Source organism: Shinella daejeonensis (genome assembly GCF_024281235.1).
Taxonomy (GTDB): Bacteria; Pseudomonadota; Alphaproteobacteria; order Rhizobiales; family Rhizobiaceae; genus Shinella; species Shinella daejeonensis.
Window position 1 is genome coordinate 450,314 of sequence record NZ_JAHWXY010000001.1, and the last position, 57,297, is coordinate 507,610.

The window sequence follows — 57,297 nt, forward strand, 5'->3', positions numbered from 1 at the left end:
CGCTGTCGTCCTTGTTGACGACCGTCGCGGCCCAGGCGCTCGCGCTTGTCGCGGTCAACGCCAGCAGCATCGTGATCATTCGCATCCTCGTCATCCCGGCGTCATAGCGCCGCCCTCTTGTCCATCCGCAGGCGAAACCGGCGTTTCCTCGGCGGACCTGCATGTTTTATACGACCGGCCTGAACCGGGCGTGAATACGTACTGGCGGCGTCTCAGGGGTTATCCTCGCCGGAGGACGCCCTGCCCCGCCGCCTTGCGGGCCTGCTCCGGATGGCCTCTGCCGCCTGGCCGACGATTTCTCCGAGCAGTTCGGCGCCTTCCGGCGAAATCTTGACCGGCACTTCCGGCGCTGCCGGCGCGCCGATGGCGATATCATCCTCGCGAAGCCGCAGCAGGATCGCCGCCCGCAGATCCGACTTGACCGCACCCGCCGTCAGGATATCGGCGACGAAGGCGCGGATCTCGAAATCCAGCGTCGCCGCCGAAAAGGCCATGAAGACGACGGAGGGCTCGGGATTGCGCAGCAGGCCCGGCTGCGCGCGCACCACCTCGAAGAGGATATCGCGCACGCGGAGGGGATCGTTTCCGGCATGGACGCTGAGCGCAAGCTCGAGCCGGCCGAGCTTGTTGCGGTGGGTCCAGTTTCCGACCTGGCCATTGATCAGCACCGAATTAGGAACGATCACGGTCTGGCGCTGGAACGTCTCGATCTCCGTCGCCCGCACGGAGATCCGACGCACGAAGCCTTCGGTCGTTCCGGCCACCACCCAGTCCCCGACCTTGAACGGCCTTTCGGCAAGCAGGATAAGCCCCGAGACGAAGTTCGAGAAGATATTCTGCAAGCCGAAACCGATACCGAGCGACAAGGCGCCGGCGACAAGCGCCAGGCTCGAAAGATTGATGCCGGCCGCCGAAATGCCGATCAATCCCGCCAGCGCCACGCCCGCATAGCCGATCGCGGTGCGAACGGAATTGCGGACACCGGCATCGACCTGGCTTCGCGCCAGGACATGGCCGTCGAGCCAGCGCTGCAACCAGCGCGTAAGGAGGAAGCCGATCGTGAAGAGCATCAGGCCGGCGAAGATGCCGACCAGCGATATGGTGATCGAGCCGATATGGATTTCCGTGAAAAGCCGATAGGCTCCCGCCTCGATATCCGCGATCTGGAAGCCCCATTGCAGCAGGATCAACGGTATGAAGCAGGCGAAGACAAGGATATGGATGCCGAAACCGGCCGCCAGCCCCATCTGGTCGAGCCCCAGCTGGCTGAGCCCGAAGCGCGCCTCCAGGCGCTTGCCCATCGCCGTCTCCGCAAAGGCGTTGGGAGCCGACACGGCGCGGCCGGAAAGCACGCCGATATACATCGTGACGAGAAGCGCGCCCGTGACCACGATCTGCGTGGCGACGAAGCGGGAAAGTCCGACATAGCCGAGCAAAGCCGAAACGACGAGACCCGCGCCGATGAACACCAGGGCGAGGAAGATCGGCCGCGGCCAGGGACGGCCGGGCGCGTCGGGCGGCTCGCCCTTTTTCAGGATCGGCCGGACAAAGGCGGTCACGATAAGCAGCACGCCGATCACGATCGATGCGAGGAAGCTCTTCGCCACCGTCAGGACCACCGGGGAACCGAGCGCTTCGCTGATCGCGGCCAGAACATAGTCCGCGCCGTTGACGACCGCCATCACGGCAATCAGCAGCCAGAGCCGGAAGGCTCCGCGATCCGACAGCCGCACAAGCCGCCAGTTTCCGTCGCCCGGGCACAGGACGGCATTCATCAGCTTCAGCACGAAGAAGACCACCACGCCGATAGCGAGCGCGATGGCCACCAGCGGCGCAATATCCGGCCGCAGGACGTTGAAGACGTCGAGAAGGAAATAACTCGTCACGGCGAAGACCGTCGCCGCCATGCTGGGCAGGATCGTCGACCAGAAGGCGACGGAAAGCCGCGTCATATAGGTCGGCCGCTCGGTGACACTTGCCCGGTTGAAATACGGAGAAAACATCCGCAAACTGCCGACAAGCAGCACCAAGGCGACGAGCAGCGACAATCCGATTGCCGAAAGCAGGGCCAGCCGCTTGAACTTCCAGACGAATTTCCCCCACGCCGCAACGGTCCGGCCAAGCGTGCGGACTTCTGTCACCAGCGCGTCGCCGGCCCGCGTGAAGATATCGCCGGAAATCTCCGTGCGTTTCAGGATCGCATCCGTGAACAGCGAACGGCGGATTTCCGTGATGCTGTTGGCAAGCTTCGTCGCCTCGATCGACAGGTTCTCCGCCTCGCCCGTCAGCGCGTTGATCGCATTGCGGTCGGCCGCAAGCTTCTTGCGCTCCTCCACGACGATGGCCGCTTCCGGCGCCGAATCCTCACCCGGCGGATCGCCAAGTTCGGCCTGACGCGCCTTGATCGCTTCCAGTCGCGGCCGCGTGGCGACGGAAATGGCGAGAAGCGAACGGTTCAGCGCCTCCGCCTCGTTCTTCAGTTCCACAAGCCGGGCGTCGTCCTCCCGATGCTGATCCACCTTGTCGGCGATGACGGCAAGCTGCGCGCCCGCCTTCTGCAAGCCGGCCTCGGCCTCCTCGACGGACGGCGTCCTGGCCGGAGCCATCTCGGCGCGCACGGGCGCAAGCAGCAGCAGGGACGCCGCAAGGAACAGAAGGACGGAACGGACGATGACGGACAAGCCTGCCTCGCTGCAAGGAACCATGGACGAAGCCGGAACGACGCATGCACACCGGTTCGTCCCGTTTTAACCGGGATTACAGCGAAACGAAATGCGCTTGTCCCATTCAGAAGCCGGCGCCGGGCGTCGCGAGATAGGCTTCCTCCTCCGGCGTGGAGTCCCGTCCCACGATCGCATTGCGGTGCGGAAAGCGACCGTATTTCGCAATGACGTCGCGGTGGCGCACCGCATAGTCGAGATATCCCTCGTCTCCGAGTGCCTCGAAAAGCCGGACGGACAAATCCTGATCCGCGATATCTTCCGAATGCTCGAAGGGGAGATAAAAGAAATGCCGCCGCCCGGCATCGACCTCCCGGTCCGCGCCGGCGTCCAGCGCAAGCCGCGCTTCGCGAAGCGCGATCCAGTCGGAGGAAAAGGCGAGCGGCGAGGCGCGGTACATATTGCGCGGAAACTGGTCGAGAACGATGAGCGCGGCAAGGCGCGCCTCCGGGTTCGCCCGCCATTGCGGCGCGATCTCGCGCGAAAGCGCAAGATGGGTGGCGGCGAAACGCATGCGGATCTGCGTGTCGAGGTCCGGCGTCGAATTGAACCAGTCAGCAGGCGTCAGCGTCTTGCACCAATAGGCCACCACCGCCTCGGGGGTGCTGATCAGATCTTCGCTCATGGACTGTCTCCCGTTTTTTTTCCGACCCGCACTATGGCGAGAAGAAGCCGGGTTGCAAAGGGCCGTTCCGACGCTGACGCCAGGCCGGAGAACAGCGCGGGAAGCGAAAGGAATCGACAACCGGCGCGAAAGCCTCCGTCCGGTCGATGCGGTTGGGGGCGGATCGAGGCCCGGGAACGCCTCGTTCGCTCACCGGACCTCTCTCACAACCGGCTGCTGCCAGTCACGCCCCGGTAATGCCCCTCCGGCCGGTTTGTTCCCGACCGGGAGGAAGGATCGCATAACGGCCATGGGCCGCTGTGTCAGGATCGGAATTGCTCGCCCCTCTCTCCAAGACGGAGGTTGGCGAATCCCTTCTCGGCCAGCGCTATCGGGCGGGACAAGAAGCCATTGCGGCCATCAGGCGCGAATAGGAAATGAAACCGTAAAAGTCTGCTTCACTGGAAAACGCGGGTTGGTAGAAAACCGCTAAGAAGTTGAATTTGGTGGGTGATCACGGGCTCGAACCGTGGACCCGCTGATTAAGAGTCAGCTGCTCTACCAACTGAGCTAATCACCCACACGACCGCTCCAGCGGTCTGGTGGGGCGTATAACGGTGTTCACGAAGCTTGTCCATACGCCTGCCGGAAAATTCTGCACGCGATCGATTTTTTCCCGTGGCACGACGGGCGTTACAAATAAAGCTGGCCCGCAGCGATGCGCACGGCCTGCCCGCCGATCCGCGCCGCGGCGATCGCCCCGCCGGCCACATCGAGATGCAGATGAATGAAGGAGGGGCGCTCCATCTCCACGCCCTGCTCGACCAGGAAGGCGTGATGACCGTCGATGAGGCGGTCGAAATGATGAATGGCCCCGGAAAGGGCGGCGACGGCCGACCCCGTGGCGGGATCCTCCCCAAGCCCCATGTCCGGCGCGAACATCCGCGCATGAAAGCGCGCCTTGTGATGGACCCCGCCCCGGCAATAGACATAGGCCGACGCCAGCCGCCCTTCCGCGAAAGGGGCGCAACGCTCCCAGAACGCCGGATCGAACTCGATGGATTGCGCCGCCGCCAGATCGTGCACGGGGATCGTCACGAAAGCGACGCCGGCGCTCCACAGCGACGGCGCATGGTTCTCGAAGCCGATCTGCGCAGGCTTCAGACTGAGCGCATCGGCGATGGCCTGGCGGTTGAACTGCGCAGCGATACGCGCCGACAGGCGCGGCACGTCGAATTCCGCGAAAGCCGCGTCCGGCCGGTCGAGCTTCACCGCGCAACGCACGGGGCCGACGTTTTCTTCCAGAACGCAGACGAGGTCGAGCGGCCGGGCGGCGCTTTCGTTTGCGGCCTCCGCCAGCGCCACCGCCGCGCCCACCGTCGGATGGCCGGCAAACGGCAGTTCCAGACCGGGCGTGAAGATCCGCAGCCGCACCGTATGCGCCGGATTTTCCGGCGGCAGCACGAACACCGTCTCCGACAGGTTGAACTCGCGTGCGATCCGCTGCATCGTCCGCTCGTCCAGCCCCTGCGCATCGAAGACCACCGCAAGCGGGTTGCCGGCGAGGCGCACGTCGGTGAAGACATCATAGATGGCGTAGCTGCGGGCCAAGAGGTTTCCCCGATTTTCGACAGACGGCGTCAAACTGCCCGAGCCTGTTCGAAGCGGCAAGAAAAATTCGCGCAAGCGGCGCGCATCATTCAGACATCGAGCGTCATCACCACCGGGCAATGGTCGGAGGCCTTCGGGCGATCCCAGCCGATCCGCGGATAGCGCTCGACCTCCTGCCCCGGCGGGAAGAGCGTGCGATACGGCTGGCCCGCCCGGATGATCTCCGGCACATGCCGGGCATTCCGCTCGGCAAGGGCGGGCGACAGCCAGATATAGTCGAGCTGGCAGAGATGCCGTTCCTGCGGGCCGCGGCTGTGATAGAGGGTCCAGCGGTCATCCGCGGGCCGGCGCAGCATCGGGTTGACCGCAAAACCATTGGCGCTGAAGACATCGAGCGCGCTTTCCGGCTCCGGCGTCGGGATGAAACGGTAGCCGTTGCGTCGGTCGCCCTCGATCACCAGCCGCTCCTGATAATCGTTCATGTCACCGCAGATGGCGAAGGATTTTCCCGCCGTATGCCCCGGCCCGAAGCGGTCCTCGATGATCCGCCGCACGGCGCGCGCTTCCGCGGCCCGCACGGGCATGGTGGAGGTGCGCCCGTCCAACCCCTCGCGTCCCGGCCCCATCGACTTGAAATGCACCACATAGAGGGTGAACGGCCGGCCACCGATGCGAAAATCGAGCTCCAGGCAATCGCGTTTGAACACCTTGTCGTCGGGACGCAGCCCCGGCCCGAGTTCCGGGACATAAAGGTCGAAGTCGCGATAGGTGATCGTCGCATGGCTGCGCACGTCGACGCATTCGATCGGCTGCCCGTCCCGCGTCTCCTCGCGCACCAGGACGCAGACGTCGATGCCGCGCGAATCGTTGCCTTCGATCAGGTAGCGCTGCCGGTAGCCGTTGCCGACCATGCGGAAGAGATAGCCGTATTCGAACGCCTGCAACGCCGCCATGTTGTCGACCTCCTGCAAGCAGAGAATATCGGCATCCGCATCGGCGATGGCGAGCGCCGACTGCTGGCGCGTGTCGTCCGTGTGGGCGACGGTGCGCGCTTCCTCCAGTCGCTGATATTCCGCCTCGTTGCGGATATCGAACAGCCGCAGCACGCGATCCTGGCGAAGCTGGTTGCGGAAACCGGAGAAATCAAAGCGGGTGATCAGGTTCTCGATATTGAACGTGGCGAGGCGTAGCGACATGTTTTCCTTCCGATATTGCGCGACAGTGTAGCCGCGCCGACGGGAATGGAAAACGCCCTTTCGAAGGGAAAGCCGTTTCTCATCGAAAGGCCGCGCGCCGGTTCCGGAAACCGGTGCTCAGCCCGCCGGACGCTCGGCCTGCCCGGCGCTCCGGGCGATCGCCCGGCCAAGGCGGGAAATCCCCTCCTCGATGGTTTGCGCATCCGCGCAGGAGAAGCTGAGGCGAAGCGTGTTCGCACCGCTGCCGTCGGCATGAAACGCCTTCCCCGGCACGAAGGCCACCTTCTCCGTCTCGATGGCGCGGGCGAGCAGCGCCGCGCCGTCCATACCGGCCGGCAGGGTCACCCAGATGAACATGCCGCCTTCCGGCCGCGTCCATTCCACGCCCTCCGGCATATGGCGGGCGAGCGCGGCGAGCATGGCGTCGCGGCGGGCGCTGTAGACGGCGCGGATCTTTTCGACCTGCGCATCGAAGCCCCGCGCGGCGACATCGGCGATGGCGATCTGGTTGAGAGTGGAGGAGTGCAGGTCCGCGGCCTGTTTCATCAGAACCAGCTTGCGGATGAGCGGCGCGGCGGCGCAGACGAAACCGACCCGCAGGCCCGGCGCCAGAGTCTTGGAAAAACTGCCGCAATAGATGGTGCGCGCCGCGTCGATCCCACCCGTCCGGGCGATTTCCAGCGCGAGGATCGGCGGGATCGCCTCGCCATCGTAGCGCAGCGACTGATAGGCGGCGTCCTCGATGATCGGAATATCCAGTTCGCCGGCCAGATCCAGTAGCCTTTCGCGGCCCTCTAAATCGAGGGTCTCGCCGGTCGGATTGGCGAAATCCGCGGAGAGATAGGCGAATTTCACCCGGCCGCCGGCCGCCGCCGCCGTCTGGCGATAGGCGTCGGGCGTCCGGTTGCCGGCAAGGTTCAGCCGGTCGTAGGACGGCTCATAGGCGTTGAAGGCCTGAAGCGCGCCGAGATAGGTCGGCCAGGTGACCAGCGCCGTATCGCCGGGCGAAAGAAAGAGCCGGCCCAGGTAATCGAGGCCCTGCTGGGAACCGGAAACAATGAAGATATTGTCAGCCGTGCAGGCGACACCGAGCGTCGCCATCCGTTCGGCCAGCCATTCGCGCAGCGGCTTGTAGCCTTCGCTGACGGAATATTGCAGCCCCGCGGCCGCCCCCTCTCCCGACAGGGCATCCGCATAGGCGGCGCTGAAAGCCTCTTTCGGAAACAGCGCGGGATCCGGAATGCCGCCGGCGAAGGAAATGATATCGGGCCGTTCCAGCAGTTTCAGCAGCTCACGGATTTCGGACGCCTTCATGCGCGACGCGCGCGTGGCGAAGGCCTGATTCCAGTCGAACATCGGGGATTTCCTTGCGGATGATTGATCGCGCGAGGAAACCACGCGGCACGTATTATGTCAACAATGCTGACCTATATAACCAGCCGCCACGCCGCTGTTTTGCCTCGGAAAAATATCGGGAAGGTACACCGAAAGCAGGTCCGGAAAAAATCGGACGCCGCACGCCTTCGGGACAGGCCGCACCCCGCATGCGCCTCGAAAGGACCACGTGAAGATTCTGCGTTCCGCAACCGCGTCCAGCCTTCGTGGCGTCGCCTCATTCACCGCTTCCGCCGGACGCCCATGCCTGCCTTTACCTATGTGGCGCAAACCTGTCAGCGGGACGCCATCTGATCGTAAAGGCTACACAGAACCAACACAGCGATGGCAGTCAGAATAATAAGATCCATCACCGCGAAATATTCGAAGACAGTGCTCATTGCGCTACCCTCCATATTTGGACCAGGACGAACTATAGTTTGCACCCTGTCACCGGTTTCGGCAAGACTATTTCATGATGCACCGCAATATCGCTATGCTGAAATACAAAAAGGCCGGGCGATTTTCGCCCGGCCTCGACTTTTTGAAAACTGTTTCCAGATCAGTTTACCGACTTGTCGACCAGCTTGTTCTTGCCGATCCAGGGCATCATGCCGCGCAGCTTCGCGCCGACTTCCTCGATCTGGTGCGAGTCGTTGTTGCGGCGGATACCCTTGAAGCGGGCGCCGCCGGCCTTCCATTCCTGCATCCACTCGGAGGTGAACTTGCCGGTCTGGATGTCCTTCAGGACGCGCTTCATCTCGGCCTTGGTCTCCTCCGTGATGATGCGCGGGCCGGAAACATACTCGCCCCACTCGGCCGTGTTGGAGATCGAGTAGTTCATGTTGGCGATACCGCCCTCATAGATGAGATCGACGATCAGCTTCACTTCGTGCAGGCATTCGAAATAGGCCATTTCCGGCGCATAACCGGCTTCGACCAGGGTCTCGAAGCCGGCACGGATGAGTTCCACCAGACCGCCGCACAGGACGACCTGCTCGCCGAAGAGGTCGGTTTCGCACTCTTCCTTGAAGTTGGTCTCGATGATGCCCGAACGGCCGCCACCGACGCCGCAGGCATAGGAAAGCGCAAGATCAAGGGCGTTGCCGGACGCGTTCTGATGAACCGCGACGAGGCAGGGAACCCCGCCGCCCTTCTGGTATTCGCCGCGAACCGTATGACCGGGGCCCTTCGGCGCGATCATGACGACGTCGACCGAAGACTTCGGCTCGATCAGGCCGAAGTGGACGTTGAGGCCGTGCGCAAAGGCGATGGCCGCGCCGTCGCGGATATTCCCGGCGATCTCGTCCTTGTAGATATCGGCCTGCAATTCATCCGGCGTCGCCATCATCAGGAGATCCGCCCACTTGGCGGCCTCGGCCACCGTCATGACCTTGAAGCCGTCGGCTTCGGCCTTCTTGACGGTCGGCGAACCGGCCTTCAGCGCGATGACGACGTTCTTCGCGCCGGAATCCTTGAGGTTGAGGGCGTGGGCGCGGCCCTGGGAGCCGTAACCGACGACGACGACGTTCTTCGCCTTGATGAGGTTGAGATCGGCATCACGATCATAATAGACGCGCATGGATGGTTCCTTCCCTTAGCTGGTCTGTTTGCATATCCGGGTCGGCGGGAATCCGCCGGCCTTATCCTTTCACGCCGTAAAGCCGGAGGAAGGCGTCCACCGCCTTCTCCGCCCGCGGCGTGAATTCCTGTCGGAGCGCCCCGGTGTCCTCGCCGAGCAGCATGCGCAGATGCATGTCCGACACGATGAGGCCGTAAAGCGTCCCGTAAGTCTCTTCGGCGCTGTCGAAGGCGATGAGGCCGGCCTTCCGGCCCGCCTCCAGCAGCGCTGCGGCCCGCCGGCCGATCTGCCGGCGCCCGCGCTCCTGCAACAAGCGCCCGAGTTTCGCGCCCTCGCGGCTTGCCTGGCCGATCGCCAGCCGGTTCAGCGCCAGCGATACGTCTCCCGACAGCACGTCGATCAGATCGCGCGCGAAGGCGACAAGATGCAGGCGCAGGCGCTCCGCCGTCAGCGTTTCCGCCTCGACCTCGACCGTGCGGACCTTGCCGGCCTGATAGGCGATCATCGCCGACAGCAGCCCGTCGCGGTCTCCGAACCACTTGTAGAGGCTTTCCTTCGAGCAATTGGCCGCGCGCGCCACCCCGGCGGTGGTCAGCGCCCGCTCGCCGCCTTCCACGAGAAGGCCGAGCGCGCGCTCCAGCACCGTGCCCTGACGCTTCGTCAGTCCACCGCCGCCTTCGCTCGCCCCGCCTTGCGCCGCGACCTGCAAGATACCAGTCCTCTCGCCTTATGCGTACCGTACGGTACGGTTCGGATTTCTTGTAACCGCAAGCCGCAGACGCGTCAACAGCCATGGGAATCGGTTTGCAAAACGCTCTCCATCCTCGCCCGCGGCAAGCGCGATTCCTCCGGAATGCGGCAAAATTTCGCTGCGGCGCACAAAAGAGAAAAAAATTTCCTTCCTGCTATTCCTATGATTTGAAAAAGATTTCCGGAATAATCCCTTCTTCCCTCCCCGGCGAACAATATTTTTCGCTTCCCAAGTCATGTCCGCTCGTAAACAATCGTGAGGCGTGATTGGCTTTCCTGCCGCCTCCCAAGCGGCCGCAGCCGTCATGCCACACCCGCAGTCACTGAAGACCCTTACGCACAAGGAGACAGAAAATGTCGAATTTCCTGCCCCCTCTTCACGAGGGCCATGCTCCCATCACGCTTCAGCAACTGTTCGGCGAAGCCCTTCACGCGCTGGACGCATGGGAGGGGGAGCGCGCGGAACCGGCGGTGATCTATGAGGACCGCCTGGTCCCGATCAGCGCCGTCTTTGAAAACATGCGCGCCTGCACGGATATCCTGCCCCGCACGATGGCGGAAATCATCGCCGACAAGGTTGTCGGCTCCCCGCCGGCGGCATCCTCCCCGGATGCCCTGACCTTTGCCGATGCAGCGCAGACGGCGATCACGATCATCGAGCAGCACCGTCTCTATGGCGAATCGGCCATCGCGAGCTTTCTCGATCATCACCGGGTGGACAAGCGCCGCCCGGCCTGACGCGCACCGCCTCGCGGCCCTGTCCCGGCAGGGCCGCGAACAGCGGATAAAGCCCTGCCCGCCGCCGGACTGTCTTGACCGCCCCCGACGAAGCACCTATCTGCTGCGCATCGAGATTTGAACGTTGACTTATGTATTTGTGCGCCCTGCGTACAGTTCCACGAGCTTTCCCTTCAAATTCGACCGCCCGCGATCGCGGCGCCTGCCGTGATCAAAGATTGATTTGACGGATAGAAAGGTTTCGTCATGGCGACTGGTACAGTCAAGTGGTTCAACGCCACCAAGGGTTACGGTTTCATTCAGCAGGATAGCGGTGAGCCGGACGTTTTCGTTCACATTTCCGCCGTTCAGCGCGCGGGCCTCGCCGGTCTCGATGAAGGCCAGAAGGTCAGCTTCGAACTGGTGCGCGACCGCAAGTCCGGCAAGATGTCGGCCGATCAGCTCGTCGCCGCCTGAAGCGTCTCCGTCCCAAGCGGGACGAACCTGTCGATGAACGAAAAAGGCCGGCATTCCCGGCCTTTTTCATGGCCGCATCTCACTCCGCATAGTCCACCGGCAGCTTGGTGCCGCTCTTCAGGACCTCCATCGAAATGGAGGCGGAAACATCGAAAAGCTCCACCCGCCGCACGATCCGCTTATAGACCACGTCGTAATGCTCCACCCTCGGCAGGACGATCTTGAGAATATAATCATGGTTTCCCGTCAGCCGGTGCGCTTCCACCACCTCCGGAATATCGGCGATGGCGCGGGAAAACAGCTCGATCCACTCATCGCTGTGATGCGCGGTCTTGATCAGCGCGAAAACCGTGGTCGGCACGCCGATCCGGTCGCGGTCGAGCAGCGCCACACGCCCGAGGATGTGGCCGCTCTCCTCCAGCCGCTGGATACGCCGCGCGCAGGCGGAAAGCGAAAGGCTGACCTTTTCCGCAAGCATGCTGACCGGCGTGCCCGCATCCTCCTGCAAGAGCGCCAGCAAGCGCCGATCCCGATCGTCCAGCATACCGAATGAATCTCCACGTTCTCGCTCACAGGCGCGAACTTATCGCGAATTCCCATCCATATACAGGAATATTTCCGGAAAACACGCCACCCTTCCGGAACAATCGCGAACAATCGCCTCCCGCCCCGGCGCATTCTCTCCTCACGACAATCCATTCCGAGGAAGAAACCATGAAAACCATCGGCCTGATCGGCGGCATGAGCTTCGAAAGCACCACCATCTACTACCAGATGATCAACGAGGCGGTCCGCGAACGGCTCGGCGGCCTGCATTCGGCCGAGATCCTGATCCACTCCGTCAATTTCGAGTCGATCGTCGCGCTTCAGAAGGCCGGTCGCTGGGATGCCGCCGGCGCGCGGCTCGCAGGCGTTGCGGCCGGACTGGAGACGGCCGGTGCCGATTGCATCCTCATCTGCACCAACACGATGCATCTGGTCTCCGAGGCGGTGCAGGCCGCCGTCAAGGGTCCGGTGATCCACATCGTCGACGAGACCGCCCGCGCCCTCAAGGCCGCCGGCCGCCAGCGGCCGTTGCTGCTCGCCACGCGCTATACGATGGAGCACGGCTTCTATACGGAGCGGATGAAGGCGCACGGCCTCGACGTCATGGTGCCGGACGCCGACGGTCGCACACTGATGCACGACGTCATCTTCGGAGAACTTTGCCAGGGCAAGGTACACGACCTGTCGCGTGACCGCGTCATGAAGGTTATCGAGACTGCCCGCGCGCAGGGCGCCGACAGCGTCATCCTCGGCTGCACGGAAATCTGCCTGCTGCTCGATCCGGACGCGCTGCCGCTGCCGGGATTCGATTCGACCGCCATCCATGCCGCCGCCGCCGTCGACTTCGCTCTGGCCGACATCGCGCAACACCGCGCCGCCTGAGCCTTCCGGTTCCTGCGGCGCGTCAGGCCGGACGTGCCGCAAAATCCTCCGGCCAGCGGCATTCCGCAAGGCCGGCTTTCGCGAACGGATCGATGAGCGTGCCTGAAACGATGGCCGCAAGCATCCGCGGTGCGGGCGGCACGCGCGCCATCGTCGCGACAAGCCTGTCGCGCACCCAGGCGATGCTCCGCGAATCCGATTGATAGAACGGCGTGAACGCATAGGAGAGAAGCTGGAAAAGCCGCACATGGTTTCGCCGTGCGGCGGCATAGGCTTCGAGCGCCCGTTCGACCGTTTCCGCCTGCCCGATCGCATGCGCCAGCGCCGCCGCATCCAGCAGCGCCATATTCGCCCCCTGCCCGAGTTGCGGGCTGGTGGAATGCGCGCTGTCGCCGATGAAGGCGATGCCGTCGGCATAGGGCCGCGCCATCGTACGATGGGCGTAGCGCGCCAGCGTCATCTGATCCCAGTCCCGGATCTGATCGAGAAACGGTGCAGTCGCGGGCCAATAGGCACGGATGGCGGCCTTCCAGCGGTCGAGGTCCCCCTGCCGCACGAGATCGGCTTCTGCCGTCTTCAGGCTCCAGAAGAAAGCCGCCTTTCGCGTTTCCCCCGGACTGGCGCGGCCGGCCGGCAGTACGCCGATCATGATCCGCGCCGCATCATAGCGTTGCGTCAGGGCGTGCGGCTCATGCGGGACGTCCTCGCAATCGAGCGTCGCCCAAAGTGCGCCCCAGGGCAACGCACGCATACGCGGCGCGGCGACGGAAGCCGCCGCCAGCCGGGACCGCGCGCCCGATGCATCGATGACCAGATCGTAATCGCCGACGATCTCGCCGTCCGGATCGTGCAGCGCGGTACGCGCGCGCCGGGTCTCCGCCTTGTCGAGCGTTATGCCCGTACGCAGGGGAACGCCCTCGGCCAGCACCGCCTCGTGCAACGTTCCGAACAGAGCGTCCCGCTGCACGGCAAGGCCGTAGCGGCCGCCGGCCAGCGCATCGTAACGAACATCGAGAACCGTCCGCCCACTCAAGGCGTCCGCACCGTGCAGCCGGTCGATCCGATTGCCGAGCGCATGAATGGCGGGCGACAGGCCGAGCGCGTCGAGCACCGTCAGTCCGGTCGGTTGCAGCAACAGGCCGGAGCCGACGGGCGCGGCCACGTCGAACCGCTCGATCAGTTCCACCCGATGGCCGGCGCGCGACAGGAACAGCGCCGCCGCAAGACCTGCCGGCCCCGCGCCCGCAATACCGATCTCCAATCCCTTCATTCCGCGATCCCGCCCCCGCCTCACACCCCGTTTTCGTCGAAGATCCGCCGCGCCGCGCGGATTTCGGCATGATGTTCGCCCGACCAGCGCACCAGGGAACGCAACAGTTCGAGAAACGAACGGCCGAGTGGCGTCAAGGCATATTCGACGCTGGGCGGCTTGGTCGGGAAAACCGTTCGCGCCAGATAGCCGTCACGCTGGAGATCGCGCAACGTCTGGGTCAGCATGCGCTGGGAAATATCGGGGATGAGACGGCGCAACTGCGAGAACCGGCGAGGTCCCTCGGCAAGGCTGAGGATCATCAGCGAATTCCACTTGCCGCCGACACTGCCCAGGACGTCACGCACGGGACAATCGTCCACCGATATCGCCAGTCCGTCGATCATGATCACCCGCGATCCTTCCGGTTTTCCGGCGGTCGTGTTCATAGCCGGTATCCTCCGTGTAACCATGACAGCAAAAGCTGCCTTCTTTACAGCAGCTATCAAGTTACCAGATAAGATCAAGTCTCAATAAGAGATCATATGAACCGGCGGCATCCAACCCGCCCATCGCTCCCGAAAGGCAATCCCATGTCCGACACGCTTCTCGTCACCGGCGCTTCCGGCCATCTCGGCCGTCTCGTGCTCGACGCCCTTCTTGCCTCCGGCAAGGTGGCGCCGCAAAACATCATCGCCACGTCGCGCGACACCGCGAAGCTGGACGCCTACGCGGCCCGGGGGATCACCGTCCGCGCCGCCGACTTCGACGATCCGTCCTCGCTCGACGAGGCTTTCGCCGGCGCCTCGCGCATCCTCCTCGTTTCCACCGATGCGCTCGACCGTCCCGGCCGGCGGCTTGCCCAGCACAAGGCCGCCGTGGCCGCCGCGCAGCGTGCGGGCGCAAGGCACATCCTCTACACGTCGATGCCGCAGCCGGACGATTCCCGCGTCACTTTCGCGCCCGATCACCTCGGCACCGAGGACGCGATCAAGGCGACCGGCATCGCTTACACGATCCTGCGCAACGGCTGGTATGCGGAAAACCTCTTCATGGCGCTGCCGCAGGCGTTGCGGACGGGCGTCTGGCACAGCGCGACGGGCGACGGCCGTATCGCCCATGTCACCCGCGCCGACATCGCCGACGCCCTTGCCGGCGCATTGCTGAACGCGGGAAGCGACAGCCGCACCTATACGCTGACGGGGCCGAAAGCCTACACCGCTGACGAGATCGCCGCCGTGGTGTCGGAGACGACCGGAAAGCCGCTGAAGGTGATGCATGTTTCCGATGCCGAACTCGCAGCCGGCCTGAAGCAGGCAGGCTTGCCCGAAGCCGTCATTCCGACCGTGGTTTCCTTCGATACCAATACGCGCGACGGCAAGATCGCCATGGTCACCAACGACATCGAGCGGCTGTCCGGCCATGCGCCGATGGCCTTCGAAGAATTCGTGAAGGCAAACAGGGCGGCCTTCATCGGCTGAGGTCCGCAAGGCAAACGAGGATCGGGCAGCCGCAAAGCCGCCCGCCCCTCACACCGTCTGGCCGCAGGCGCGGCGGAAGCGACGCACCGTTTCCGCCATGCCGTATTCGAGCGCATCCGCTGTCAGGCCATGGCCGATGGAGACTTCCGCCAGATGCGGAATGCGGGCGGCAAGCATCGGCAGGTTGGCGACCGTCAGGTCATGTCCGGCGTTGACGCCGAGCCCGACATCGAGCGCGACGGCCGCCGTTTCCCCGAGGCGATCCGCCAGCCGCACGGCTTCGGCAGGATCGGCATGGCAGCCGCCATAGGGGCCGGTATAAAGCTCGATGCGATCCGCCCCGACCTCACGCGCGATCGACAGCGCCTCGCGATCCGGCTCTCCATCGGCGAAAAGCGACACCCGGAGCCCCAGCGCCTTGATCCGGCCGACGACGCGGAGGAGCAATTCCCGGTCCTTGCGGAAGTCCCAGCCGTGGTCGGAGGTCGCCTGCGCGGGATCGTCGGGCACGAGCGTCACCTGATCGGGCCGGTGCTCCTCGACGAGACGCAGGAAGTCCTCCTGCGGAAACCCTTCGATATTGAATTCGGCCTGCGGAAACTCGCCATCGATCAGCGCGCGGATCGGCTGCAAATCCGAAAAGCGGATATGCCGCTGGTCGGGGCGCGGATGGACCGTTAGGCCGCTCGCGCCGGCCGCAAGCGCGATACGGCCAAGGTTCGTCACGCTCGGCCAGGGCAGGTCCCGCCGATTGCGCAGCATGGCGATGGCGTTGAGATTGACCGACAACTTGGCAGGCATGCGAAGGAGACTCCCGTTGGCGCTCCACCTCTAGCCGGTTGTTTCCACAAGCGCAATCGGCTCCGTTCCGGCGTCCTGCGGCGGCAGCGACACTTTGTCGGCACGCCTCTTGCCGATCGTCCGGAATCACCGATAATCTCCCCGTGCCGGAGCGCGCCCATGCGCGGCCGTCCTTCCCGAGGATTTCAAGGAAACAAGCGAAGACGATGGTTTTCCGCCCGATGACCCGATGAACCTGACCGACCGACCGGCTAACGACACCGTTCGCAACGCGCTTCGGGCCGTGCTGTCGAGCGAGGCTTTCGCGCGATCGGAACGGCTGCGTTCCTTTCTCGCCTATGTCGTGGAGAACGAACTGGCCGGCAAGGCGGCGCAATTGAAAGGCTACAGCATCGGCATCGACGTTTTCGGCCGCTCCACCGGCTTCGATGCGGGCAACGATCCGCTCGTACGCGTGCAGGCGGGCAAGCTGCGCAAACTCCTCGATCTCTATTATGCCACCGAAGGCGCAACGGACGATCTGCGCATCCGCATACCGATCGGAAGCTATGTTCCCGAGTACCGGCTTCCGAAGCCGCCGGCGGCCGTCGCGCCGCAGCCAGCGCAACCATCGGCGGCCAGAAAGCCACACCAGCCGGGATCGAGGCGCTGTAACTGGCTGCCGGCGCCCGTTTCCTCGCCGCTCGCCATGCTGTCGCTGCTGCCTCTGCTTGTCCTCGCACCGGCCGCCCATCCCGATTCCATTTCAACCGGGATTGCCAACAGCGAACTGATTCTTGCCGTACAGCATAAGCTCGCCGGACCGGATTCGACGCTGCCCCAGGTGCAGATCCTCCGTTGCTGGCCGGCCGGCGCGCAATGCAGCGCCATCGCCGAGGCCGTCGCCGGCGCCGCCCGCTACTATCCGACGATCCGGCTCTTGCGCGAAGACGACACGCCTTCGGCACACGATCTTTCCTATTCCGTGCGGATCGACCGTCAGCCCGGCGACGACGCGCTGTTCCTGCGTCTCGTGCACGATCGGGGCGGCGAGACCGTCTATGCCCGCAGGATCGGGCAAAGCCAGATGCAGATGGACAGCAGCCTCACCTATGAGGCGGTTTCCTTCGGCATACGGGCTTTTTCACCGAACGGTCTTCTCTACCGCCACGCTGCGCGCAACGGCGCAGCCACTCCTGTGATGGAATGCCTCGCTCGCGCGCATCATTCATCGCAGGAAGCGGCTTCCGCCCGATGCAGCGGCCCGGTTGGCGTCACGCTGGCGGAAGAGCAAAACGGCGGCCCCGCACCAGCCTTCATCCGTTAATCGCACCGCCGGCGATCAACGCACGACGGTCAGCGTCTCGGCCGCGCGGGTAATCGCCGTATAGAGCCAGCGCTCGCGGGTATCGCGGAAAGCCCAGCTTTCGTCGAACAGAACGACATCGTTCCATTGCGAACCCTGAGCCTTGTGGACCGTCAGCGCATAGCCGAAATCGAATTCGTCATAGCGCCGCCGAGTCGACCAGGGAATCTCGCCGTCCCCGTTTTCGAAGGCCGCCTTGAGCAGCTTGATCTTCGCCGCCCCGCGATCCATGTCGTCATCCTCCGGACGGATCATCAGGTTGATGCCGGGCTTTACCGTCTCCTTGGAGGAACTCATCACCTGCCAGAGCGAGCCGTTGAGCAGGCCCTTGGCCGGATCGTTGCGCAGGCAGACCAGCTTGTCGCCGGACTGCGGATATTCGGTGGAAAATCCCTTTAGCTCGCGCAGGCGCTGATTGTATCGCCGGCGCGTGCGATTGGTGCCGACGAGCACCTGGTCGGCATCGAGGACGAGCGACTGGCTGACGTCGCCGCGACCGATCACCCGCGCCGCGCCATAGTCGCCATAATCGATGGTCCCGCCCTCGCGCACCTGCATGGCCAGCCGGATGATCGGATTGTCGCGCGCCTGCCGGTGGATCTCCGTCAAAAGATAGTCCGGCTCCTCGTCGGTGAAGAAGCCGCCGCCGGAAACCGGCGGAAGCTGGCCGGGATCGCCGAGCACGAGGATCGGCGTACCGAAGGTCATGAGATCGCGGCCCAGCGCCTCGTCCACCATCGAGCACTCGTCGACGACGACCAGCGCCGCCTTGGCGACCGGGCTCTGGCGGTTGATGGAGAACATCGGCGAAACCGAAGTCTTTCCGGTTTCCTCGTCCGCGACCTCCTCCTCGCCGCGCGGGCGGTAGATCAGCGAATGGATGGTCCTGGCATTGCTCGCGCCCCTCGAACGCAGCACCTGCGCCGCCTTGCCGGTGAAGGCCGCAAACAGGACGTCCCCGTCCACATGCTCGGCGAAATGGCGGGCAAGCGTCGTCTTGCCGGTGCCGGCATAGCCGAACAGCCGGAAGAGCGGCTTGCGCCCCTCCTTCAGCCATGTCGCGACGGCCTTGAGCGCTTCATCCTGTTGCGGTGCGAATTCCATGGCCGGACTTGGCAGGATTCGCCCGGTGGACGCAAGAGCCCCGCCGCCCGCGAGCCTCTCCATCCCGGGATTTGGCCCTGTTCCCGACGCCGGCCATCCTGTATTGGAAGCGGACAACTCCCGCCCGGAACCGTTTCTTGCCCTCCTCCGACCGCTCCATCGCCGAAAGACAGCTGCCGCCGGCCGGTTTCGGCCGGATGCCGCCCTTGCTCCAGTGGTTGTGCCTGGCGGCGCTGTCGATCGTCACGACCCTTCCGCTCGAACTGGCCGGTTTTCCCGCCGCCCTGCTGATGGGGCCGATGGCCGCAGGTATCGTCGCCGCACTCTCCGGCAGCACGATCCGCCTGCCGCCGGCCTTCTTCTTCCTCGTGCAGGTGGTGCTCGCCCTGATGATCGCCGCCACGGTCTCGCGGGATTTCATCGGCACCTTCGTCGACAACTGGCCGGTCATGCTCTTCGTCGTCCTGTCGGTCATCGCCGTCAGCACGGTGAGCGGCTGGTCCATCGCCCGCACCGGCATCCTCCCCGGCACGACCGCCATATGGGGATCTTCGGCCGGCGCCGCCGCGACAATGATGATCATGGCCGAGGCCTATGGCGCAGACGCCCGTCTCGTCGCCTTCATGCAGTATCTCCGCGTCATCTTCGTCGCGAGCCTCGCAACGCTCGTCGCGCATTTCGGCGGCCACGCCGCCGGCATCGCCGCGCCGCAGGACTGGTTCGCACCCGCCCCTGTGCTGCCGCTCGTCGCCATGCTCGCCGGCGGGATCGCCGTCGCGCTGATCGCCCGGCGGCTGCGCCTTCCGGCCAGCGCCTTCCTCGCCCCCTTCGCCGTCGCCTCGGCATTGAACCTTTCCGGCGCGATCACGATCGAGCTGCCGCCGTGGCTGCTTGCGGCCGCCTTCACCCTGCTCGGCTGGAACATCGGCCTCGGCTTCACCCGCGCCATCCTCGCACACGCGCGCCGGGCGCTCTTTCCCACCGTCCTTTCCATCGTCGTGCTGATTTCCTGTTCGGGCCTGCTCGCCGGCCTGCTCATCTGGCTGCTCGACGTCGATCCGCTGACGGCCTATCTCGCCACCAGCCCGGGCGGACTGGATTCCATCGCCATCATCGCCGCCAGCAGCACCGTCGACGTGGCCTTCGTCATGGCGCTGCAAACGGCGCGGCTGATCCTGGTCACGCTGTTCGGCCCGGCGCTGGCCCGCTTCGTCGCCGACCGGGCATGATGAACGCGGCCTGCCGTCCTTGCCGGAACTACGCCTAGCGCAGCATAGGCCAGAGGCTGGCGACCAGCAGCAGCGCCATCGAGATATTGAACCATTTCAGCCGCACCGGATGCGACAGCCACTGGCGAAGAGCCGATCCGAAACCGGCCCAGGTGGAGACGCTCGGAAAGTTGACGATGGCGAAGGCCAATCCGACGATCATCACGCTCGCCGCATAATTCTGCGCGTTCGTATAGGTCGCCATGGCCGTGACCGCCATGATCCAGGCCTTGGGATTGACCCACTGAAAGGCGGCCGCCTCGAGAAAGCGCATCGGCCGCGCCCCGGCCTTGCCCTCGTCGAGGCTGCGCGACGTACCGATCTTCCAGGCGATCCACAGGAGATAGCCGCCACCGGCGAATTTCAGCGCGGTATAGAAAAGCGGCACCGTCTCCAGCAGCGCGCCGAGCCCGAAGCCGACGGCGAGCAAAAGAACGAGAAAGCCGACGCCGATGCCGCACATATGCGGGATCGTCCGGAGGAAGCCGAAATTCACGCCCGAGGCGAACAGCATCATGTTGTTCGGGCCGGGCGTAACGGAGGTCGTGAAGGCGAAAACGAGAAGCGCCAGGAAGATTTCGGTCTGCATACGATCACTGCATTTCTGTTAATCTTGCGCATTGATAGTCGACCCTCTTGGAACGACCAGCGAATTCTTGTCATAAGTACCATTCGATACCGTGATGCGTATCGTCAGGATATGGAGTGCGACATGAAGGCTGAACTTCCGGCTGTCACCCTGCCCGGCGGGCGGCAGGTCCCCGCCCTGGGCCTCGGCACCTGGCACATGGGCGAACGCCGCGCCTCGGCCGCCGACGAGGTAGCCAGCCTGCGGACGGGTCTCGACCTCGGCATGACGGTGATCGACACGGCGGAAATGTATGCCGATGGCGGCGCGGAGATCGTCACCGGCGAGGCCATCGACGGCCGCCGCGACGAGGTCTTCGTCGTCAGCAAGGTCCTTCCCTCCAACGCCAGCCGCCGGGGGACGATCGCCGCCTGCGAGGCGAGCCTGCAACGCCTTCGCACCGACCGGATCGACCTTTACCTTCTGCACTGGCGCGGACATCATCCGCTCGCCGAAACCGTCGCGGCCTTCGAAACGCTGAAGCAACAGGGAAAGATCCGGGGCTGGGGCGTCTCGAATTTCGATCAGGACGACATGGAGGAACTGCTCGAGGTAGCCGAGCCGGCGCGGCCCGCCGCCAATCAGGTGCTCTACAACCTCGCACGGCGCGGGATCGAATTCGATCTTCTGCGCTGGAGCCAGGTGCAGGGCATTCCGCTGATGGCCTATTCGCCGCTTGATGAGGGCCGCCTCGTCGGCCACCCGGTTCTGGCGAAGATCGGCCGCCTCCACGATGCCAGCGCCGCGCAGGTGGCGCTGGCCTTCCTGTTGACGAGACAGGGAACCATCGCCATCCCGAAATCCGGCTCGCCGGAGCGCGTTCGCGAGAATTTCCGCGCGGCGGAAATACGCCTGACCGCCGAGGATCTGCAACTGCTCGACGAAACCTTTCCCCCGCCGACCCGAAAGCGGCCGCTGGAAATGATCTAGAGCATTTCCAGCCGAAGCGAGATCGCTTCGGCGTCGGATAATGCGGTAAGAACACAATAGTGGAGCAATCCCGGTGAGCCGGTTTTCAGCGGAATTGCTCCAGTTCCGAAAGGAAGGGCCTTTCGAGCCAGCGTTCGCTTCAGGAAAGGCCTGGGGACGGACGAGGACTACATGCCCTGCGGACCCCGATTCATAGCCGCGATACCGGTCCGGCAGACCTCGGAGAGACCGAGCGGCTTCATGACGGCCACGAACTGGTCGACCTTCGAGGACTTCCCGGTCATTTCGAAGATGAAGTGATCGACGGTGGCGTCCACCACCTTGGCGTTGAAGGCGTCGGCAAGCCGCAGCGTTTCCGCCCGCATCTCGCCGGAGCCAGACACTTTCACCAGCGCCACCTCGCGCTCGATCGGCCGTTCCTGTCCCAGCATGCGGGCGCGAACGGTGAGATCGACGACCCGGTGCACCGGCACGATCCGCTCCAGTTGCGACTTGATCTGCTCCAGCACGCCCGGCGTGCCGCGCGTCACGATGGTGATGCGCGACAGATGCGCCTCATGTTCCGTCTCCGACACCGTGAGGCTTTCGATATTGTAGCCGCGGCCGGAGAAGAGGCCGATGACGCGGGCAAGGACGCCCGGCTCGTTGTCGACGAGGATGGAAAGCGTATGACTTTCCGCGACCTGCGTTTCATGGGCGATGAAATAGGCCGAGCCCGTGGGCTGTAGATGTGCGTTCATTTCGGTTTCTACCTTTTCATCAAACGAGCTGGCGGCCCTTGGCGTCGATCGCATTGGCGACCGCCTCATCCGTGGCCTCGTCGGGCAGCAGCATTTCGTTATGCGCCTTGCCCGAGGGGATCATCGGGAAGCAGTTGGCGAGGTTCGCCACACGGCAATCGAAGATCACCGGCCGCCGGACGTCGATCATTTCCTGGATCGCCCCGTCGAGATCGCCGGGCTTGTCGCAGGCGATGCCGACGCCGCCGTAGGCTTCCGCGAGCTTGACGAAATCCGGCATCGCCTCCGTATAGGAGTTCGACAGGCGGTTGCCGTGCAGGAGCTGCTGCCACTGGCGCACCATGCCCATGTACTGGTTGTTCAGGATGAAGATCTTGACCGGCAGGTCATATTGTACGGCGCAGCTCATTTCCTGGATGCACATCTGGATCGAGGCGTCGCCGGCAATATCGATGACCAGACTGTCGCGATGGGCGACCTGTACGCCGATGGCCGCCGGAAAGCCGTAGCCCATGGTCCCGAGGCCGCCCGAGGTCATCCAGCGGTTGGGCTGCTCGAAGCCGTAGAACTGCGCCGCCCACATCTGATGCTGCCCGACTTCGGTCGTGATGTAGGTGTCGCGGTTCTTGGTCAGTTCATAGAGCCGCTGGATCGCATATTGCGGCATGATGACGTCGTCGCTCGGCTTGTAGGCGAAGGAATTGCGGGCGCGCCACCGGGCGATGGAGGTCCACCACGCGTCCATGCCGGACTTGTCGAAATCCTTCGCCGCCGCGCGCCACTGTCGCACGATATCCTCCAGCACCGCGCCGACATCGCCGACGATCGGAATATCGACATGGACGTTCTTGTTGATGGAGGACGGATCGATATCGATATGGATCTTCTTCGAATTCGGCGAAAAGGCGTTGAGGCGGCCGGTGATGCGATCATCGAACCGCGCGCCGATACAGACCATGACGTCGCAATCGTGCATCGCCATGTTGGCCTCGTAGGAGCCGTGCATGCCGAGCATGCCGAGCCAGCTCTTGCCGGAGGCGGGATAAGCCCCCAGTCCCATCAGCGTCGAGGTGATCGGAAAGCCGGTGATTTCCACCAGTTCGCGCAGCAGCCGCGCGGCCTCCGGACCGGAATTGACGACGCCGCCGCCGGAGTAGATGACCGGCCGGCGGGCTGTCTTCATCAAGCTGATGGCGGCGGCGATCTGGTTCGCGTCGCCCTGGACCTTCGGCTGATAGCTCTTCTGGATCGGCGCTGCCGAGGGCGGCGTATAGGTACCGGTGGCGAACTGCACGTCCTTCGGAATATCGACGACGACGGGGCCGGGCCGGCCGCTCTGCGCGATGCGGAACGCCTCGTGGATGACACGGGCGAGATCGTTGACGTCCTTCACCAGCCAGTTGTGCTTGGTGCAGGGGCGCGTGATGCCGACCGTGTCGCACTCCTGGAAGGCGTCGGAGCCGATGAGCGTGGTCGGAACCTGACCGGTGATGCAGACGAGCGGGATCGAATCCATCAGCGCGTCCTGAAGCGGCGTCACCGCATTGGTTGCGCCGGGACCGGACGTGACGAGCATGACGCCGACCTTGCCGGTGGAACGCGCGTAGCCTTCGGCCATATGGCCGGCGCCCTGCTCGTGGCGCACGAGGATATGCTCGATGTCGTCCTGCTGGAAGATCTCGTCATAGATCGGCAGGACGGCGCCGCCCGGATAGCCGAAGATATGCTTGACGCCGTTGTCCTTCAGGGCCTGGAGAACGATCTCGGCGCCTGTCATCTGGTTTTCTGTTCCGCTCATCGGATGTTTCCGTCCGTCTCTTTCAGGTATTTCCGGTGTGATTAACGAATATCAGGGCATAAAAAAAGGCCCCCTGGGGAGCCTGCTTACCGCGCATGGGAGCTTTCGCCGGGTGGTTACACCACCCTGCCCATGCGCGTTCCCACCACGAGAATGAATGCGACGTGATTATTCATGGCGTGAATTGTTAGACACAAAGTTCCCTCCCGTCAACGCCTGCCATGCGGGTTTCGGGGCGGCTTCACGCGGCCGCCGTCCGGACGCCGTATTTCCACCGCCTGCGCAAGACGTTGTTAAGCGGGAGACGTTAGACTGGGCAGTTAACGGCAGGGAGTGGACCTTTTGCTGAACGATGAGCTGAAAAACGCGCTTGCCGCCGGCGAGCAGGAACGCCGCAACGACGATGGGCGCGGCAACCGCCTGCTCGGCCGGGTCGTATCCTGCAACGGCTCGCGCGCGACGATCAGCGCCATCGCGGAAGCCGGCAGCACGACGCTGACCGAACTCTGGTCCGTCGGCCGCCTGATCTCCATTTCCGTCGGCGCCAAGCGCATCGTCGCTCTGGTCTATGCCATGTCGACCGACCAGCAGAGCTGGGCCGAGAACCAGGACACGATCTTCCGCGTCGACGTGGAGCTTCTGGGCGAGGTCAAGGCGGGGCCGGACGGCCGCGAGGAGTTCTTCGCCGGCGTCACCGATTATCCGCATCTGGGCGCCGTCGCCCACCGCATCCGCGCCTCCGACCTTGCGAAAGTCTACGACACGGGCAAGAGCGACGTCTGCGCCATCGGCAAGCTGACGCAGGACGAGCGGCTGGACGCGACGATCCATGTGCCGTCCATGCTGGAAAAGCATTTCGCCATCGTCGGCACCACCGGCGTCGGAAAGTCAACGGCGGTGACGCTGCTGTTGCACAAGGCGATCCAGGCCGATCCGAACCTGCGCGTCCTGATCCTCGATCCGCACAACGAATTCGCGGCCGCCTTCGGCGATCTCGCCGTCGTCATCGACACGGAGACGCTCGACCTGCCTTTCTGGCTGTTCAGGCTGGAGGAATTCAGCGAGGTGATCTTCCGCAGCCGCCCGCCGGTGCCGGAGGAAATGGATATCCTGCGCGATCTCATTCCCGAGGCCCGCCGCGCCTTTCGCGGCTCGGGCGAAGGCGGCCTGATGCGGCGGTCCAGCGAGAAAAGCTCGATCACCGCCGATACCCCCGTCCCGTTCCGCATCGCCGACCTGCTCGCCCTCGTCGACGAGCGCCTCGGTCGCCTGGAGGGGCGGGCGGAGAAGCCGCATCTGCGGTCGCTCAAGGTTCGCATCATGTCGGCGATCAACGACCCACGCTATCGCTTCATGTTCTCCTCAAACACGATCACCGACACGATCCTCGACACCATCGCCCGCATCTTCCGCATACCCGGCGACGGCAAGCCGGTCGCCACCTTCCAGCTTTCCGGCATCCCGTCCGAAGTGGTCAACTCCGTCGCCTCGGTCCTGTGCCGCATGGCCTTCGAGATCGGCCTGTGGAGCAATGGCGGCGTGCATATGCTGGTGGTCTGCGAGGAAGCGCACCGCTACGTGCCGGCGGACGCCAAGCTCGGCTTCCTGCCGACGCGGCAGGCGATCGCCCGCATCGCCAAGGAAGGGCGCAAATACGGCGTTTCGCTCGGCATCGTCACGCAGCGTCCCGGCGAACTCGACCCGACGATCCTGTCCCAGTGCTCGACCGTCTTCGCAATGCGCCTCGCCAACGATCACGATCAGGACATCATCCGCTCGGCGATCCCGGATTCCTCGACCTCGACCACGAGCTTCATTTCCTCCATCGGCAACGGCGAGGCCATCGCCTTCGGCGAGGCGGTGGCGGTTCCCATGCGCATGCGCTTTTCGCGGGTGGATCGCGCCCGCCTGCCCAAAGCCAACGGCGCCGTCCCCCACACGGGCGAGGAAAGCCCGAACACCCTCGATCTGCGGGCGGTGGTGGCGCGCATGCGCGCGGTCAGCGGCCCGGATATTTCCGGCTTCCAGAATACCTATTCTGCGGCTCAGGCGCACAATACGGTGCCGGCCGGCTTCGAGGATATCCCCTATGAGGACGAGGAAGATTACGTCCCGCCGTCCCGTCCCGCTTCGTCGCCGGCCGGCACTGCTCCGGCCGGAACTCAGCCAGCCCCGGCGGCTCCGGCCTCGGAACCCTATCGCGCGGACATGCTGCCCGGATCCGGCAGCCTTTACGATGCGCCGCCGCCGCCACGGCCCGAACCCGCCAGGCAGTTTCCCGAGCCGCCGCCGCTCGACACCGCCGAGCGCCGCCGCGATCCCTCGATCCGCGAACAGCTTCTGAAAAAGCCCCTCAGCAGCCTGATCAGGCGATAAACCCGCGCGGTCCGTCCCGCCTGCCGAAATGCGTCAGGGGACGAAATCGGCGTGCGGATCGATGCGCCGCCAGCTTGCATCCAGCTGATTGCGGAACCATGTCATCTGCCGCTTGGCATATTGGCGCGTGGCGGCAGCACTCCGCTCGGCGACTTCGGCTTCCGTCATCGCGCCGCGCAGCATTGCCGCAATCTGCGGGACGCCGATCGCCTTCATCGCCGGCATATCCGGCGGCAGATGAAGCGACAGGAGCGCCCTCACCTCCTCGACCGCGCCCGAGCGCAGCATCTGCCCGAAGCGCCGGTCGATCCGCCGCGCGAGAACATCCCGCTCCGGCTGCACGACAAGCTTCAGCGCCCGTTCCGGATCGATCACCGCCGCCCCGCCCGCCGTCTGGAACGCGCCGATGCCCCGCCCGGTCGCCTCGAATATCTCCAGCGCCCGCACGATCCGCTGCCCGTCGCCCGGATTGAGCCGGGCCGCGGTCGCGGGGTCGCAGGCGGCAAGCGCCCGGTGAAGCGCCGGCGCGCCCTCGGCGGCAAGACGCGCGCGCAACGCCTCGCGCACGGCCGGGGGAATGGCCGGCATCTGCGAAAGCCCGCCGGCAAGCGCGCGGAAATAGAGGCCCGTGCCCCCCACGAAGACCGGCAAGCGCCGCAACCGCCGCAGCACCGCCACCAGAGCGGCGCTCTCGCGCAGCCAGTCGCCCGTCGAATAGGCGACGCTCGCCGGCACATGTCCGTAAAGCCGGTGATCCACCTGCCCCATATCCGCCGGCTGCGGCCGGGCCGTCAGGACGGAAAGCGTGTCATAGACCTGCATGCTGTCGGCGTTGATCACCACGCCGTCATGCGCTTCGGCCAGCCGCAGGGCGAGCGCGGACTTGCCGCTCGCCGTCGGCCCGGTTATCAGGATCGCGCCCCGTTCTCGATCAAGGTCCTTCATCATGGCTTTCGTTGCCACGCTTATCGCCAATCCGTCAAACCCTGTTCTTGTCCCCGCCCTTGCCGAGGCGGCCGCCGAACGGGTGAAAGCCTCCGGGCTTTACTGGCTCGCCGATGGCGTGGCCTGCGACATCGCGCTTCGCGACGGCGACGACCCCGGCGCCGCCGGGAACGCCATCCGGGCGATCCTCGGCGATGCGCCGGTCGATCTCGCGGTGCAGGCGGCCGAAACGCGACGCAGGAAACTGCTGATCGCCGATATGGATTCGACGATGATCGGTCAGGAGTGCATCGACGAACTGGCCGCCGAGGTTGGCCTCAAGGACAGGGTCGCGGCGATCACCGCCCGCGCGATGAACGGCGAGATCGCCTTCGAGCCCGCCCTTCGCGAACGGGTCGCTCTGCTGAAGGGCCTGCCCGTCCCGGTCATCGACCAGGTGATCGAAAATCGCATCACGCTGACGCCCGGCGGGCGCGAGCTGATCGCCACGATGAAAGCGAAGGGATATTATACGGCGCTCGTTTCCGGCGGCTTCACCGCCTTTACGAGCCGCATCGGCGCAATGCTCGGCTTCGACGAAAATCGCGCCAACACGCTTCTGGAGGCCGATGGGCTGCTGACCGGCACCGTGGCCGAACCGATCCTCGGCAAACAGGCGAAGGTGGACGCGCTGATCGAGATTTCCGCCCGCCTCGGCATCGACCCGCAGGAGGCGATGGCCGTCGGCGACGGTGCGAACGATCTCGGCATGCTGCATCTGTCGGGCGCCGGCGTGGCCCTGCACGCCAAGCCGGCCGTCGCCGCGGAAGCGAAAATCCGCATCGACCACGGCGACCTCACCGCCCTGCTCTACCTGCAAGGCTATCGCAAATCCGACTTCGTTTCCCCTTCGTGATCCACGCAACGATAAGACAGGGCGGGATGCGGGCAGGAAAAGGCCGCTGAAGCGCTGCTCCAATGGCCTGAATCAATCTTTCGGCCGCGATCCGCAAGCCATTGGCAGGAATAGTCTTTTCCTCAATCGATCCGCACGGTGACGAAGCGCAGCGCTCCCGTCTTGTCGGCGATCATCATGAGCGCGTTGCGCCGGTCTTCGGATTTCAGCCGCGCCAGACGGCTTGTCACGTCCTCGGGCGAGGATACGCTCTCCTGGCCGATCTCCACGATCACGTCGCCCGCGACGATGCCGCGCTCGGCCGCCGGGGTCTCCGGCCGGACTTCGGTGATGACCACGCCCTGAACCGTATCGGAGATACCGAAGGTCTCGCGCGCCGCCGCGTCCAGCGGGCCGAAGGCCATGCCGAGCGCGCCGCTGGTTGCCGGCGCGACATCGGCCGGCTCTTCCCTATCCGATTGCTCGTCGGGCGCACCGTTCTCGACCGTCTCTTCCGCCTGCGCCCCGGCCGCCTTCCCGTCATCCTCGAGCCGCCCCAGCGTGACCTTGACGTTGATCTCCTTGCCGCCCCGCATCAGCACCACGTCCACCGCCTTGCCGACCGGGCTTTCGGCGACGACCCGCGGCAGGTCGCGCATTTCCCGCACCTCCTTGCCGTCGAAGCGCACGATCACGTCGCCAGGACGGACGGAGCCGTCGTCGACGGGACCGCCCTTGATGATGCCGGCGACCAGCGCGCCCTGCGTCCGGTTCATGCCGAGGCTTTCGGCAATATCGTCCGTCACCGGCTGGATGCGCACGCCGAGCCACCCCCGCCTTGTCTCGCCATAGTCGCGAAGCTGGGTGAAGATGTTCTCCGCCAGTTCGGTCGGCACGGAAAAGCCGATACCGATGGAACCGCCGGTCGGCGAGATGATCACCGTGTTGATGCCGATGACCTCGCCATGCATGTTGAACAGCGGGCCGCCGGAATTGCCCCGGTTGATCGCCGCATCCGTCTGGATGAAATTGTCATAGGGACCGGCATTGATGTTGCGCCCGCGCGCCGAAATGATGCCGACCGTCACGGAACCGCCAAGCCCGAAGGGATTGCCGATGGCCATCACCCAGTCGCCGATGCGCATCTTGCGGGAATCGCCGAAAGGCACCGCCGTGAGCGGCGTCTTCGGCTCGACCTTCAGGAGCGCGAGATCGGTCTTCGGATCCGTGCCGACAAGCCTTGCCTTCAGTTTGGAGCCATCGGCGAAATTGACCTCGATATCATCGGCCCCCTCGATGACGTGATTGTTCGTCGCGACGAAACCCGAAGGGTCGATCACGAAGCCCGAGCCGAGAGAATTCACCGTGCGCTGCTGGCTGCCCTCGCCGCCTTCGCCCTTGAAGAACTCATCGAAGAAATCCTGGAACGGCGAACCTTCCGGCACTTCCGGTGCCGGGGCCCGGTCGTCGCTCTTCACATTCTGCGAGGTGGAGATATTGACGACGGCATCAAGCAGTCCTTCGGCAAGATCCGCCACCGATTCCGGTCCGGCCGCAGCGATCGTCGTCTTCGTGCTCTCGGCCGCGGCCGGATGCCAGCCGCCCGCGACGACGGAAAGGCCGATACCAAGGGCGATACCCGCCCACAACACGCTGGACCTCTGCTTGAATGCCATGTTCGGCGTCCTCATTCGTCTTTGCTGCATCCGGCCACTCTTGGCCCACGATGCGGCGAAAATCGGTTCGCCGCGTTGAAAAGGCCTCACGCAGTCCTCGCCTGTCGACTTTCCACCGCAAGGCCGGCCGGTTCATCCCCGGATCGACCATACGAGAAGAACGCCCAGCGCCACCGCAAAAAGACCGGAAAGACGAAGCTGGCTTTCCGGAATACGCGGCAGCAGCGACGCCATACGCGCCAAGAAGGAAGGGGCCAGTGCGTACACCAGCCCCTCGATGATCAGGAAGAACGCGATTCCCGTCAGGAAATCGTCCATGCCTGCTCTCAGTTTTCCGTCGGGGGCGTGCTTGCCCCGCGTGCTGGCGCGGCTCCGTCAGCGTCCTCGAAATAGCGGAAGAACTCCGACTGGGGCGACAGCACCAGCGTCGTATCCGAAGACGCCGCCAGCGAATCGCGATAGGCGCTCATCGACCGGTAAAAGTCGAAGAAGCCCGGATCCCTGGAGAAGGCTTCGCCGAACACGCGGTTGCGCTCGCCTTCGCCTTCACCGCGCAGGATTTCCGAATCACGCTGGGCCTCCGCCACCAGTTCGACGACCTGACGATCGGCGATGGCGCGACGGCGCTGGCCTTGCTCGTTACCGCGGGCGCGGATGAGTTCGGCCTCGGCCAGACGTTCGGCCTTCATGCGTTCATAGGTCTGCTGCGAGACTTCCTGCGTCAGATCGGTGCGACGGATACGCACGTCCGAAATGGTGATGCCGAGATTTTCGGCGTCGGAGGTCAGTTCGCCGCGCACTTCACGCATCATCGATGCACGCTCCTCGGAAAGCGCCGCTTCGAAGCCGCGCAGACCGTAAACCCGGCGCAATGCCGAATCGAGACGCGTGCGCAAGCGCGATTCGGCGGATTCCCGGTCGCCCGAGACCGACTGGAGGAAGCGACGGGCATCGGTGATCTTGTAGACCACGAAGGCGTCGACCTCGTAGAACTTGCCGCCCGAGACCTGCACGCGAATGTCGTCCAGGTCGAAACGCAGCGCCTGATCCTGAACATATTGGACCCGGTCGGCGTCCATGAAGCCGAACGGCAGCTTGAAATAAAGTCCGGGCTCCGACTTCACGTCCTGAATCTGACCGAAGCGGATGACAATCGCCTGCTGCCGTTCGTTGACCACGAAGACCGACGAATAGGCGATGAAGAGAAGAACGCCGATAGCGATGAGAATGGCTGGCATACGGTTGCTCATTTACTGCGTGCCTCCCGTTGCCGGTTGCTGCTGTTGCTGGCCCGTCGTCCTGCCAAGCTCGTTCAACGGCAGATAGGGAACGACGCCCTGCCCGCCCTGCTTGTCGTCGATAATGACCTTCTTCGAATTCTTCATGACCTCTTCCATCGTTTCCAGGAAGAGACGCTTGCGCGTCACATCAGGCGCGAGCCTGTACTGGTCGTAAACGGAAATGAAGCGGGCCGCCTCACCTTCCGCCTCCTTGACGACGCGGTCCTTGTAGGCGGCCGCCTCTTCGCGGATCTGCGCGGCCTGACCGCGCGCGCGGCCCAGCCGCTGGTTGGCGTACTGATTGGCCTCCTCGACGAAACGGTCCTCGTCCTGCTCGGCGCGCTGCACCTCGTCGAACGCATCGGCCACTTCGCGCGGCGGCGCCGCATCCTCGATCGCCACCGTGTTGATCGAGATGCCGGCCTGATAGGCATCCATCGTCGCCTGGATCGTCGCCTTGACGCCTTCGGCGATCGCCTGCCGGTTGTCGCGGAAGATGTCCTGCGCCGGACGGCGGCCGACGATCTCGCGCATCGCGCTTTCGGCGACCTGCCGCATGGTCTCGGCCGGATTCTCGAGATTGAAGAGATAGGCCTTGGGGTCGGTCACCGAAAACAGCACGGAGAACTGGACGTTCACGATATTCTGGTCGCCGCTCAACATCAGCCCGGCGTTATCCGCACTCGTGGCCGAGGCGCGACGGCCGATATTCTGCTGCTGCTCGGTGATCTTGACCATCTCGACGGTTTCCAGCGGCCAGAAATGGAAATGCAGGCCGGGCATGGAAATCTCGTCCTTCGGCTTGCCGAAGCGCAGTTCGACGCCGCGTTCGTCAGGCTGGACGGTATAGATGGCGTTCATCAGCCAGAAGATGCCGACGAGCAACACCGCGATGACCACGATGCCGCCGTTGAAGCCGCCGGGCATGATATTTTTCAGCTGGTCCTGGCCGCGCCGGATGATCTCTTCCAGATCCGGCGGCCCGCCGGAGCCACCGCCGCCGCCACGCGGGCGTTGCGGCCCCTGGCCCCAGGGCCCCTGATTGTTTCCGCCGCCGCCGCCCCACGGGCCGCCGCCGCCGTTCTGATTGCTCCAGGGCATCAATACCTCTTTCTCTGGAATCCCCTATATGCCGCATTTCGCGAAATGTTTCCCGCGATGAGCGAAGTGGAACCGTTATAGGTATCTCGCCAGCGGCTTTCAACAAATCCACGGCCCCATGCGAGCCGATGCGTCAAAATAGTTCGTGATCGGCCGGATTTTCCGGGCGGCGCGCCGTCTTGCGCACCCAGGTGACGAAATGCATGGGGTGGCTGTCGCGCTCGCCCTGCGGAATCGGCTCTTCCAACGCCCGGGTGAAAAGCGCCGGATCGATGTCGGGAAAGCGCGTATCGCCTTCCACCTCGGCCTCGACACGGGTGACATGGAGGATATCCGCCCGATCGAAGAGCTGACGGTAGATCTCGCCGCCGCCGATCACGCAGACCTCGTCGACGCCGAGCGCCCGCGCCTCGCTTGCCGCCATCGAAAGGCCGGCTTCCACTGACGTTGCGACGCTGGCTCCCGGCGCGGAAAAATCCGGGTCGCGGGTGACGACGATATTGGGACGTCCCGGCAGCGGCCTGCCGATCGACGTCCAGGTCTTGCGTCCCATCAGCACCGGCTTGCCCAGCGTCAATTGCTTGAAGCGCTTGAGGTCGGACGGAAGCCGCCAGGGCAGATCGCCATCGCGGCCGATGACGCCGTTCTTCGACACGGCGACGACAAGGACGATCCGCACCTCGCTCATAGGAAACACCTTTCCGGGATATCAGACGGCGATCGGCGCCTTGATGCTTGCATCGGCTTCGTAACCGACCAGGGTAAAGTCCTCGAAGCTGAAGGAGAAAAGATCCTTCACGTCGGGGTTCAGCCGCATGGAGGGCAAGGCCTTCGGCCGGCGTGCAAGCTGCTCGCGCACCTGCTCGAAATGGTTGCTGTAGACATGGGCGTCCCCAAGCGTGTGGACGAAGTCGCCCGGCTCCAGCCCCGTCACCTGCGCCACCATCAGCGTCAGCAGCGCATAGGAGGCAATGTTGAAGGGCACGCCGAGGAAGATATCCGCTGAGCGCTGATAGAGCTGGCAGGAAAGGCGCCCTTCGGCCACATGGAACTGGAACAGGCAGTGGCAGGGCGGCAGCGCCATGTCTTCCACCAGCGCCGGATTCCACGCCGAAACGATATGGCGGCGGGAATAGGGATTGGTGCGGATATTTTCCAACACGGCGGAAATCTGGTCGAGATGACGGCCGTCAGGGGTCGGCCAGGAGCGCCACTGATAGCCGTAGACCGGGCCGAGATCGCCGTTCTCGTCCGCCCATTCATCCCAGATCGTCACGCCGTTCTCGCGCAGATAGGCGATATTGGTGTCGCCGCGCAGGAACCACAGCAATTCATGGATGATGGAGCGCAGGTGCAGCTTCTTCGTCGTCAGAACCGGAAAACCTTCCGAAAGGTCGAAGCGCATCTGGTAGCCGAAAACGCCACGCGTGCCGGTGCCTGTCCGGTCGGACCGGTCGACGCCGTTTTCCATCACATGGGAAAGAAGATCGAGATATTGCCGCATAGCCGTCGCCGTTTCGTTTTCAAGCTTCGGAGTCCGGGACTTTCCGGTGAAAACGGGGCCACCGGAAAAGCTCCATCTCCGTCTCCTCGTGCTCATAGACCGGCAGCGGCGACGGCCATAGGGGAAAAACGGGTTGTCCCGGCTTTCCTCAGGCGAGGAGGTCGAGTTTTCCAAGCTCCTTGGCCGCCAGATAATAGAAGGTCACCCGCGACTTGCTCCTGTCGGCGGACATCGCCTTGCAGACCGCCTCGATGGCGCTGTCGGCGGAACCGTCCGTCACGCCCAGCTTCTTGCCGCACCACTTTTCCCTGACCCGCGCCAGCTCTTCCGGGTCGGAGCAGGATACGAGCGAGGAATCGCGGTTACGCAACGCGATGCCCAGATGCGTAACGATTTTCTTGACGATGGCCTCATCGGCTCCACTGTCGTACTTGCGGACATCTGCGAGATAGTCGGTCATGGGGTTCCTCTCCTTTGCGCCGGCTTCGCCTTCCTGGCGGTCCACCGTAGCGCCATGTTTTTCAAGCCGGCGCGGCAAGTCAAGCGTAAATAACGCTCGGGCGAAAACCGTCCGTCAAAGTTTGCAGGAGGACAGGCTGCCCCTTTCATTCGCTCGCGCAAGCGCCTATATAGGGAGTGCCGCTTCGGCGGCTATGGCGATAAACGAGCGATGCAATAAACCCATTGGACCCGGGGGCGGTACCCGGCGCCTCCACCAAAAACCGGTCGCGGGGACCGGCTTTTGCTGGGGGCGAAATAGGATCGACAAGGGCGTAAAGATCGACTTTTTGCTCGGCATTGTACCACCGTTATCGGGCTAAAATTGTAGTTGCAAACGACAACTATGCGGAAGCTCGTCTCGCTGCCTAATGGTGGTGTGACACTTCACTCAAAGTCCTGACGGGTCGCACCGGCAGGCGGGGTCCGAAGGCACCTGGCAACAGAAGCCTTCACCTTCTCCATTTCCGTGAAATGCTTTATAAGCCGTCAGAATGACTCGCCGCCCGCAAGGCGACGGGAGCCGTCCGGCCATATGCCGGCGGCCGGAAGGAAGATCAGGAAGAAAGACAGGAACTGATGGCGCAAGACCATATCCGCTACGACATTCTCGCCCAGGACGCGCTGCGCGGCGTCATTCGAAAGGTCCTGTCGGAGACAGCGGCAACAGGCCATCTGCCGGGCGACCACCACTTTTTCATCACCTTCCTGACCAATGCGCCAGGCGTGCGCATCTCCCAGCATCTCAAATCCAAATATCCCGAAGAGATGACCATCGTTATCCAGCACCAGTTCTGGGACCTGAAGATCACGGAAAGCCTGTTCGAAATCTGCCTCTCCTTCTCCGATACGCCGGAGCGGCTGGTCATTCCCTTCAACGCCATTCGCGGCTTCTATGACCCGGCGGTGAGTTTCGAGCTGGAATTCGACGTTCCGCTTCAGGTGGAAAACGAACAGAGCGCCGAGATCACCGCCCATCCGGCCACCGCCGATACCGACGAGGAGCCGGACGACGAGCCGACGCCTCCTCCGGCGGGCGGCGACGACAACAAGGGCGCCTCGGTCGTGTCGCTCGATTCCTTCCGCAAGAAGAACTGAGCACGCCCGATGAGCGGCGACATCGTCAATCTGCGCCAGTTCCGCAAGCAGAAGGCGCGCGGCGAAAAGGAGAAGCAGGCCGAACAGAACCGGCTCTCCTACGGCCGGACCAAAGCGGAAAAGACTTTGACGCACGCGCGCAACGAAAAAGCGGAAAAGACGCTCGATCAGGGCCGGAGGGAACGACCGGGCAAGGACGACGAATAGCTGCGATCGGCATGAAAATTCTCGCGTTTCCAATGACTTGACCACACTCGCTGAATCGGTTCCGCAGCGTCTTGATTCAATTCGTGAGGGCCGTCCGTTGATCCGCAAGTATTCCACGACATTGCATGGCCACCGCACCAGCTTTTCGCTGGAAAGCGCCTTTCACGATGAACTGAAGGCCGTCGCCGCCGCCCGCCGCATACCGCTCGCAGCCCTGATCCGCGAAGTGGACGACACCCGTGACCCGCAAAGCAACCTGTCCTCGGCGCTGCGTCTTTACGTTCTCGAATGGCTTCGCGCGCAAGTACGGGAGATCAGTTGAAATCGGGCAGCATGTCGAAATCCAGCATCTGCCCACCCATGGGCGGCGGCAGGTCGCTGCCGCGCTCCACCCCCTCCTGTGAGGGCACCGGCAGGCGCCGCTCCTCTTCGCGGGCACGCCGCGCCGCCGCCTCCGCCTCAAGCCGCCGGCGCTCCTCCTCCGTTGCCGCACGGCGCTTGCGCTCCGCTTCCTCCACCGCGCGCCGTTCCCGCTCCGCCGCTTCCGCCGCGCGGCGCAACTCGGTTTCCCGCTCGACCCTTTCGCGGGCCGCCGCACGCCGGCGGTCTTCCTCCGCCTGTTGCAACCGCTCAGCCGCAAGCTGCGCCGCGCGTGCCTGCACCCGGGCGCGATAAAGCGCCGCCTCGCGGCGCAGCCGCTGCTTTTCCAGCACATTCGCCTGAAGCGTCTCGACACGACGACGCTCGTTTTCGAAACGCCTCAGCGACAGATAATTGACGAGCGGCTGGACGTTCATCTCCATATCGGGCGCCACCAGAAGCCCGCGATAACCGAGCACCACCTCCGGTTCGGTTCCCTCCTGCGCCTCCTCCCCGGCATCGAAAGCAACGGCAAGGCTGCCGGTCATCGAACCGTCGGCCAGATCGATATCCGCATCGCCGGTCAGCCGCGCCCCGGCGGCATCGGCCGAAAGGCTCTGCACGCGCAGGCGGCCGCTTGCGACCGCAAAGGGGATATGAGCCGCCCCGACCGGGGTGTCGCCGCGCAGGATGGCGGCCGGCGCGAAACCTGCAACTTCCTCCGGCGTGATATCGCTCTCTATTGCCTCGGCTCCTGCGATCAGCGCGGGAAAGGCACCCGCATCGATCCCGCGCAGCAGAAGGTCCGAGGTCGCGATCTCGCCCGAACCGCTGGCGCTTTCCATCATGGCGCGAACGCTCTGTCCGGACGCGTCGATGGCGATGGTGACGTCCGCCCGACCGGTGGCGACGACGCCCGCTGGTCCCGTCCAGACGGCTTTCGACAGATCGACGCCGGAAAGTCCGGCACGGGCCTCGAACAGGCCGTTCTCCTCCGCATTGGCCAGCTTGATCCGGCCGGAAAGCTGCCCACCCAGCCATTCGCCCTGCATGTCCGTCAGCGCCAGATCGCTGCCTTTCCAGAGGAGATCGGCGTGAAAATCCTTCACCGCGCCATAGAGTCCCGGCCAGAAGGCGTCCGCACCCAGCGTTATCGACAGATCCGCCGCCTCCTGGAATGGCTGCGAAAGCGGCGCGGTGCTCGGCCCGCCGCGCATCGCATCGCTGACCGGACCGAAAACGGCTTCGGCAAGATAGGCGAAGTCGATCGTGTCGAAGCGGAAGGCCCCCTCGCCCTTCGGCAGCGCCGCCGTTCGATCCAGGGCCATCCGGCCGGAAAAGGCGTTCCGGTCCACCGTCCCCGCGAGATCGGTGATCGTGATCGTTGCGGTATCGGTCGCCACCGTCGCAGAAAGGTCGAGCGGCAATCCGGCCCCCGTCTGCGGCAGTGCGATGCCGTTCATCACCAGATAGGGCTCGATATCCGCGCTCCGCGCGGCAAGAGCAAGCGAGCCGTTCAGATAGCCCTCCGCGGAAAGCACCGCCGTTCCCCGGGCGGAAAACGTCGTGCTGCCCGCCGTGACGCTGGCGCTCACCGTTGCCGGCCCTTCCGCCGCCTTCTTCGCATGCAAGGTCGCGCTGGCATTCGGCTCTCCGTCGAAGGGAAGCGGATCGAGCCCGAGCTGCCCGGCAAGCACGACGGAATGCGGATTGAAGAGACTGCCCTCCAGCTCGAAAGCCCCGCCCCCGAGAAGATCCGCCACGGTCGGCGCGGAAAGGCGCAGGTCGAGGCGGCCATCGTTCACCGGCCCGCTCACGTTCACCGTCACGGGACCCCCGGCGTCCTTGCTTGCGGCGCGCAGCCGAAGGTCGAAACTGTCGTAATAGCCGGCGCTGGCGACGAAACGTGTCAGCAACGGATGGGCAGGCAGATGACGCGCCAGAAGATCGGCGAAAGCCTGCATGGACGGGGCCTTGATATGCCCGTCGAGCGCGGCTTCCGGCTCCGGCAACGTGCCGCCGAGCGTCCCCTTCAGCGTCACCCCGGCGCCTGCAAGCGATGCCACATCGAAACGGTCGATCGTCAGGGCGCCGTCGCTCAGGGTGAGGACCGCATTCACCCCTTCCGCGGTCTCCCCGAAGGCTTCGAACCGTCCCGCCCTGAGACTGAGGGCGATCGAATGATCAAGCACGCTTTCCAGCGATGCGTCACCCGCAAGAAGTCCGGCAAGCGCTTGCAGCGATTCGAGCCGCACCGTGTCGCCGCGCAATTCCGCCGACAGCATCGGCGCCCTTGCCGCCGCTGATTCCCGCTCCAGCCGGCCGTGAAGCGACGCATTGCCGATGGCGATCTCCAGGCTCTCGAAACGCTGGAGATCATCCGTCAGATCGACCCGGGCGGAAAATCCGGCGGTCTTCAACTGACGGATTTCCGCATCCACCGAGCCGGTCAGCCAGGCCGCCAGACCCGAAGGCTGACTTGAAGCCAGCAGAAGATCGCCGGAAAAGCCGCGCTCTCCCTTGAGACGAAGCCGGCCCCGGGCTTCGAGCGTCGTACGGCCGGGCAGAAGCGCGTCGGCGCGATCGACCAGCCAGCCGTCGCCGTCCGGCTTCACATCGAGGCGCAATTCGCGAACCGTCGTATCGCCGACGACGAGCGCCGGCAAAGCGAGACTTGCGCGCCCCGGCACCTGCGGCACCGGAATATCCGCGAGAATACCCAGCAGAGCCTGAAGCCGCTGGCGGGCGGAAACCTGCGGGTTGCGGCCGGTCTTGCCGGCATCGCCATGGTTTGCGAAGCGGCTGACGTCGATCTGCTGGCCCTCGGCGGTGAGCAGGAATTCCGGCGCAAGCCCGGTATCGAGCGTCGCTTCGCCCGTCACCACATAGGGGTCGTCACGCGGGCCTGCCTCCAGCCTGTATTCCGGCACGCGCAAGCGCTCGTTGGAAAGCTCGAACCGGCCGGCCACCCTGATCGCATCCGTCTTCGGCTCCTCCGCCGGCCGGCGTTTCTCCGCAAGGGTAAAGTCGCCGCTATATTGCGGGCGAAAATCGGAAATCCGCACTGTCCCGTCGAGATCGGCGGTATAGGAAAGCCGCTCCGGAACGATACGCGCGCGCAGCCCCAGCGCACCCTCGGCGTCGGCCTGCCCGCTCAGCAGCTGGAATGCGCCGGCTTCGCCGTCGAGACTGCCGCGTCCGTCGACACGCCAGGGACCGGCAAGCGAGCGGGCGGAGACCTGCGCGTCAAGGTCCGTGACGCGGCGCGTGCGTCCCGTCTGCTCGTCCACAAGCTCGATTTCGCCGCCGCTGATGGTGATATTTTCCAGCACCACGGTTCGCGCGGGAATATCGGACTTCCGTCCCCGCGCCCAATCCAGCGTACCGTCGGCAAACAGCCGGACACGCGCCTTCGGCTCCTCCAGCCGCATATCGAAAATCAGCGCTTCGCCGGAGAGGAAAGGCGCAAGTTCCGCTTCCATCGAGAACCGGGCGACCTCCACCATCGGCTGGCCATCCTCCGCTTCTCCCATCCGCACGTCGTTCAGCGTCACGGACGGAAACGGCAACAGGCGGGCGTCGACGCTGCCATGCACCACGACGCTGCGCCCCATGATGCGGCTCGCCTCGCGTTCGAATTCCTCTCGGAAACTGGTCCAGTCGATGAAGAGCGGCGCGATCAGGGCGGCAAACAACGCCGCAACGACAAGTCCGCCGATGATGAGCATAAGCCTGGAAAGCACGCCACCTGCCTCTGGAGCTGTTCCGCAGGCATGAAAAGCCGCGAAAGACGCTCCGTTCTGTCTCTGTCGAACCTGCTGCCCACACCATGCGGCAACAGTCGCATCAAACCGTCGACACCATGCAGGATAGCGCGAATTACGGCCAGCCTGTCGGGAAAATCTTGCCGGGGTTGAGAATACCGTCCGGGTCGAGCGCCTGTTTGACCTGGCGCATCAGCCCGACCGAGCCGCCCAGTTCCTGCGGCAGGAACACCTGCTTGCCCTGCCCGATTCCGTGTTCGCCGGTGCAGGTGCCGTCCATCGCCAGTGCGCGGGCGTTCAGTCTGGTGATGAACGCCTCGGCGATCTCCACATCGGCCGGACTGCCGTCGTCCAGCAGCAGACTCACATGAAAATTCCCGTCACCGGCATGACCGACGATCGGCGCGATCAGCCCGTGCGCCTCGATATCGGCCTCCGTTTCGGAAACGCAATCGGCAAGACGGGAGATCGGAACGCAAACGTCGGTCGCGATCACCGCGAACCCCGGGCGCAACCCCTTGGCGGCCCAATAGACGTCATGGCGTGCTTTCCACAGCTTTGCCCGTTCCGCCGCGTCGGCCGTCCAGTTAAACGTTCCCCCGCCATATTCGGCGGCGATCGCCCCGAATTCCTCCGATTGCAGCCGCACGGTTTCCGCGCTGCCGTGAAATTCCAGGAACAACGTCGGCTGTTCGGGCAATTGCAGGCCGGAATAGGCGTTGCAGGCGCGGACCTGAAGAGTATTCAGCAATTCGATGCGGGCGACCGGAATACCGAGCTGGATCGTCATGATCACCGCGTTGCAGGCATCCGTGAGCGTCGGGAAACCGCAGACGCCGCCGGCGATGACGGCGGGTATCCCCTGAAGACGCAAGGTCACCGAGGTCAGTACGCCGAGCGTTCCTTCCGACCCGACGAGAAGCGCGGTGAGATCATAGCCCGCCGACGACTTGCGGGCGCGGGTGGCGGTGCGGATTTCCTCGCCGGTCGCCGTCACCGCCGTCACCGCAAGGACATTGTCCTTCATCGTGCCGTAACGCACCGCGTTGGTGCCCGAGGCGCGCGTCGACGCCATACCGCCGATCGAGGCGTTGGCGCCGGGATCGATGGGAAAGAACAGGCCGGTGTCGCGCAGATAGGTGTTCAGCGCCTCGCGGGTGATGCCCGGCTCCACGGTGCAGTCGAGATCCTCGGCATTGACGGAAAGGACGCGGTTCATGCGGCTGAAGTCGAGCGAGATGCCGCCGTGCGGCGCATTCACCTGTCCTTCCAGCGAGGAGCCGGTTCCGAAGGGGATGAGCGGCACCTTGAGCGCCGCGCAGATCGCCACCGCCGCCTTCACGTCATCGGCGCTTTCCACGAAGAGCACGCCGTCCGGCAATTGCGGGGGAATATAGGTGGTCGTATGGGCGTGCTGGGCGCGGATCGCCTGTCCGGTCTGGAAGTTCGGGCCGAAGCGCGCCGAAAATCGCGTCAGCGCCTCGGCGATCGCCTGCTCGTTCCTGAACCCGGTTCTGATATCCGCTAACGCCATGATCCTGGCCCTCCATCGTGGGCGTAATGTGCAAATTGGCGCGCGGCTGTCCAGACGCAATATCGCGATGTTTCCCGCTGTCGGCGGCAAGATCACTCCGCCGGCTGCGGCACTTCGCCCTTTGCCCGGCTTGCGATGACTGCCGCCTGCTCCATTTCCGCCTGAAGACGCTTTTCCTCGTCCACATGCGGGCTGGTGAAACGGGCAATCGTCAGATAGGCGACGGGCGTCAGGAACAGGGTGACGATAGTGGCAAGCCCGAGCCCGCCGACCAGCACCCAGCCGAGCGCCACGCGCGCCTCGGCGCCCGCCCCGCTCGCCAGCACCAGCGGCAGCGCGCCGACCACCGTGGCGATCATCGTCATCATCACCGGGCGCAGGCGGATATTCGCCGCGTTCTCGATGGCGCTGCGCACGTCCTGGCCGCGGTCGCGAAGCTGGTTGGCGAATTCCACGATGAGGATGCCGTTCTTCGCCATGATGCCGACAAGCAGCACGAGACCGATCTGGCTATAGATGTTGAGCGTCGTCCCGGTGACGATCATCGCGAAGATGGCGCAGGCAAGGCCGAGCGGCACCGTCGTCATGATGATCAGCGCGCTGATGAAACTCTCGAACTGCGCCGCCAGCACCAGGAAAATGATCACGATGGCGAAGCCGAAGGTGATGGCGAGGCCGCTTGCGTTCTCATTGAGGGTCGCGGCTTCCGCAAGCGGAACGAGCCGGCTGCCGGGCGGCAACAGCGGTTCGGCGATCTGCTCGGCGATCGCCAGGGCCTCGCCAAGCGCGATATCGTCCCTGTAGCCGGTCGAGATCGTCACCGAGCGGAGCTGCTGCTCGCGGGAAAGCTGCGGAGCGACCGCCTTTTCCTCAAGTCGGGCGATGGAGGACATCGGCACGATCTTGCCGTCGCCGGTCTTCAAGAAGATGTTTTCCAGATCGGTCGGATCGTTGATCGGATTGGTGGTGGACGACAGGATGATCGGATAGGACTGGCCCTCGACGTAGATGTCGACGACGCTGCTGCCGTCGAGCATCGCCTGAAGCGCGGCCGACAGGCCGGTGATATTGATCCCGAGATCCGACGCGCGATCACGGTCGATGGACACGGAAAGCTGCGCCTGATTGGCCTCGTAGTTGAGACGCACGTTCTCGAAACGACCGTCCTGCTCCAGCGCCCGTTTCAGCGCCGTCGAGGCCGCGCCCAGCTTCTCGTAATCGTTGCCGAGCATCGCCACCTGAAGCCCGTTGCCCGCGCCGCGGATGCCAAGGCTGTTCGGCTGGATGACGAAGGCGTTGACCGAGGGAATATTGCGCATGCCCGCATTGATGTCGGCGACGATCTCCCGCTGGTTGCGCTCGCGTTCGCTCCAGGGAGCAAGCGTCAGCACCATGAAGCCGCTGTTGGCGGAACTGCCTTGCCCGGAGATCGAGAAGATATTGACGATCTCGCCCTTTTCGAACAGCGGTTGCAACCGGTTCTCGACGAGCTTCATCTGTTCCTGGGCATAGTCGAGCGAAACGCCCTGCGGCGCATTGATGCGCAGCATCACCATCGAGCGGTCCTCGCGCGGCGTCAGCTCCGATTTCAGCGTCAGATAGCCCCCCGCCCCGGCCACCGTGAAAAGACCGGCGACGACGAAGACGAGCAGCGGCACACCAAGGCAGGCATGCAGCGCGCGGCGATAGAGGCCGGCAAGCAGGCGGCCGAACCGCCCGACGATGCCGCTCCGGTGGCTTTGCGCCATGTCCTTCCTGAGCATCCGCGACGCGAGCATCGGGCAGAGCGTCAACGCCACGAAGGAGGACAGCAGGATGGCATAGGCCAGCACGAAGCCGAATTCACGGAACAGCCGGCCCGTCTGCCCGGGCAGGAAGGAAAGCGGCAGGAACACTGCCACCAGCGTGGCCGTCGTGGCGATGACGGCGAAGAACACCTCCAGCGTGCCGAGCACCGCCGCCGCACGCGGGCCAAGCCCCTCGGCGCGGCGGCGCACGATGTTCTCCAGAACCACGATGGCGTCGTCGACCACGAGGCCGGTGGCAAGAACGATGGCCAGCAGGGTCAGGATATTGATCGAGAACCCCGAAAGGTAGATCGCCGCGATCGTCCCGATGAGGGCGATCGGCATGGAGATCGTCGGGATCAGCGTCGCCCGCCAGTCGAGAAGGAAAATATAGATGACCAGCGTCACGATCAGGATCGCCACGACGAGGGCGATCTGAACCTCGTGGATCGCTCCCTCGATGAAGACGGCGTCATCGCTGGTGATGGCGATATGCGTGCCTTCCGGCAAGATGGAGCCGAGATGCTGGACGACGTCCTTCACACCCTGCGAGATATCGAGCGTATTGGATTGCGCCTGACGGATGATGCCGAGACCGATACCCTGCCGGCCGTTGGAACGCAGCGCTGTCGTGCCGGTATCCGGCCCGAGCGTCACCGACGCGACGTCGCGCAGCCGGACGCGGCTGTTGATCAGCAGGTTCTCGAAATCGGCCGGTGTCGTAAGATCGGCCGTCGCACGCACGCTGATGTCCTGGCTCCGGCTGGTGAGCGAACCGGCCGGCACGTCGAAGGCCGCGGTGGCGAGCGTATTGCGCAGGTCCGCGACCGTGAGGCCGCGGCTTGCAAGCTTCACCTGATCCACATCGACGCGGAACACCTTCTCCTGCTCGCCGTAGACCGCCACATCCGCCACGCCCTCGACGGCGGCGAGCCGGTCGGACACCTCGTTTTCGACGAGCAGCGTCATGTCCTCCATCGACATGCGGTCGGATGTGAGGGCAAGGCGCATGATCGGCTGGCTGTCCGCATCGGCCTTGACGACGCGGGGTTCGTCCGCATCGTCGGGCATCTGGTTGGCGATCCGGCCGAGCGCATCGCGCACGTCGTTCGCCGCCTGGTTGACGTCGCTGGAGTCGGAGAATTCCAGCGTCACCCGGCTGCGGGCGAAGGAGGATTGCGAGGAGATGCTCTGGATGCCCTGCACCCGGGACACCGCGCCTTCCACCACCCGCGTCAGTTCGCGGTCGACCGTTTCGGGAGAAGCGCCGTCGAACGTCGTCGAGACGGTGACGACCGGCCGGTCGACCGAAGGCAGTTCGCGGATTTCCACACCGCTGAAAGCTGCAAGCCCCGCCACGATGACCAGCGTATTGACCACCAGCGCGAGGATCGGACGACGGACGAAAAGCGCCGTGAAACCGGCCTGTCCGCCCTGGGTTCCCGTCTGGACCGGCGCCGCCATCACGATCCCTCCGTCGACCCGGCCGACGGCAGGGCGCTGACGTCGCCGGCCATGACCCGGACCTCGCTGCCGGCATTGAGATGCTGGGTGCCCTCGGTCACCACCTGATCGTCTTCGGCAAGTTCCGCATTGACGAGCACCTTGTCGGGATTGCGCTGGATGATCTGGACATCGACCCGCTCGGCGCGGCCGCCGGAGATCCGCCAGACATAGGACCCTTCCGCGCTCCATTGCACTGCGAGCGGGTCCACGCTCGGATAGCGTTCGCCCGGGAAGCTCATCGTCACCTGGAAGGACATGCCGGCGCGCAGCAGGTCATCGGGATTGTCGACCTGCGCGCGGACCCGCAGCGTGCGGCTTTCCTGGTCGATGCGATTGTCCACTGCCTGCACCTTGCCCTTGAAGACCTCCCCCGGCCGGGCGATGGCGACGGCGGCGATCTCCTCGCCGACACGCACGCTGGTGGCGAAACGTTCCGGCACCCAGAAGTCGACGAGGATCTCGGAACGGTCGTCGATGCGGGCGATCTGCGTTGTGGTGGTGACATAGTCGCCGACGTTCACCGAGATGATGCCGACAATGCCGCTATAGGGCGCGACGATGGCGCGCCGCCGCAAATTCAGTTCCGCATTCTGAAGGGCGAGTTCGGCCGCCTTCAGTCCCGATTCCGCATCCTGAAAGTCCGCGGTGCTGACGGCGGAAGCGTTGCGCAGGCTTTCCAGCCGCGTCAGCTTCTGCGCCGCCAGATCGCGGCTGACACGGGCCTGATCGGCGGCGATACGCTGCTCGTCGCTGTCGAGGCGGGCGATCACCTGTCCCTGCTTCACGCGCTCGCCGGAAGCGACCAGCACGTCCGTCAGATTGCCGGTCGCATAGGGCGTCACCGTCACGGACCGGATCGCCTCGCCGTCGCCGATAGCGTTCAACCGGTCGTTCACCAGCGCCAGCGCGACCGGTTGCGTCACCACCAGCGAGGCGTCGCCGAAAGCATTTCGGGGAGCCTGCCCCCCGCTCTCCGCCTTGCCGGCGGGCGAGAGCACGGCCACCAGGCCGTCCGGCAGCCGCGCCGCCTTCAGCATGTCGTTTGCGCCAGGCACGAAGCGCCCCCACAAAAGCAGCCCGGCGGCGATGACCCCGAGGCTGATGAGGAGTTGTTTCCAGACGCGCATGCAATTCATCTCCGACAAGAGCGATCGCCACGACGAGCGATCCGGCATAGCGCAAATATCCCGTCCGGAAATGAACGGGCAATGAAAGAATGCGTTCATTACCGATTTGTAAGATTGACGGTCGCCGTCTTACCGGAATGTAACGGAATAAGACGGAAACCGCCATTTTTCTCTTGCGAAGGGGCTGTTTCGCCGCGCAGCGGCTGCTTTCCACAATCTTTGCGCTTCGCGGAATAAAAGCAGAACGGAAAACTGGCCTTTCGGGACCGAATCACTACATTGAGCCCCATGACCAGCGGCTATGACGACATTCCCTTCTTCGACGAGGACCCGCAACTTTCCGGCCAGCCGGCGCCGCCTGCGGGCAAGGCCGCTGGCGGTATCGCCGCGCGCGCCATGGCTGCCCGCGACGCCGGGCGCGCGCCGGACTATCTTTCCGGCCTCAATCCCGAGCAGCGCGAGGCGGTGGAAACGCTCGACGGCCCCGTTCTCGTGCTGGCCGGCGCCGGCACCGGCAAGACACGGGTACTGACGACCCGCATCGCCCATATTCTCGCCACCGGCCATGCCTTTCCCAGCCAGATCCTCGCGGTGACCTTCACCAACAAGGCGGCCCGCGAGATGAAGGAGCGCATCGGCCTGCTGGTCGGCGGCGTGGTGGAAGGCATGCCCTGGCTCGGCACCTTCCACTCCATCGGCGTCAAGCTCCTACGCCGCCATGCCGAACTGGCGGGGCTGAGAAGCGATTTCTCGATCCTCGACACCGATGATGTGATCCGGCTGATCAAGCAGATCCTCCAGGCCGAAGGGATCGACGACAAGCGCTGGCCGGCAAAGCAGTTCGCCGGCATGATCGACACCTGGAAGAACAAGGGGCTCGATCCGGCGCAGGTTCCGGAAGGCGACGCCCGCGCCTTCGCCAACGGCAAGGGCCGCGAACTCTATACCGCCTATCAGAACCGGCTGAAGACGCTGAACGCCTGCGATTTCGGCGACCTGCTGCTGCATCCGATCCGCCTGTTGCGCGCCAATCCGGATGTCCTGGCCGAATACCACCGGAAGTTCCGCTACATCCTCGTCGACGAGTATCAGGACACCAACACCGCGCAATACATGTGGCTGCGCCTGCTTGCCCAGCGGCCGCGGCAAACCGGGACGACGGCTCCCGGCGGCGCGGCGGCGGGCGTGAACCTGTGCTGCGTCGGCGACGACGACCAGTCGATCTATGGCTGGCGCGGCGCGGAGGTGGATAATATCCTGCGCTTCGAAAAGGATTTTCCGGGCGCGAAAGTGATCAAGCTGGAGCGCAATTACCGCTCCACCGCGCATATCCTCGGCGCGGCCGGTCATCTCATCAGCCATAACGAGGACCGGCTCGGCAAGACGCTGTTCACCGATCACCTCGACCCGGAAGACGGCAAGGTGATGGTGCATGCCGCCTGGGATTCGGAAGAAGAGGCCCGCGCCATCGGCGAGGAGATCGAACAGCACCAGCGCCGGCAGCACAAGCTCAACGACATGGCGATCCTCGTGCGCGCCTCCTTCCAGATGCGCGAGTTCGAAGACCGCTTCGTCACGCTCGGCCTCAACTATCGCGTCATCGGCGGCCCGCGCTTTTATGAGCGGCTGGAAATCCGCGACGCCATGGCCTATTTTCGGCTCGTCTGCCAGCCGGCCGACGACCTCGCCTTCGAACGGATCGTCAACACGCCGAAACGCGGCCTCGGCGATACGACGGTGCGCAATCTGCACGATTATGCCCGCGCCCGCGATATCCCCATGCTGGCCGCCGCCGCGGAGATCGTCGAGACGGACGAACTGAAGCCGCGCGCGCGCAAGGCGTTGTCCGACGTGGTGGCGGATTTCCGGCGCTGGCAAAACCTTCTGGAAAATACGCCGCACACCGAGCTTGCCGAGCAGATCCTCGACGAAAGCGGCTACACCGCCATGTGGCAGGCGGACAAATCCGCCGAAGCGCCGGGACGGCTGGAAAACCTCAAGGAACTGATCCGCTCGATGGAAGCCTTCGAATCGATGCGCGGCTTCCTGGAGCATGTCTCCCTCGTCATGGACACGGAGCAGAACGAGAACCTCGACGCCGTCTCGATCATGACGCTGCATTCCGCCAAGGGGCTGGAGTTCGACACCGTCTTCCTGCCGGGCTGGGAGGAAGGCCTGTTCCCGCACCAGCGCGCCCTCGACGAGGGCGGCCGGTCCGGCCTGGAGGAAGAGCGCCGCCTCGCCTATGTCGGCCTCACCCGCGCCAAGCGCCACTGCCACATCTGGTTCGTTTCCAACCGCCGCATCCACGGCCTCTGGCAATCCACCCTGCCGTCCCGCTTCCTCGAGGAATTGCCGGAAGCGCATGTCGAGGTGGCCGAAATGGAGCAGACCTATGGCGGATACGGCCGCGGATACGGCCAGTCACGCTTCGACAAGCAGGAGCCCTTCCAGAACGCCTATTCCACCCCCGGCTGGCGGCGCGCGCAGGCAAACCGCAACGACGCCACCCGCGACAACTGGGGCACCCGCTCCGGCCATGCGGTGGAGCGCATCGGCTATGGCGAATCCGGCCCGCGATCGCGCGTCATCGAGGGCGAACTGGTCGCCCGCTCGACAACCAGCGAAGCGTCGCGCTTCTCGATCGGCGACCGTGTGTTCCACCTGAAGTTCGGCAACGGCAACATCGCCGCCATCGAAGGCAACAAGCTGACCATCGACTTCGACCGCGCCGGCCAGAAACGCGTTCTCGACGGCTTCGTCGAAAAGGCCTGACCCGGCGCCTCACGCCGCCTTGCGGTAGAGCGCGGCGATCTGCGTGCGCGAGTTCGGCATCTGCGGCACGACGACCAGCGTATCGACATGGCCGCGCTTGAAGGCGTTGAGGAACGGCTCGTAGTTCTGGAAGGCGACGCAGCCGTGCGAGCCGATCTGGCCGCGCAGGAGATTGGTGTGCGTCAGAAGTCCCGTGCGGTTCTGCGGATCACGCCCGTCGATGGAAAGCATACGGATCGCCTCGACGCCATGGAAACGCCGTTCGCGCATCCGCAGCCGATAGATGCCCGCCGGCGTCGGCCCCTTCATCTTCACGTGGGAGTATTTCGGATTGTCGCGCATCTTGCCGATCCCGGAATGGGCGCGCAGCTTCGTGCCGTCGGGCATATGGACGGTCGCGCCGGAAACGTCGTAGATCGCGATCTTGGTGCCCTTTCCGGGCCAGCCGCCGGCACTCGAATCCCCGTTGCGGCCACCGCCGAAAAGCGTTCCGAACAACGTGCGGTCCGGCTTTGCATAGGCGACGTCTTCGGTCTTCGGCTTGGAGGAACGGGCGGCGGATTGCGTCGCGGGTTTCGCCCTGGCGGGCTTTTCCTCGACGACCACGGCTTCCAGCGCCGGCCTTGTTTCCGGCAGCGGAATATGGCCGAGGATCATTTCCTCGGATGTTTCAGGCTTCGCCATCACCGAATCGAAGGGCCGGGCTCCGACGTCTTCGCGGGCCGAAACAGGTTCGGCAAGCGCGGTCAGCAGAGCAGGTTCGCCGGAGATCGCGCGCTCCTCGATGACCGAACGTTCGGCGCGGGCGATGGCGCGCTCGATCCGCTCCGCCTTGGCCTTCTCGCGCTTGACGGCGGCGGCGAGCCGGATGGCGATTCCGCGCTGGTGCGAGACCTGGATTGCCTCCGCCGTCAGCTGACTCTGGCGCTGTTCGCTTTCACTGGGTGGCGAGAGCCGTGAGAATTTGGCGATCCGGACGATCCGGGTCTCGTCGCCCGCGCCGGCAGTTCCAGCCGACAGGGCGACAGGAGCCTTATACTCCGTCGCCAACGCCGATGCCGCCTGCTGCAACGCTTCGAAAGTCGAGACGACGGCCCAGGCCGAACCGGCGATGACGCCGCAGGCCAGGAGTGCGCCGAGGAGGATTCCGCCGGAACGCCCACGGCGGGACTGGATCGCAAGACGCGATGAATCGTGAAAAGACGCCATGATACTCGTTACCCGATACTCGTTACTCGACGCAGCCCCGGAAGACCGTTTCCCAGGACCATGGCCCCGGCGACAGGCTTCGGGCTTACGCGCCCCGGCCACCCGCCGGACGGCAAGAGAATGACGAAATATGGTAAGCAATTCCTTTACGACGCCTCACGATCCGAACGGGACACCGGCGCGCTTTCCCCGGCAGCCGGCATCTCCCCCTGTCATCCGAATGGGGCGCTGACATGTCCGGACCACAATATCGCTACAAATCGGGCTGTCGCGAGAGGAAGTCGGTCGCCTTTTCATAGGCGGCTGCAAGCGCCAGCACGGCCCCGTCGGCTTGCGGCGGGCCGATGATCTGGATGCCCGCCGGCAGGCCGCAAGCGCCGAAACCCGCCGGCATGGCGGCGACCGGCAGGCCCGCGAGCGTCGGCCCGATCACCACTTCCATCCAGCGATGATAGGTATCCATGGCCCGGCCGGCGATGGTTTTCGGCCAGTCGATCCCGGCGTCGAAAGGAAACACCTGTGCGGCCGGCAGCACCAGGAAATCGAAGCGCGCGAAGAGCGCAAGGATATGACGATACCAGTCGCTGCGCACCCGCGATGCCGCGTAGACGTCCGCCGCGGTCAGGGTCCGGCCGTTCTCGATTTCCCAGATCAGCTCCGGCTTCATCCGCGCGCGCCGCTCGCGATCGTCGTAATCCGCCGCCTGCGCGCCGGCGACGAGCGCGTGCCGCAGCGCCAGCCAGGCGCGCCAGAGGCGGTCCATATCGAAGCCGGAACCGCTGTCGGAAACCGCGCAACCCAGCCGGCGGAAAACGTCGAGCGAGGCCCGGCAGAGGTCCAGCACACCCGGCTCGACGGCGAGATAGCCGTCGAAATCACCGAGCCAGCCGATCCGCGCGCCGGCGAAATCCCGCTCCGGAGCGAAGACGAGTCCGTCCCCGGAAACCGACAACGGATCGCGCGGGTCATGGCCCGCCTGCGTGGCGAGAAGAGCGGCGACATCGCCGACCGAGCGGCCCATCGGCCCGTTGACGGCAAGCTGGTTGAGGAAAAGCTCATTGCCGAGCGCCGGAACGCGCCCGAAGGACGGCCGGAATCCGACGACGTTGTTGAAGGCCGCCGGGTTGCGCAGCGACCCCATCATGTCGCTGCCGTCGGCGACGGGAAGCAGGCGCGCCGCCAGCGCCGCCGCCGCTCCGCCCGATGAGCCTCCCGCGCTCCGGGACGGATCGTAGGGATTGCGCGTCACCCCGAACACCGGATTGTAGCTGTGCGACCCGAGCCCCATTTCGGGCGTATTGGTCTTGCCGATAAGGATCGCCCCCGCCGCGCGGATACGCTCCACCTGGATATCGTCGTAATCCGGCACGAAATCCGCATAATTGGCGGACCCGAAAGAACACGGCAGTCCGGCCGCCTCGGAAAGATCCTTCACCGCGAAGGGAAGACCATGCAGCCAGCCGCGCCGGTTTCCCGCCGCAAGCTCCGCATCCGCCCCCCGCGCGGCGGCCAGCAGCTCCTCGGCCGGACGCAGGTTGACGATGGCGTTGATGCGGGGATTGATCGCCGCGATCCGCCCCAGGAAGGCCTCCATGATCCGAAGGCATGAAAGCCGGCGCGTGGCGACGGCTTCGGAAAGATCGCGGGCGGAAAGGCTTGTGATATCCTGCACGGCGGGCTCCGATGGTTGCATCGACCAGAGCTGGAACATTTCCAGCGAGAATGTGAAGCGGTTTTGCGTCCGCAAATGCGGCTAAAACAAAGAGATAAACCGATTTTGCCAATTCTGTGAAAACCAGAACCGCTCTAGCAGGCCGGCCCGGGACACGCCAGTCCCGGCGACAAGCTGCATGAAGTCAGGCGGATGGCCGCTTTTCCTGAATCGATTCCCGAAGCGGCTCGCGTTTGCGGCGAAGAGGGACAGGCAGGCAGGGCCCGAAACTATCGACATTGTGTCACCACAGCCCGCCTCCCTTCGACGACCGTTGAAAACCACCGGTTCAAGCGGTTCCTTTCGAAGGAAATTTATGGTTATATTGAATGAACGTTCAGCAAATAATGGGGAACGGCATGAATGAGATGATGCGCGATATCCGCGTTCCGGAAGATTGGGACCGCAGCGGCCTTCCCGGCTGGTGCTACCACAGCCCGGCCCTTCTGGAGCTTGAGAAGCAGCATGTCTTCCGCGAGCACTGGCAGATCGCCTGCCATGTTTCCGACGTTGCGGAGCCAGGCGATTACCGCACGATGGACGTCATCGGGGAGCGGGCGCTGGTGCTGCGCACGCAGGACGGCGACATCCGCGCCTTCCACAATATCTGTCGCCACCGCGGCTCCCGGCTCGTCGCCGACGAGAGCGGGCATTGCCGCAACGCGCTCGTCTGTCCCTTCCACGGCTGGGTCTACAATCTCGACGGCACGCTGCGCGGCGCCGCCCGGCCGCAAAGCTTCCCGCCCCTCGACAAGCAGGAATTCGCGCTGAAGCCGCTCGAATGCGAAATCTGGCAGGGTTTCGTCTTCATCCGTTTCGCACCCGGCCCGCAACCCTCCGTGGCGGAACTGATGAAGCCGTTCGAGGCCGAACTGGCCCATTACCGCTCCGCCGACATGGTGCCGGCCGGCGGAATGTGGACGCAGGAGACGCCCGTCAACTGGAAATCGGTCCGCGACGTCGACAACGAGGGCTACCATGTCGCCATGGCGCACCCCGCGTTGCAGGATCTCTACGGCTCGACCTATTACGACGAGCCCTTCGTCGACGGATTGTGCCGCTCCTTCGCCACCTACAATCCGCATGCCGGCCGCCGCTGGAGCGTGCGCCACTATGTCAATATCTCGCCGGAAAACCCCGACCTTCCCGCTCCCCTGCGCAAGGCATGGATCTATTTCGGGATCTTTCCGAACGCGGTGATCGCCGTCACGCCGGAGACGGTGCAGTTCTATCAGGAATTTCCGCTGGGGGTCGGCCGCACGCTGCTGCGCGGCGGCATCTATCGCCGACGCGAGGAGACCCGCGCCCACAGGCTCGCCCGCTATCTCGCCTGCCGCATCGATCGCGACACGCAGGCCGAGGACGTGCAACTGACGATCTGGTCGAACGAGGCGATGACCTCCGACGCTTTCGCCGGCTTCTACCTCTCCGATCTCGAATATGGCGTGCGCACCCACCACGACCATCTGCGCAAGGCCCTGCCGGTCGTGACGCTGGATGAAGCCCCGGGCGAAACCGAGATGGCGGCCATAAACGCCCACATGGCGAAGGGCGACCAGCCCTGACCGGAACGGGACGGGGACGCCTTCGCGGCGCCCCGTTTGCACCCTCCTTTACCGGCGGTCAGCCCTTCCAGAGCCCTTCGCGCACCAGATCGTCCATCGTCAGTTCGATGCCCCGGCGCAGGATGGCGACCATCTCGTCGATCTGCGCAAGCGAAATGGTCAGGGGCGGCGACATCACGCACATATGGATGAGCGGACGCACGAGAAGACCCAGTTCCTGGCAATGCCGGTCGATGCGCTTGCCCACCTCGATGTCGAGCGTCAGCGGGTTCCGGCTCTCGTGGTCGGCGACGCATTCGACACAGGCCATCAGACCGAGGCCGCGCACCTCGCCGACCAGCGGAAGTTCCTCCAGCGCCTTGAGGCTGTTCTGGAAATGGCCGGAAATCGCGCGCGCGTGGTCGAGCAATCCCTCTTCCAGCAGATCGAGGTTCTTCAGGGCCACCGCGCAGCCGACCGGATGACTGGAATAGGTCAGCCCGTGGGCGAACATCGCATCGGAATGGTTGGAGCGGCGAAGCTCCTCGAACAACCGGCCGGCGATCATCACCCCGCCGAGCGGGAAATAGCCGGACGTCACCCCCTTGGCGAAGGTGATCATGTCCGGCTCGATGCCGAAGACCTCCTTCGAGGCGAAGACATGGCCGAGGCGGCCGAAGGCCGTGACCACCTCGTCGGCGATGAAGAGGATGTCGTTGTCCCGGCAAAGTTGCCCCATGCGCAGGAGATAGCCTTCCGGCGGCACGATGACGCCGCCCGACGCCATCACCGGCTCGGCGATGAAGGCGGCGATGCGATCCGCTCCCCTGTCCTCGATCACCTGCCGGAACTCCTCCACGAGGACGTCGCAGAACTGGCCGACGCTCATTCCGGCCGGCCGGCGGAACGGATCCGGGCACGTCAGCTTGACCACCAGGTCGGCGGCGCTGTCCATCCAGTCGTGATCGCGCGGCCGGCCATTGAGCGAGGCGGCAAGATAGGTCGAGCCGTGATAACCGCCCTGACGCGAGACGATCAGCTTCTTCTCCGGCCGCCCCTTCACATTGTTGGCGAACTGGGCGAAGCGCAGCGCCGTCTCGACGGCGGAGGAACCGCCGGTCGTGTAGAAGGCATGATCGAGCCCGTTCGGAGCATGGCCGGCAAGCCGCGCCGAAAGCTGCGCCGATGGCGCGTTCGTCGTGTACCAGGGCGAATTATAGGAGAGCGCCATCGCCTGCCCGGCCATCGCCTCGGCAAGCGCGCGGTTGCGATGGCCGGCATTGACACACCACATCCCCGCCGGCCCGTCGATGAGCCGCCGGCCTTCCGCATCGGTCACATAGATGCCGTCGCCCGCGTCGAGCCGCCCGCGCGCTTCCGCGCCGATGGAGCCGGACACCGGCCAGGGTTGCACGAGATGCCGCTCGGCCAGCCGCATGACAGCATCGTCCGCCCCGTCGCCGGCACCCCGTCCCTCTTCCGACGTCATCGGCTGCGCAGCCATTTCGAACCTCCATAAAACAAAATAATATCAGGACAATCATTTGATAAACATTGAATTTTTCATTTATATTGAATGTCCGTTCAGTCAATATTGCAGAAATAACGCTTGATTTCAACGGGGTTTCCGGTCCATGCTGCAAAAACGGGAACAGACAAGCCGGAAAGGCGTCACGATGGGAAGACCCTGCCTCATAGTGTACGATTGTCGCCGCTGCCGGAGGCAGCGCGGATGACGGCGACGGCGCTTGCCGCCGAAACGTCCCCCGACCGGCCAGGCCGGCGGGCCTGGAGGCGCAGCGAGGAAGCGCGCGGCCTCGCCATGATCTCGCCGACCTTCCTCTACGCGCTGGCGCTGCTGCTGTTGCCGGTGCTGGTCGTCGTCACCTACAGCTTCTGGACGCAGGATTATCTGGAGATCGACCGCACCTTCACGCTGGAGAATTACCGCCAGGCGCTGAGCGAGCCGATCTATCGCGATCTCTTCCTGCGCTCCCTATGGATTTCCCTCGCCGTCAGCGTCGCGACCGTGGTCTTTTCCTATCCCGTCGCCTGGTTCATCTCGTTCCACGGCGGCGTGCACAGGAACCTCTGGCTGTTTCTCGTCACCATTCCCTGCTGGACGAGCTACCTGCTGCGCGTCATGTCGTGGAAGGTCATCCTCGGTTATGGCGGCGTGCTGAACACCGGGCTGATCAATCTCGGCGTCATCGACGCGCCGCTCACCTCGCTTCTCTACAATTCGAACGCCGTCGTCATCACGCTGGTCCATAGCTGGGCGGCCTTCGCCATCCTGCCGATCTACGTTTCGCTACAGAAGATCGACCGCAGCCTGATCGAGGCGGCGCGCGACCTCGGCGACAGCCGCCTGCGCGCCTTCTTGCGCATCACGCTGCCCCTGTCGCTACCCGGCGTCATCTCGGCCTTCCTGATCGTCATGATCCCGACGGTCGGCGACTATGTGACGCCGCGCCTCGTCGGCGGCAAGGACGGCATGATGATCGCCAACGCCATCCAGGCGCAATTCGGCAAGGCGGCAAACTGGCCGCTCGGCGCGGCCCTTTCCGTCACCACCATGGTGCTCGTCTCGCTGTCCGCCGCGGCCGTGGTGCTGGCGTTGCGCTTCGCCTTGGGGAGGATGAAATGAGTTTCCTGACGCAACGCCTGCGTTTCCTGCCCTGGCTGCCGGCCTATATGGCGGTCTATTTCCTCTTCCTCTATCTGCCGATCCTGCTGCTGCCGGTCTTTTCCTTCAACGATGCCGCGACGACGACCTTTCCCCTGACGGGCTTCACCACCAAATGGTACGCTTCGCTTGCCGGCAACACCGCCATGCTGGAGGCGGCGCGCAACAGCCTTGTCGTCGGCGTCTGCGTCGCCTTGCTGTCCACCGTCCTCGGCATCTGCGCCGCCCGCGCCATCACGCGCTACCGCTTCCGGGGCCAGAAGGCCGCCGCCGGCCTCATCATGTCGCCGCTGTTCCTGCCGGAAATCATCGTCGCGGTCTCGCTGCTGATGATCGTGCTGGCGATCGGCCTGGAACTGTCGCTGATCACCGTGATCCTCGGCCAGACGGTCTTTTGCGTGCCCTACGCCATGTCCGTGCTCGTTTCCGGCTTCGAGGGCTTCGACCGCAGCCTGGAGGAAGCCTCCTACGATCTCGGCGAGACGGCGTTCGGCACCTTCCGCCGTGTCACGCTGCCGGTCGTGGCGCCGGCCATCGTCTCCAGCCTGCTCGTCACCTTCACTATTTCGCTGGATGAATTCATCCTGGCCTTCTTCCTTGCCGGCACATCGCCGACCTTGCCGCTCTATATCTGGGGCCAGTTGCGCTTTCCGGCGAAACTGCCCGCCGTGCTGGCGCTCGGCACCATCATGATCGTCCTGTCCATTGTCATGCTTACGCTCGCCGAAACCCTGCGCCGGCGCGCCGAACGGCGCACGCGCATGGCGTCCGCGCCGCCCCAGGAGGCCTGAATGACCGATCGCACCATGATCCGCATCGACGCCGTGTCGAAGTTCTACGGCATCTACAAGGCGCTGGACGCCGTCTCCCTGACCATCGGCGAAGGCGAATTCTTTTCGCTGCTCGGCCCTTCCGGCTGCGGCAAGACCACGCTGCTGCGATCCATCGCCGGCTTCGAGACGCCGACGAGCGGCGAGATCCATATCGACGGCGTACCGTCGGTCATGCTGCCGCCGAACCGCCGCCCGACCAATATGGTGTTCCAGAGCTACGCCATCTTCCCTCATCTCGACGTCGCCGAAAACGTCGCCTACGGCCTGAAACGGCTGCGGCTTTCGCGGGAAGACGAGGCAAGGCGGGTGGGGGATGCACTCGAACAGGTGCGCCTCGCGGGCCTTGGAAAACGCCAGGCGCACGAATTGTCGGGCGGCCAGCGCCAGCGCGTGGCGCTGGCCCGCGCGCTCGTCATGCGGCCGAAGGTGCTGCTTCTCGACGAGCCCCTGTCGGCGCTCGACAAGAAACTGCGCGAGGAGATGCAGGTGGAATTGCGCCAATTGCAGAAGGCCGTCGGCATCACCTTCATTCTCGTCACCCACGATCAATACGAGGCGCTGGCGCTGTCGGACCGCATCGCGGTGATGTTCGGCGGAAAAATCGCCCAGGTCGCGACACCGAAGGAAATCTACCAGCATCCGCGCACCCGCAAGGTCGCCGACTTCCTCGGCGGCATGAACTTCCTGAGCGGCCGGATTCTCGGCGAACAGGCCGGCACCGTCTCCGTCGACGCCGCCCGCTTCGGCGCCGTCAACCTCGGCAAGCCGCCGGGGTTCACCGCCGCCGACGGCCGCGTGACCCTCGGTATCCGTCCCGAGCGGCTACGGTTGCTGTGGGACGACGAGCGCGCCCCGCACGAACTTTCCGGCCGCCTCGAGAACCGCGCCTATTTCGGTGAAGTCACCCATCTGTCCGTCGGCGTGGAGGGGCTGGAAGCCCCCCTGTCGATGGTGGAAACCAATAGCTACGGCGCGGACGACCTGCCCATCGGGGCGGAAATCCGGCTTGCCTACGATCCCGACGCCTTCGTCCTTCTGGCGGAAGATCCGCCCGTCTCAAGAGTGTGAAGGCCGCCTTCTCCCCGCCGGAGGAGAAGAC

The 57,297-nt window shown here is 64.6% G+C and carries 48 protein-coding genes, 1 tRNA gene and 1 other RNA gene (1 of these 50 running past the window's edge); 18 read left to right on the plus strand and 32 right to left on the minus strand.

Translation table 11 applies throughout. From position 1 onward, the window contains the following. The 9 genes from KYK29_RS02195 to KYK29_RS02235 form a co-directional block, all read right to left on the minus strand. Window positions 1-85: the 5' end (the start) of a hypothetical protein gene (locus KYK29_RS02195; protein WP_254689213.1), read on the minus strand. Its footprint begins 176 nt before the window's first position; 85 of the gene's 261 nt are visible here — the first part of the coding sequence; its start codon is at window positions 83-85; its stop codon lies beyond the left edge, outside the window. Between the two features lie 127 nt (window positions 86-212). Beyond that, entirely contained in the window at window positions 213-2,681 is a 2,469-nt protein-coding gene (locus KYK29_RS02200) for a mechanosensitive ion channel family protein (protein ID WP_254689214.1), read from the minus strand. Window positions 2,682-2,787: 106 nt separating this feature from the next. Then, a complete protein-coding gene (locus KYK29_RS02205) occupies window positions 2,788-3,345 on the minus strand; it encodes a DUF924 family protein (protein ID WP_254689215.1) in 558 nt (185 codons plus the stop codon). A 483-nt stretch (window positions 3,346-3,828) separates the two neighbouring features. Then, window positions 3,829-3,904, minus strand: a tRNA-Lys gene (locus tag KYK29_RS02210). Between the two features lie 113 nt (window positions 3,905-4,017). Continuing rightward, window positions 4,018-4,935 carry a PhzF family phenazine biosynthesis protein gene (locus KYK29_RS02215; protein ID WP_254689216.1) on the minus strand — a complete coding sequence of 306 codons (918 nt, stop codon included), beginning with the start codon at window positions 4,933-4,935 and terminating at the stop codon, window positions 4,018-4,020. A gap of 89 nt (window positions 4,936-5,024) precedes the next feature. Continuing rightward, window positions 5,025-6,131, minus strand: a complete 1,107-nt coding sequence (locus KYK29_RS02220; RefSeq protein ID WP_254689217.1) for an endonuclease/exonuclease/phosphatase family protein — start codon at window positions 6,129-6,131, stop codon at window positions 5,025-5,027. A 117-nt stretch (window positions 6,132-6,248) separates the two neighbouring features. After that, entirely contained in the window at window positions 6,249-7,487 is a 1,239-nt protein-coding gene (locus tag KYK29_RS02225; RefSeq protein ID WP_254689218.1) for an aminotransferase-like domain-containing protein, read from the minus strand. 580 nt (window positions 7,488-8,067) lie between these two features. After that, window positions 8,068-9,087 carry a ketol-acid reductoisomerase gene (gene ilvC, locus KYK29_RS02230; RefSeq protein WP_254689219.1) on the minus strand — a complete coding sequence of 340 codons (1,020 nt, stop codon included), beginning with the start codon at window positions 9,085-9,087 and terminating at the stop codon, window positions 8,068-8,070. Window positions 9,088-9,148: 61 nt separating this feature from the next. Further along, window positions 9,149-9,796 carry a TetR/AcrR family transcriptional regulator C-terminal domain-containing protein gene (locus tag KYK29_RS02235; RefSeq protein WP_254689220.1) on the minus strand — a complete coding sequence of 216 codons (648 nt, stop codon included), beginning with the start codon at window positions 9,794-9,796 and terminating at the stop codon, window positions 9,149-9,151. 395 nt (window positions 9,797-10,191) lie between these two features. Here KYK29_RS02235 and KYK29_RS02240 point away from each other — a divergent pair, with 395 nt between their 5' ends. Both KYK29_RS02240 and KYK29_RS02245 read left to right on the plus strand, forming a co-directional pair. Next, a complete protein-coding gene (locus KYK29_RS02240; RefSeq protein ID WP_254689221.1) occupies window positions 10,192-10,575 on the plus strand; it encodes a BRA0787 family protein in 384 nt (127 codons plus the stop codon). A 246-nt stretch (window positions 10,576-10,821) separates the two neighbouring features. Next, window positions 10,822-11,031 (plus strand): cold-shock protein, encoded by a 210-nt coding sequence (locus KYK29_RS02245; protein WP_254689222.1) that lies wholly within the window; start codon window positions 10,822-10,824, stop codon window positions 11,029-11,031. Between the two features lie 79 nt (window positions 11,032-11,110). Here the strand turns inward: KYK29_RS02245 and KYK29_RS02250 are convergent, their stop codons facing one another. Next, window positions 11,111-11,575, minus strand: a complete 465-nt coding sequence (locus KYK29_RS02250; protein WP_254689223.1) for an Lrp/AsnC family transcriptional regulator — start codon at window positions 11,573-11,575, stop codon at window positions 11,111-11,113. A 170-nt stretch (window positions 11,576-11,745) separates the two neighbouring features. Between KYK29_RS02250 and KYK29_RS02255 the strand changes: the two genes are divergently transcribed. Beyond that, entirely contained in the window at window positions 11,746-12,459 is a 714-nt protein-coding gene (locus tag KYK29_RS02255; protein ID WP_254689224.1) for an aspartate/glutamate racemase family protein, read from the plus strand. 22 nt (window positions 12,460-12,481) lie between these two features. Here KYK29_RS02255 and KYK29_RS02260 read toward each other — a convergent pair whose 3' ends face one another. Then, a complete protein-coding gene (locus KYK29_RS02260; RefSeq protein ID WP_254689225.1) occupies window positions 12,482-13,729 on the minus strand; it encodes an FAD-dependent oxidoreductase in 1,248 nt (415 codons plus the stop codon). A 20-nt stretch (window positions 13,730-13,749) separates the two neighbouring features. Continuing rightward, a complete protein-coding gene (locus KYK29_RS02265; RefSeq protein WP_254689226.1) occupies window positions 13,750-14,157 on the minus strand; it encodes a winged helix-turn-helix transcriptional regulator in 408 nt (135 codons plus the stop codon). A gap of 144 nt (window positions 14,158-14,301) precedes the next feature. On the opposite strand from KYK29_RS02265, the gene KYK29_RS02270 reads away from it, so the two are divergent. Beyond that, window positions 14,302-15,189: an SDR family oxidoreductase gene (locus KYK29_RS02270; protein ID WP_254689227.1), complete on the plus strand. Its 888-nt coding sequence runs from the start codon at window positions 14,302-14,304 to the stop codon at window positions 15,187-15,189. Window positions 15,190-15,237: 48 nt separating this feature from the next. Here KYK29_RS02270 and KYK29_RS02275 read toward each other — a convergent pair whose 3' ends face one another. Beyond that, window positions 15,238-15,990, minus strand: a complete 753-nt coding sequence (locus tag KYK29_RS02275; protein WP_254689228.1) for a pyridoxine 5'-phosphate synthase — start codon at window positions 15,988-15,990, stop codon at window positions 15,238-15,240. A 229-nt stretch (window positions 15,991-16,219) separates the two neighbouring features. On the opposite strand from KYK29_RS02275, the gene KYK29_RS02280 reads away from it, so the two are divergent. Further along, window positions 16,220-17,296 carry a hypothetical protein gene (locus KYK29_RS02280; RefSeq protein ID WP_254689229.1) on the plus strand — a complete coding sequence of 359 codons (1,077 nt, stop codon included), beginning with the start codon at window positions 16,220-16,222 and terminating at the stop codon, window positions 17,294-17,296. 15 nt (window positions 17,297-17,311) lie between these two features. On the opposite strand, the gene KYK29_RS02285 is transcribed toward KYK29_RS02280, so the two are convergent. Beyond that, window positions 17,312-18,439: an ATP-dependent DNA helicase gene (locus KYK29_RS02285; RefSeq protein ID WP_254689230.1), complete on the minus strand. Its 1,128-nt coding sequence runs from the start codon at window positions 18,437-18,439 to the stop codon at window positions 17,312-17,314. Window positions 18,440-18,636: 197 nt separating this feature from the next. On the opposite strand from KYK29_RS02285, the gene KYK29_RS02290 reads away from it, so the two are divergent. Next, window positions 18,637-19,668 (plus strand): AbrB family transcriptional regulator, encoded by a 1,032-nt coding sequence (locus tag KYK29_RS02290; RefSeq protein ID WP_254690054.1) that lies wholly within the window; start codon window positions 18,637-18,639, stop codon window positions 19,666-19,668. Between the two features lie 34 nt (window positions 19,669-19,702). Here KYK29_RS02290 and KYK29_RS02295 read toward each other — a convergent pair whose 3' ends face one another. Further along, window positions 19,703-20,296, minus strand: a complete 594-nt coding sequence (locus KYK29_RS02295; protein ID WP_254689231.1) for a LysE family translocator — start codon at window positions 20,294-20,296, stop codon at window positions 19,703-19,705. 123 nt (window positions 20,297-20,419) lie between these two features. Between KYK29_RS02295 and KYK29_RS02300 the strand changes: the two genes are divergently transcribed. Then, a complete protein-coding gene (locus KYK29_RS02300) occupies window positions 20,420-21,265 on the plus strand; it encodes an aldo/keto reductase (RefSeq protein WP_254689232.1) in 846 nt (281 codons plus the stop codon). A 167-nt stretch (window positions 21,266-21,432) separates the two neighbouring features. On the opposite strand, the gene ilvN is transcribed toward KYK29_RS02300, so the two are convergent. Next, entirely contained in the window at window positions 21,433-22,005 is a 573-nt protein-coding gene (ilvN, locus tag KYK29_RS02305) for an acetolactate synthase small subunit (RefSeq protein ID WP_254689233.1), read from the minus strand. Window positions 22,006-22,024: 19 nt separating this feature from the next. Further along, complete coding sequence (locus KYK29_RS02310; protein WP_254689234.1) at window positions 22,025-23,803, minus strand: acetolactate synthase 3 large subunit; 1,779 nt, start codon at window positions 23,801-23,803, stop codon at window positions 22,025-22,027. A 342-nt stretch (window positions 23,804-24,145) separates the two neighbouring features. Here KYK29_RS02310 and KYK29_RS02315 point away from each other — a divergent pair, with 342 nt between their 5' ends. Next, the gene (locus tag KYK29_RS02315; RefSeq protein ID WP_254689235.1) at window positions 24,146-26,179 is read left to right on the plus strand and encodes an ATP-binding protein; all 2,034 of its coding nucleotides are present in this window, start codon (window positions 24,146-24,148) and stop codon (window positions 26,177-26,179) included. Window positions 26,180-26,212: 33 nt separating this feature from the next. On the opposite strand, the gene miaA is transcribed toward KYK29_RS02315, so the two are convergent. Beyond that, entirely contained in the window at window positions 26,213-27,127 is a 915-nt protein-coding gene (gene miaA, locus KYK29_RS02320) for a tRNA (adenosine(37)-N6)-dimethylallyltransferase MiaA (RefSeq protein WP_254690055.1), read from the minus strand. Between miaA and serB the strand changes: the two genes are divergently transcribed. Next, window positions 27,126-28,019 (plus strand): phosphoserine phosphatase SerB, encoded by an 894-nt coding sequence (serB, locus tag KYK29_RS02325; protein WP_254689236.1) that lies wholly within the window; start codon window positions 27,126-27,128, stop codon window positions 28,017-28,019. The two genes, miaA and serB, sit on opposite strands and share 2 nt — an antisense overlap. A 122-nt stretch (window positions 28,020-28,141) precedes the next feature. Here the strand turns inward: serB and KYK29_RS02330 are convergent, their stop codons facing one another. From KYK29_RS02330 to KYK29_RS02360, 7 genes are all read right to left on the minus strand, one after another. Then, the gene (locus KYK29_RS02330) at window positions 28,142-29,674 is read right to left on the minus strand and encodes a DegQ family serine endoprotease (protein WP_254689237.1); all 1,533 of its coding nucleotides are present in this window, start codon (window positions 29,672-29,674) and stop codon (window positions 28,142-28,144) included. A 132-nt stretch (window positions 29,675-29,806) separates the two neighbouring features. Beyond that, complete coding sequence (locus KYK29_RS02335) at window positions 29,807-29,992, minus strand: DUF2065 domain-containing protein (RefSeq protein WP_254689238.1); 186 nt, start codon at window positions 29,990-29,992, stop codon at window positions 29,807-29,809. An 8-nt stretch (window positions 29,993-30,000) separates the two neighbouring features. After that, the gene (gene hflC, locus KYK29_RS02340; RefSeq protein WP_254689239.1) at window positions 30,001-30,924 is read right to left on the minus strand and encodes a protease modulator HflC; all 924 of its coding nucleotides are present in this window, start codon (window positions 30,922-30,924) and stop codon (window positions 30,001-30,003) included. Continuing rightward, window positions 30,925-32,055, minus strand: coding sequence for an FtsH protease activity modulator HflK (gene hflK, locus KYK29_RS02345; protein ID WP_254689240.1), 1,131 nt, complete (start codon window positions 32,053-32,055; stop codon window positions 30,925-30,927). It abuts the gene before it with no gap. Window positions 32,056-32,188: 133 nt separating this feature from the next. Further along, window positions 32,189-32,743, minus strand: coding sequence for a dihydrofolate reductase (locus KYK29_RS02350; protein ID WP_254689241.1), 555 nt, complete (start codon window positions 32,741-32,743; stop codon window positions 32,189-32,191). Window positions 32,744-32,764: 21 nt separating this feature from the next. Beyond that, the gene (locus KYK29_RS02355) at window positions 32,765-33,559 is read right to left on the minus strand and encodes a thymidylate synthase (protein ID WP_254689242.1); all 795 of its coding nucleotides are present in this window, start codon (window positions 33,557-33,559) and stop codon (window positions 32,765-32,767) included. A gap of 148 nt (window positions 33,560-33,707) precedes the next feature. Next, window positions 33,708-34,019, minus strand: coding sequence for a DUF2853 family protein (locus tag KYK29_RS02360; RefSeq protein ID WP_254689243.1), 312 nt, complete (start codon window positions 34,017-34,019; stop codon window positions 33,708-33,710). 139 nt (window positions 34,020-34,158) lie between these two features. On the opposite strand from KYK29_RS02360, the gene ssrA reads away from it, so the two are divergent. The 4 genes from ssrA to KYK29_RS02380 all read left to right on the plus strand — a co-directional run bounded on the left by ssrA (window position 34,159) and on the right by KYK29_RS02380 (window position 35,684). Further along, window positions 34,159-34,514, plus strand: a transfer-messenger RNA (tmRNA) gene (ssrA, locus tag KYK29_RS02365). Window positions 34,515-34,636: 122 nt separating this feature from the next. After that, on the plus strand, window positions 34,637-35,155 hold the full coding sequence (locus KYK29_RS02370) for an SspB family protein (RefSeq protein ID WP_254689244.1): 519 nt from the start codon (window positions 34,637-34,639) through the stop codon (window positions 35,153-35,155). 9 nt (window positions 35,156-35,164) lie between these two features. Beyond that, on the plus strand, window positions 35,165-35,362 hold the full coding sequence (locus tag KYK29_RS02375) for a DUF4169 family protein (RefSeq protein ID WP_254689245.1): 198 nt from the start codon (window positions 35,165-35,167) through the stop codon (window positions 35,360-35,362). 97 nt (window positions 35,363-35,459) lie between these two features. Then, window positions 35,460-35,684, plus strand: a complete 225-nt coding sequence (locus KYK29_RS02380; protein WP_254689246.1) for a ribbon-helix-helix domain-containing protein — start codon at window positions 35,460-35,462, stop codon at window positions 35,682-35,684. Here the strand turns inward: KYK29_RS02380 and KYK29_RS02385 are convergent. The 4 genes from KYK29_RS02385 to KYK29_RS02400 form a co-directional block, all read right to left on the minus strand. Beyond that, on the minus strand, window positions 35,677-39,465 hold the full coding sequence (locus KYK29_RS02385) for an AsmA family protein (RefSeq protein ID WP_367880963.1): 3,789 nt from the start codon (window positions 39,463-39,465) through the stop codon (window positions 35,677-35,679). The genes KYK29_RS02380 and KYK29_RS02385 overlap by 8 nt on opposite strands. A gap of 136 nt (window positions 39,466-39,601) precedes the next feature. Further along, window positions 39,602-41,020 (minus strand): FAD-binding oxidoreductase, encoded by a 1,419-nt coding sequence (locus KYK29_RS02390; protein WP_254689247.1) that lies wholly within the window; start codon window positions 41,018-41,020, stop codon window positions 39,602-39,604. Window positions 41,021-41,112: 92 nt separating this feature from the next. Continuing rightward, the gene (locus KYK29_RS02395) at window positions 41,113-44,271 is read right to left on the minus strand and encodes an efflux RND transporter permease subunit (protein WP_254689248.1); all 3,159 of its coding nucleotides are present in this window, start codon (window positions 44,269-44,271) and stop codon (window positions 41,113-41,115) included. Then, on the minus strand, window positions 44,271-45,440 hold the full coding sequence (locus KYK29_RS02400) for an efflux RND transporter periplasmic adaptor subunit (RefSeq protein WP_254689249.1): 1,170 nt from the start codon (window positions 45,438-45,440) through the stop codon (window positions 44,271-44,273). The genes KYK29_RS02395 and KYK29_RS02400 overlap by 1 nt, the downstream gene beginning before the upstream one ends. A gap of 288 nt (window positions 45,441-45,728) precedes the next feature. Here KYK29_RS02400 and KYK29_RS02405 point away from each other — a divergent pair, with 288 nt between their 5' ends. Continuing rightward, entirely contained in the window at window positions 45,729-48,215 is a 2,487-nt protein-coding gene (locus KYK29_RS02405) for an ATP-dependent helicase (protein ID WP_254689250.1), read from the plus strand. A gap of 9 nt (window positions 48,216-48,224) precedes the next feature. Here the strand turns inward: KYK29_RS02405 and KYK29_RS02410 are convergent, their stop codons facing one another. Together KYK29_RS02410 and KYK29_RS02415 are read right to left on the minus strand one after the other, a co-directional pair. Continuing rightward, entirely contained in the window at window positions 48,225-49,424 is a 1,200-nt protein-coding gene (locus KYK29_RS02410; protein ID WP_254689251.1) for a DUF2778 domain-containing protein, read from the minus strand. A 253-nt stretch (window positions 49,425-49,677) separates the two neighbouring features. Then, window positions 49,678-51,096 carry an amidase gene (locus KYK29_RS02415; RefSeq protein ID WP_254689252.1) on the minus strand — a complete coding sequence of 473 codons (1,419 nt, stop codon included), beginning with the start codon at window positions 51,094-51,096 and terminating at the stop codon, window positions 49,678-49,680. Window positions 51,097-51,494: 398 nt separating this feature from the next. Between KYK29_RS02415 and KYK29_RS02420 the strand changes: the two genes are divergently transcribed. Next, a complete protein-coding gene (locus tag KYK29_RS02420; RefSeq protein WP_254689253.1) occupies window positions 51,495-52,700 on the plus strand; it encodes an aromatic ring-hydroxylating oxygenase subunit alpha in 1,206 nt (401 codons plus the stop codon). A gap of 58 nt (window positions 52,701-52,758) precedes the next feature. Here KYK29_RS02420 and KYK29_RS02425 read toward each other — a convergent pair whose 3' ends face one another. Then, window positions 52,759-54,168 carry an aminotransferase gene (locus tag KYK29_RS02425; protein ID WP_437437225.1) on the minus strand — a complete coding sequence of 470 codons (1,410 nt, stop codon included), beginning with the start codon at window positions 54,166-54,168 and terminating at the stop codon, window positions 52,759-52,761. 243 nt (window positions 54,169-54,411) lie between these two features. On the opposite strand from KYK29_RS02425, the gene KYK29_RS02430 reads away from it, so the two are divergent. The 3 genes from KYK29_RS02430 to KYK29_RS02440 are packed head-to-tail and all read left to right on the plus strand — an operon-like array spanning window position 54,412 to window position 57,266. Then, window positions 54,412-55,326 (plus strand): ABC transporter permease, encoded by a 915-nt coding sequence (locus tag KYK29_RS02430; protein WP_254689255.1) that lies wholly within the window; start codon window positions 54,412-54,414, stop codon window positions 55,324-55,326. Continuing rightward, window positions 55,323-56,156 carry an ABC transporter permease gene (locus KYK29_RS02435; protein ID WP_254689256.1) on the plus strand — a complete coding sequence of 278 codons (834 nt, stop codon included), beginning with the start codon at window positions 55,323-55,325 and terminating at the stop codon, window positions 56,154-56,156. Before KYK29_RS02430 ends, KYK29_RS02435 begins: the two co-directional genes overlap by 4 nt. Window positions 56,157-56,171: 15 nt before the next feature. Then, the gene (locus KYK29_RS02440) at window positions 56,172-57,266 is read left to right on the plus strand and encodes an ABC transporter ATP-binding protein (protein ID WP_254690056.1); all 1,095 of its coding nucleotides are present in this window, start codon (window positions 56,172-56,174) and stop codon (window positions 57,264-57,266) included. Window positions 57,267-57,297: the final 31 nt, after the last annotated feature.

Bases quoted from the DNA above. Each gene is read 5' to 3' on its own strand.
- KYK29_RS02220 (WP_254689217.1), bottom strand. From the start codon at position 6,131: ATGTCGCTACGCCTCGCCACGTTCAATATCGAGAACCTGATCACCCGC.
- KYK29_RS02265 (WP_254689226.1), bottom strand. From the start codon at position 14,157: ATGAACACGACCGCCGGAAAACCGGAAGGATCGCGGGTGATCATGATC.
- KYK29_RS02430 (WP_254689255.1), top strand. From the start codon at position 54,412: ATGACGGCGACGGCGCTTGCCGCCGAAACGTCCCCCGACCGGCCAGGC.
- KYK29_RS02285 (WP_254689230.1), bottom strand. From the start codon at position 18,439: ATGGAATTCGCACCGCAACAGGATGAAGCGCTCAAGGCCGTCGCGACA.
- KYK29_RS02255 (WP_254689224.1), top strand. From the start codon at position 11,746: ATGAAAACCATCGGCCTGATCGGCGGCATGAGCTTCGAAAGCACCACC.
- KYK29_RS02405 (WP_254689250.1), top strand. From the start codon at position 45,729: ATGACCAGCGGCTATGACGACATTCCCTTCTTCGACGAGGACCCGCAA.
- KYK29_RS02390 (WP_254689247.1), bottom strand. From the start codon at position 41,020: ATGGCGTTAGCGGATATCAGAACCGGGTTCAGGAACGAGCAGGCGATC.
- KYK29_RS02420 (WP_254689253.1), top strand. From the start codon at position 51,495: ATGAATGAGATGATGCGCGATATCCGCGTTCCGGAAGATTGGGACCGC.
- KYK29_RS02270 (WP_254689227.1), top strand. From the start codon at position 14,302: ATGTCCGACACGCTTCTCGTCACCGGCGCTTCCGGCCATCTCGGCCGT.
- miaA (WP_254690055.1), bottom strand. From the start codon at position 27,127: ATGATGAAGGACCTTGATCGAGAACGGGGCGCGATCCTGATAACCGGG.
- KYK29_RS02350 (WP_254689241.1), bottom strand. From the start codon at position 32,743: ATGAGCGAGGTGCGGATCGTCCTTGTCGTCGCCGTGTCGAAGAACGGC.
- KYK29_RS02260 (WP_254689225.1), bottom strand. From the start codon at position 13,729: ATGAAGGGATTGGAGATCGGTATTGCGGGCGCGGGGCCGGCAGGTCTT.
- KYK29_RS02205 (WP_254689215.1), bottom strand. From the start codon at position 3,345: ATGAGCGAAGATCTGATCAGCACCCCCGAGGCGGTGGTGGCCTATTGG.
- KYK29_RS02435 (WP_254689256.1), top strand. From the start codon at position 55,323: ATGAGTTTCCTGACGCAACGCCTGCGTTTCCTGCCCTGGCTGCCGGCC.
- hflK (WP_254689240.1), bottom strand. From the start codon at position 32,055: ATGCCCTGGAGCAATCAGAACGGCGGCGGCGGCCCGTGGGGCGGCGGC.
- KYK29_RS02425 (WP_437437225.1), bottom strand. From the start codon at position 54,168: ATGACGTCGGAAGAGGGACGGGGTGCCGGCGACGGGGCGGACGATGCT.
- ilvC (WP_254689219.1), bottom strand. From the start codon at position 9,087: ATGCGCGTCTATTATGATCGTGATGCCGATCTCAACCTCATCAAGGCG.
- KYK29_RS02330 (WP_254689237.1), bottom strand. From the start codon at position 29,674: ATGGCATTCAAGCAGAGGTCCAGCGTGTTGTGGGCGGGTATCGCCCTT.
- KYK29_RS02335 (WP_254689238.1), bottom strand. From the start codon at position 29,992: ATGGACGATTTCCTGACGGGAATCGCGTTCTTCCTGATCATCGAGGGG.
- KYK29_RS02375 (WP_254689245.1), top strand. From the start codon at position 35,165: ATGAGCGGCGACATCGTCAATCTGCGCCAGTTCCGCAAGCAGAAGGCG.
- KYK29_RS02355 (WP_254689242.1), bottom strand. From the start codon at position 33,559: ATGCGGCAATATCTCGATCTTCTTTCCCATGTGATGGAAAACGGCGTC.
- KYK29_RS02295 (WP_254689231.1), bottom strand. From the start codon at position 20,296: ATGCAGACCGAAATCTTCCTGGCGCTTCTCGTTTTCGCCTTCACGACC.
- KYK29_RS02310 (WP_254689234.1), bottom strand. From the start codon at position 23,803: ATGAGCGGAACAGAAAACCAGATGACAGGCGCCGAGATCGTTCTCCAG.
- KYK29_RS02395 (WP_254689248.1), bottom strand. From the start codon at position 44,271: ATGGCGGCGCCGGTCCAGACGGGAACCCAGGGCGGACAGGCCGGTTTC.
- KYK29_RS02250 (WP_254689223.1), bottom strand. From the start codon at position 11,575: ATGCTGGACGATCGGGATCGGCGCTTGCTGGCGCTCTTGCAGGAGGAT.
- KYK29_RS02275 (WP_254689228.1), bottom strand. From the start codon at position 15,990: ATGCCTGCCAAGTTGTCGGTCAATCTCAACGCCATCGCCATGCTGCGC.
- KYK29_RS02290 (WP_254690054.1), top strand. From the start codon at position 18,637: ATGCCGCCCTTGCTCCAGTGGTTGTGCCTGGCGGCGCTGTCGATCGTC.
- KYK29_RS02240 (WP_254689221.1), top strand. From the start codon at position 10,192: ATGTCGAATTTCCTGCCCCCTCTTCACGAGGGCCATGCTCCCATCACG.
- hflC (WP_254689239.1), bottom strand. From the start codon at position 30,924: ATGAGCAACCGTATGCCAGCCATTCTCATCGCTATCGGCGTTCTTCTC.
- KYK29_RS02245 (WP_254689222.1), top strand. From the start codon at position 10,822: ATGGCGACTGGTACAGTCAAGTGGTTCAACGCCACCAAGGGTTACGGT.
- KYK29_RS02370 (WP_254689244.1), top strand. From the start codon at position 34,637: ATGGCGCAAGACCATATCCGCTACGACATTCTCGCCCAGGACGCGCTG.
- KYK29_RS02410 (WP_254689251.1), bottom strand. From the start codon at position 49,424: ATGGCGTCTTTTCACGATTCATCGCGTCTTGCGATCCAGTCCCGCCGT.
- KYK29_RS02440 (WP_254690056.1), top strand. From the start codon at position 56,172: ATGATCCGCATCGACGCCGTGTCGAAGTTCTACGGCATCTACAAGGCG.
- KYK29_RS02225 (WP_254689218.1), bottom strand. From the start codon at position 7,487: ATGTTCGACTGGAATCAGGCCTTCGCCACGCGCGCGTCGCGCATGAAG.
- KYK29_RS02360 (WP_254689243.1), bottom strand. From the start codon at position 34,019: ATGACCGACTATCTCGCAGATGTCCGCAAGTACGACAGTGGAGCCGAT.
- serB (WP_254689236.1), top strand. From the start codon at position 27,126: ATGGCTTTCGTTGCCACGCTTATCGCCAATCCGTCAAACCCTGTTCTT.
- KYK29_RS02400 (WP_254689249.1), bottom strand. From the start codon at position 45,440: ATGCGCGTCTGGAAACAACTCCTCATCAGCCTCGGGGTCATCGCCGCC.
- KYK29_RS02280 (WP_254689229.1), top strand. From the start codon at position 16,220: ATGAACCTGACCGACCGACCGGCTAACGACACCGTTCGCAACGCGCTT.
- KYK29_RS02300 (WP_254689232.1), top strand. From the start codon at position 20,420: ATGAAGGCTGAACTTCCGGCTGTCACCCTGCCCGGCGGGCGGCAGGTC.
- ilvN (WP_254689233.1), bottom strand. From the start codon at position 22,005: ATGAACGCACATCTACAGCCCACGGGCTCGGCCTATTTCATCGCCCAT.